The following is a 57,671-nucleotide window of genomic DNA, read 5'->3' as shown; positions in this document are numbered from 1 at the left end:
TAATGGAGACCTAGCAGACATTGGTAAAGTTGATACCTTTACTTATACAATTCGTGATTTTAATGGGTCAGAAGATACTGCACAGTTAAATATCCGAATTGATGGTGAAGGCTTAATCACTTGGCCAAGTGATCCTACAGAAGTAGGTGATGATCAAACGGTAGCAGTGACTGCCACCAATGATGTGGGTGATGTTGCGACGACTTTGCTGTATAACCCAGCTACTACAGTTGCTGCAACGTTTAGTACCACAGGTCTAACTAATATCACTAACAATACAGCTGTGACTAAATCAATGACATTTGATGTTGGTCCTAATGATGGAGCGACTTCTGTATCAACAAGTCTAACTATTTCGGATGCTTCTCTTACTGCTAGTATTACAGCAGGTACAGTTACAGCAGTGCTTAAAGATGCATTAGGCGTGACACAGCAGCCACTTACTGCTCAAAATGTTAGTACTAGTTTGGGTGCTACTACACTTAACTTTAACTTTAGTGGATTGGTATTAAATTCAGGTACTTATACTATTGAATATAGTTTCAGTGGCTTAACTTCAACTGGCGTTGGTAGTGCGTTCCCATTAACGCTGACGTCCTCTACAGTAACAATGAATAAGATAGACCTTGATACATATCAAGCTATTAACAGCGCAGAATTAACTGAAACAGGTAATATCTTTACGGATGGTACTGCTGATATTTTAGCAAATAAGTTCACAACTTTAACGATTGGTGGTCAGACATTAACTCAAAGCTCAGGTGATGTTGTGATTACAGGTACTTACGGTAATCTGACAATAAGTGGTGATGGTGAGTATAGTTATCAAGCTAATACTGCCAATTATGGTGGTGTTGAAACGTTTAATTATACACTTACATCTTTATCTGGCGAGACTTCAACTGCAACCTTAACAATTGGTGTAGGACGAGATTTCACAAGTACAGCATTTAATGATGTGATCACCACTAATTCAAATGGTGGTGATACTGTGATTTATAACCTACTTAATACCGCGAGTAGTAGTGGTGGTAATGGTACTGACATTTGGAAGGATTTTAATGCAGACCATGGTGATGTAATTGATATTACAGCATTACTTGCAGGGCAGGATGTAACAAGTGCCAATTTAGGTAGCTTTGTTACCCTAACCCAACAAGGAGCAAATACAGTGGTTTCACTTGATCGTGATGGATCATCTACAGACCTAACATATAATCGAGTTGATCTAATTGTATTAGAGAATACAAATTCAACCTCTCTAACCTTAGACGATTTAGTTAAATATAACTCTCTTTGATAAGTTGATTTAAAAAAGAGCCTCCTCGGAGGCTCTTTTTTATGGCTCCCAGAAACCCTCTATATCCAAATAAAATGTGAAACTCATCAAATTAAAATGAACAACATGTGTATACATCTCATACGTATGCGATTTTAGTGATTAAATTTATAAAAATAATAAATAAAATCAAGATTATAAAATTGTGAAAGATACTAAATTACGCTATTTTTTAGAGGTGAATTTTTTGAGATTTTTGCTGTGAATTTAAAGGCAATTTTATGGGTGGGGAGTATTGGATTTGCATTACATGGTTGTACCACCATGCAGAGTTTAAACCCAAATTCATTTAATCATTATGCTTCACCACAAGAAGTGATCAATCAAAAAGGGCTAAATAGCTCAAATGGAAAGGCGAAAGAATACGTCTATGATTGGGGACCACAAAAGAAAAATGTGGAAGTAGAATCGCTCATACCTAAGCAAAATATGAGCAGTTACTGCCAAGCCAAAAATGGCAAATTTATTCAACTGAATAAAAGCAATTTGAACCAAGTCAAAAATGCATGGAGTCGTAAATTATTAGCGACTTATAGCAGTATAAAACAGGGCACAGGTGTGTTTCAGTGTAGTCAGGCTGATGGACAACGCTGGATGGTTGCAATTGAACCCGTTTCCGAGCGTAAATCAAATGACCGTTCTGAAACCCGCTTAGTCAGTTTGTATACAGCAATCATTGGACCTGATGAACGTCGCAAAAATTATAATAAACAAGAAGAAACTGTAGCTAAAAAAGCCACATCAAGCAAAGCAAAAGCAACGACAACAAAAAGCAATGCGAAAGATGAAGCAAAAAAAGAAGTAGAAACTAAAAAAGAAACCAAAGCCAAAGAGCCTGAAAATAAACCAGTGGCGAAGCCAGTTGCAGAAACATCGCAGCAGATACAAATGCGTTTATATGTGAATGCTCGACGCGACCTGAATGCCGGAAAAAACCAAGTCACCGCTTGTAATAATGCACAGCGCGCTTATAGCTATGGCAAATTAAATGGTGCAAATGCCAATAGAGCCTATGCTGAATCAGGCATGCTCGTTGCAAAATGTTTAACGTCAGTGCCTGCATATAGCAAAAGTTATCCAAACGCCAATGCAAGAGCAAAAGGCATCCTACAAAACTTAGCGACCAACTATAACCATGCAGGGGCAAAAAATATGTTGAATCGTATGAAATAAACCTCAACAGGATAAAAGCCATTTGGGGAAATAGGCTTTTATCCTGATCCTATGATGTACTCAGATAAAGTTTTAAAAATAATAAGGAAAAACCATGAGTTCAGTAAATGAAACTTATTTTAATGCACCATTATTTGACCGTGAATTGACAGAAATTACAGTCAATATCGAGCAAACACCCTTCTTTTTGAATGATCGAGGGCATCCAACATATTTAGCGTCACTTGAGGCGGGGATTCATTTAATTACAGAGTCAGCCACCAATGCGAAAATGACGATGGGAAATCCCTACGATGTACCTTCCGAAATTTCGACTAAAATTACCAATTGGGGGGAGCAAACGGAGCTTGAATTTGAAGGGCAACATTTCGAGTTTATGCCATTGGTGGCGACCAAAGAAACCGCGGCAGCTTTTGGTATCACCTTAGTCCATGCAGGTGAAGCGATTCAGATTCATTCAAATCAAAAACGACTGTCAGAAATTCATTATGAATACGGCATGATGGCAGGGCATTATTTGCCTTATGAAAATGCAACATCAAATTTAAATGGCTGTAAAACTTTAACGCCATTTATCATTACTGATTTAGAACATCATGACTTTCCACATATTTTTAGCGCGACCGATCAGGATCAATTGCCTCTGGTCATCTCAGTGGGACGCTATTTTCCAAATCTAGGCAAGATTTACTTGGCAGATTTATGGGTCAATCCGGGAGATGTTCTCTACATTCCTGCGAAGCCAAAATATTCGAATCCTGAGTTTATTGACCTCCATAATAATCGTAACGCAGCACTTGCATGTTGGCGAGGTGATAGCAATAAATCGACATTGACCACCCATAGTTTGCTCGATACCCACGGACATTTTTACTGTTATTGGAATAGAAGGCCAACGATTCATCCTCTCATCTATGCACCGACTAGCAAAAATGAATAGTTGAGTTACATAGACCAAACAGCAAATACAGCACTTCATGATACAAAGGTGACTCAAGTTTTGGGAGTTTGGTCTATGGCTTACGGTTTATCTAAAAAATTACATCTACGTTTTTCACGACCTGCAGGTTTGGCTTTATTGACGCTCATGATGCTTGGGACGACGCAAGTGAGTTTAGCGAGTCCGACGGTCGATCAGCTCAGTCAATGTTTAGTGAAATCGACCACTGCTGCGGATAAAACAGCGGTGCTGCAATGGACCTTTTCTGCCTTGGCAGCGCATCCAGATTTAAAACAATACAGTAATGTCAGTGATGCGCAAAAAACGCAACTCGATAAAAATCTGGCTCAAGTGATGCAGCGAATTTTGGTGGAGCAATGTTCTACGCAAACGCAGGCTGTAATTAAAGCCGACGGTCTACAGGCTGTAGGCGAAAGTTTTCAAGAGCTTGGTAGTATCACGGGGGATGAAATATTAAAGACGCCTGAAATTAAACAACAATTACAAGGCGTACTGCGTTATGTCGATTTGAATAAATTGGTGACCAAATTTTTAACCCCAGAAATTTGGAATAAGTTAGGTGTGGTTCGTTAATTTTATTTTGAGTAAATAAAAAATGCTCCTTTTATACAAGGAGCATTTTTTATGGATTCACCCTAAATGGATGATGATCCAATGCGTTTTAGTTTGGTGACTCAAGCATTAAATGGTAATCGTCGCGCCTAATGCTTTAACAAATTGCGCCATCCACGCAGGGTGAGCAGGCCAAGCAGGAGCAGTAACTAAATTACCGTCGGTCACTGCATCCGTGACTGCAATATCTGCATACTGACCGCCAGCCAGTTTAACTTCGGCGGCACATGCAGGATAAGCGGAACATGTACGGCCTTTCAGCACATTGGCTGCTGCCAAAATTTGCGCACCATGACAAACCGCTGCAATCGGTTTTTTCGCTGCGTCAAATTCGCGTACGATTTCAATCACACGTGCATTCATACGTAAATATTCAGGTGCTCGACCACCCGGAATCACTAAGCCGACATAGTTATCTGAGTTAACTGCATCAAAGTCATAGTTAATGGCAAAGTTATGACCGCGTTTTTCGCTATAGGTTTGTTCACCTTCAAAATCATGAATCGCTGTGGCAATGTTGTCACCGGCTTTTTTGTCAGGGCAAACGGCATGAACGGTATAACCAAGACCAACTAAAAACTGAAAAGGTACCATTGTTTCGTAGTCTTCAGCATAGTCACCTACAAGCATAAGAATTTGTTTTGACATGATGTAACCCTCTGTTGAAATATGATTTATATCAATTTTTCATTTACCTTAGCATATTGAAATGACAGTTTTAAGCAGGCTGTAAATTCTTTAGTTGTATATTTTTATTTAGATTTATAAAAAGTTATGGATGGTTATAGTTCAAATTATGATGAGTCTAGTAGGCTAGCTGTTATCAATTATTAATGACTTTAGTGTTTTTCACAAAGTTTTAAAAAGTTAAATATTTACCTCTCCCTTGCGCAGCACTGCTGCTTATCTCCTAAAAGGAGAGGGGGGATATCCAAAAAATCGTTTAAGTATTTATTCACTTTGAAAGCTCCCTCTCCCATTGGGATAGGGATAAATCACAGCAAATCAGGATAAAATTTTTCATAGTCTAGATTTGGTTCATGAGTTACTTTCAGCTTGCCTTTAGATCCTGTGACATAGCTATTGATCTCTTTAAGTGGTTTCTCATGCCAACCGATATTGAATGCACAAAACGTATTTTCTTTTTTAAAAAATTCTAGATGACTGTATGGCAAGTGATTGTGAATCCAATATGCAATCTGTTTCCAATTATTTGGGTCTTTTTCAATTAAATCGATGAGTGAGGGAATGATAATACACGCCGTTGCACCGTAGCCTTTTGCGTCAGGATAGTCCCAAATATGGCTTGCAAAGTTTTTCTCATTGCTCGCGCAGTTGTGTCCTTTTTCATTGCCGATTTGGTTTACGCTTGGTGAGTGATAAGCGGAGCGAATGGCAATACGTCCAAACTTTTCTTGTAGAGGTTCGAGCAGTTGTTGGCAGAGTTCTGTGCCTGTTCTAATGGCAATGTCAGGATGGTCGGGGAAGTTTGGTACACCGTACCAATTGGCGATTTCGCTATAGAGGAAGTCACGCATAAAGAATGACCTTGAAATCTGGATACGTCCTAAGTCTTCGAGTTTGGCGATAGAGGATACTTTTTTGATGGTCATGTTGTTTTTAGTGTTAAGTGTTTGATTGATTTTATATTTAAAATTTTGAAATTTAAATGGTTTACCTCTCCCTAACCCTCTCCTAAAAGGAGAGGGAATATCATTGATTAAAATTAATATTTCATCACATTTGGACAAAATTATTAGCTGAAATTATTTGAGTTTGACATACAAATGTTTATGACCATTTTCTAAGGTACGTTCATCACATTGAAAAATTTTTGGAAAACCTTTTACTAAATCATTAAGTTTTTTGAATCCATATGTTCTAGGATCAAAATCTGTCTTCATTAATTTAAGCTGTGAACCCAAAGATGCAACTGTTATCCATTCAGCATCTTGGTTATCAAAAACTTGCTTAATAATATTTAGTGGTAAGGTAGAAGAAAAATCAACTTTTATCTCTTGTTTATGTAATTCTTTAATAACAGATCCTTGTTTTGTGTCTTTTATTTCAGGAGTTATTATTTCCTTTATCAAAGGTTCTTCATAATTGCTCAAGTTTTCAACGTAAGTGAAATGCGAGCAGGCATTCCTAAAGGCTTCAGGGGTTTGCTTTTTCCCAAACCCATAAACAGTGGCGCCTTGCTCTTTAATACGAATTGCGAGAGCAGTAAAGTCACTATCACTTGAGACTAAACAGAAACCGTCGAATCTTCCTGTATAGAGTAAATCCATCGCATCAATAATCATAAAACCATCAGTTGCATTCTTACCTGTGGTATAGGCAAACTGTTGCATTGGCTTAATTGCCAAACTATTAATAGCTTGTTTCCAATTACCATTTTGACTCACAAAATTACCGTAAATCCTCTTCACAGTAGCTTCTCCATATTTTGTAAGTTCATTTAAAATATTTTCAATATCTTTTGCAGAAGCATTATCCGCATCAATTAATACTGCTAATTTTGCTGTTTTTTCTTCTGAAACATTAAAAATTGTTTTTAAAGCCATTATTCTCTCAAAAAATAAAAACCCCACACTAGGTAGGGTTTTTATCGCACGAAGTATTCTAATTAGTCAATTATTAACCAATCAATTTCTTCATTAATTCATTCACTTGCGCAGGGTTTGCTTTACCTTTCGCAGCTTTCATCACTTGACCAACAAGACCGTTAAAGGCTTTCTCTTTACCAGATTTATACTCTTCAACCATCTTCTCGTTAGCAGCAAGTACGTCTTTAATAATCGCTTCAATCGCGCCTGTATCAGTTTCCTGTTTCAAGCCTTTTTCAGCAATAATCTCGTCCGCAGTTTTGCCTTCTTCCCACATAAAGCCGAACACTTGCTTTGCAATCTTACCGTTAATGGTGTTGTCCACAATACGCGCGATCATACCACCAAGCTGTTCTGCAGATACAGGAGAGTCATGAAGCTCGAAGCCCGCTTTGTTTAAAGCACCTGAGAATTCGCCCATCACCCAGTTTGCAGCCACTTTACCTTGAGCAGCACCGCCAGCAGCTTTCACCACGTCTTCATAAAACTCTGACATTTCACGAGTAAGCGTAAGCACGTGTGCATCGTACTCAGTTACACCAAAGTCAGCCACAAAGCGCGCACGGCGTGCAGCAGGAAGCTCAGGAAGGGCAGCACGTGCCGCTTCAATTTGCGCATCTGCAATAATTACAGGTAACAAGTCAGGGTCTGGGAAGTAGCGGTAATCGTTCGCTTCTTCTTTAGAACGCATAGAACGCGTTTCCATCTTCACAGGGTCGAACAAACGTGTTTCTTGGTCGATGGTGCCATCCCATTCCAAGATTTCCATTTGACGTTCAATTTCAACATTGATCGCTTGTTCAATGAAACGGAAAGAGTTCAAGTTTTTCAACTCGCAGCGCGTACCAAATGGTTGACCCGGACGACGTAGTGACACGTTACAGTCCGCACGGAACGAACCTTCTGCCATGTTACCGTCAGAAATGCCTAACCAACGCACTAAAGTGTGAATCGCTTTAATGTAGGCAACTGCTTCTTCAACCGAACGCATATCAGGTTCAGAGACAATCTCAAGTAAAGGTGTGCCTGCACGGTTTAAATCGATACCAGATTGACCTTCAAATTGGTCATGGATCGATTTACCTGCATCTTCCTCAAGGTGAGCACGGGTTACGCCAATGCGCTTAACCGTACCATCTTCAAGTTGAATGTCGATATGACCCAAGCCCACAATCGGGTTGTCCATTTGGCTGATTTGGTAGCCTTTTGGAGAGTCAGGGTAGAAATAGTTTTTACGTGCAAATACAGACGCTTGGTCGATGTAAGCATCAATACCTAAACCAAAGCGAATCGCAAGATCGACCACTTCTTTGTTGAGTACAGGCAATACGCCCGGCATTGCAAGGTCAACAAGACTCGCTTGAGTGTTAGGGTCTTGACCAAATGTAGTAGATGAACCTGAGAAAATTTTAGTATTGGTCGCAAGCTGAGTGTGAATCTCGATACCAATAACGACTTCCCAACCATCAATCAGGTTAGATTTTGGTTTCGCAGCGTTCTTAGCCATTATGCGTTCTCCTCAGCAATCGCAGCGCGTTGTGTATGCCAATCGGTTGCTTGTTGGTACTGATGCACCACAGACAACAATTGAGATTCTGACCAGTAGTTGCCAATCAGCTGTAAGCCAACAGGCAAGTTGTCTTTGTCAAAACCAACAGGCGCGTTAATCGCAGGCAGACCTGCCAAGTTCACTGCGATGGTGTAGATGTCGCCTAAGTACATTTCTACAGGAGAAAGGTTTGCACCAATCTTATACGCTGTTGTAGGCGCAGCAGGAGCAGCAATCACGTCTACAGATTCAAATGCTTTTAAAAAGTCTTGTTGAATTAAACGACGTACTTTTTGTGCTTTCACATAATAAGCATCGTAGTAACCCGCAGAAAGCGCGTATGTACCAATCAAGATACGTTGCTGAACTTCTTTACCAAAACCTTCCGAACGTGAACGCTTGTACAAGTCCATTAAGTCCACAGGATTTTCACAGCGGTAACCATAACGTACACCGTCGAAACGAGATAAGTTAGACGATGCTTCAGCAGGTGCGATCAAGTAATACGTTGGTACGTAGCTTTCAGTCATGTTCAGGTCAATCTCAACCAAGATTGCGCCCATTTCTTCAAGCTTTTTCAACGATTCTTCAACGCGTGCTTTCACGTCAGCATCTAAGCCGGCAACGTTAAAGTACTGCTTAGGAATACCAATGCGTAATTCTTTTACTGAAGTGCCGTTCAGGTTCGCCACGTAGTTATCGACGTCTTTTTCAACCGAAGTTGAATCTTTCGCATCATGACCTGCCATCACGTTCATGAGGTAAGCACAGTCTTCAGCCGAACGTGCCATTGGGCCGCCCTGGTCTAAAGATGATGCGTACGCGATCATACCGAAGCGTGAAACACGACCGTAAGTCGGTTTAAGACCAGTCAAACCACAGAAAGATGCAGGCTGACGGATTGAACCACCTGTGTCTGTACCTGTTGCAAACGGAGCAAGATCAGCCGCTACCGCTGCCGCAGAACCGCCTGAAGAACCACCTGGAACATGGTTTAAGTTCCAAGGGTTAGCCGTTGCACCATAAAATGAATTTTCAGAAGTCGAACCCATGGCGAATTCATCCATGTTCACTTTACCTAAAGTGACAAGGCCCGCAGCTTTACCTTTCGCTACAACGGTTGCGTCGTAAGGAGAGATAAAATTGTCCAGCATTTTAGAACCAGCAGTGGTTTTAATGCCTTGGGTACAGAAAATATCTTTATGTGCAATTGGTACACCGATCAACGCAGTTGCATTGCCTGCTTTAATTGCAGCATCAGCCGCATCTGCTTGCGCAAGTGCTTGTTCAGCTGTCACGGTCACGTATGACTTGACTTGAGCATCGATTTTTTCAATGCGTTTTAAATAGTGTTCAGTCAATTCGCGTGAAGAAAATTTAGCGCCAGCCAAACCTTCAGACAATTCACGAATTGATAAGTGATGTAAATCTGTCATGAGAAATATTTCTTTACGTTTAATTTGAAAAAATGTTGATCTGAATAAAAATTATTCAATCACACGCGGAACAAGGTACAAGCCATCCTGTACGGCAGGAGCAACTGCTTGATATGCTTCGCGATGATTGGTCTCAGATACCACGTCTTCACGTAAGGGCTGTGGATTGTCGAATGGACTTTTTAGTGGTTCAACACCGTCAGTATCGATGCCTTTCAGGGTTTCCATCATGCCTAAAATTTTATTTAAATTTTGAGCATAGTCAGCAGATTGCGCTTCATCTAGCGACAATCGAGCCAGATGGGCAATCGCTGAAACTGTTTGTGCATTTAGATCTGCAGAATGCTGTGCATCCGATGTAGACATAACATTACCTAATCAGTATTAAAAAAATTCAAAATATCGTGGCTTATAATAAGCGATTGACTTGTTCAAATCATCACATTTAGTTAAAGTTGCCACCTTGCGTCCATATAAAAGTTTAACTGAGAACGTCCCCGTGATTCTAAAACGACTAATTGGCTTGTTTTCGCCGGATCTTGCCATTGATTTAGGCACTGCAAATACACTTATTTATGCGCCAGGACGAGGCATCATTTTAAATGAGCCGACGGTTGTGGCGATCCGTCATAGTGGCTCAGAAAAAATCGTTGCTGCGGTCGGTCTTGATGCAAAACAAATGTTGGGCCGTACACCAGCCAATATTTCTGCCATCCGTCCGATGAAAGATGGGGTGATTGCAGACTTTGAAGTCACTGAAACCATGTTGAATCGTTTTATTACCAAAGGGTATGAAAAGCGTTTATTCCAACCTGCACCACGTGTCGTGGTGTGTGTGCCATGTAAATCGACGTTGGTGGAACGCCGTGCAATCCGTGAAGCTGTATACAATGCAGGTGCACGTGAAGTTCGCTTAATTGAAGAGCCAATGGCTGCTGCAATTGGTGCAGGTATGCCTGTTGAGCAAGCTTGTGGTTCGATGGTTGTCGATGTTGGTGGTGGTACAACTGAAATCGCGATCATTTCACTTCAAGGTTGTGTCTATGCAGACTCACTACGTATCGGTGGTGATGTATTTGATGAACAAATCATTAACTACGTGCGTAAAGCACATGGTTGTGTGATTGGTGAAACTACTGCAGAAAACATCAAAAAAGAAGTTGGTATGGCGCTTCCAGAAGAAGGTGCAAAACCTTTGGAAATCGAAGTCCGTGGTCGTAACTTGGCTGAAGGTGTACCTCGTGCGATTACCGTAACTTCTGATGAAGTGACTCAAGCGATTTCTGATCCACTGCAAAACATTGTGGCTGCGGTTAAATCTGCACTAGAGCAAACGCCACCTGAGTTGTCTTCAGACATCGCAGAACGCGGTATTGTGTTGACTGGTGGCGGTGCATTACTTCGCAATCTTGATAAGCTTCTTGCAAAAGAAACGGGTCTTCCTGTCGTGGTTGCAGAAGATCCACTATCATGTGTTACACGTGGTGGCGGTAAGGTTCTCGAATTCTTCGATAACCCTAATCATGACATGTTATTTGTAGGCTAAGAAAAGGACTCGGCGGGTGCAAACGCAACTGTTTTCAAGACAACCGCCATCTTTTCGCTCATTTATCATTGCGGTGATTACATGCTTGGTGGTGCTTTTCTTTGATTGGCGCATGCCGCATGTAATTCAACCGGCCAGAGACGTCTTGTATGCGGCATATAATCCAATTTATGCACTTGCAAGCTATCCAGTGTTATCGCGAGAATGGCTGAATCAACAAACCAAGTCTGAAGCTCAATTACGTCGTGAAAATACCGCGATGCAAGCAGAGTTAATTCAGGCTCAAGTCCGTTTACAGAAACTTTCTGAACTTTCTGCTGAAAATACTCGACTGCGTGGACTGCTCGATACACCACTCATTATTGATGGTCGTATGGAGATTGCCGAAGTCATTGGTACCGATGCTGATCCCTTACGTCATATTATTGTGATTAACCGTGGAGCCAGCAGTCAGCTTAAAGTGGGACAAACTGTACTCGATGACAAGGGCATTATGGGGCAAATTATCAATGTTTACCCGCATAGTAGCCGTGTCATGTTGCTCTCAGACAAAGAGCACTCTTTATCCGTGCGGATGGAGCATACCGGTATGCGCGCAATCGTTACGGGTACAGGTGACTTAGGTCGACTTAAGATGGAATATGTTCCAACCAGTGCCAATATCAAAGTCGGTGAAAAAGTCTATAGCTCAGGGCTAGGGGCACATTTCCCAGCGGGTTATTTGGTGGGTACAGTGTCGAAAGTCAGTCGTCACAATAGCGGTGAATTTGCCCAAATTGATATCAATCCTGCTGCCCAATTGGCAGGTGGTCATCATGTGGTTGTGCTATTTTCCGATTCTTTAGCGATGGAGCAACCGCATGTCACTCGCTAAGCTTAGTCGTCATACAGAGCGCGACCCATTATTTCCGATTATCTTTTCCATCATTTTGGCATCCGTGCTGATGGTGTATCCGCTTTCTTATGACCTATCGGGTTGGCGCCCATTATTCATGATGATGATCATGTTATTTTGGGTACTCTGTCAGCCGACATGGTGCGGTGTTTGGTTTGCATTTGCCACAGGTCTATTTACCGACTTATTGACTGATGCGCCTTTTGGTATGAACGCACTGAGTTTTGTGGTCATTGCATTTGTGACACGCTTTTTAACCCGTGAACGTCGTATCCTCACATTTGGTAATTTATGGATTATTGCTGCAATGGCAATTTTCGCGCATTTACTGTTTGTGTGGATTGTTCAAGTGATGGGTGGGGCACAGTTTTCGTTTGCTCGCCATTGGCAGCCAATTGTAACTAGCTTACTCATTTGGCCAATCATGTATTACTTCCTGAGAAAATGGCGCATATAATTTTAGCTTCGAGTTCTCCTCGACGACGCGAACTTTTGCAACAATTAGGTCTGGAATTTGAAATTTTCAGTCCAGATATTGATGAGTCCGTGTTGGAAGGAGAACCTGTGGCGGATTATGTAGAGCGTTTAGCACGTGCTAAAGCTTGCGCAGTACAACAACAATTCCCTGATGCTATCGTTATTGCCGCCGATACCAGTTTAGGCGTAGATGAGCACATTTTAGGAAAACCAGCGTCGAAAGCACATGCTTTTTCTATGTGGGAAATGATCTCTGGACGAAAACATGATGTGTTTTCAGGTGTTTGTGTCAGTACAAAAGATCAAATATACAGTATAGTAGTGCGTACACAGGTTGAATTTCAAACGCTGAGTTTAGCTGACATGGAAAGCTATTGGGCAACAGGTGAACCAATCGGCAAGGCGGGAGCCTACGCCATTCAAGGAATTGCTGCGCGCTATATTCCTTGTATTGAAGGGAGTTACAGCAATGTCGTTGGGCTGCCTTTGCATGAAACCGTACAGTTATTACAGACAGTTAAGGCATTAAATTAACTGCTGCAACACAAGAATTTTTATAATGTTTTGAGTTTTGATATGTCTGACGAGTTGTTGATTAACGTCACACCTATGGAATGTCGTGTGGCGTTGATTCAAAACGGTACGGTCAATGAATTATTTGTTGAACGCACCGTGAAGCGTGGGTTAGTGGGCAATATTTATAAAGGGAAAGTTGTTCGTGTGCTTCCGGGTATGCAGGCTGCTTTTATTGATATTGGATTGTCGAGAACGGCTTTTTTACATATCAATGATATGGTCTGGCAGCGCAATCAACCGACCCCGAACGTTTTTGAGCTGTTACAACCGGGACAAGTACTCACCGTACAAGTCATGAAAGATATGTTGGGTACCAAAGGTGCACGACTTTCTACTGATCTTTCTATTCCTTCCCGTTACCTCGTTTTAATGCCATATGGCAGTCATACCGGTGTTTCACAGCGCATTGAGTCTGAAGAAGAACGTGATCGCTTGCGTAGCATGATTGAACGCATTCAAAAGGAACACAACTTACCGGGTTCAGTCATCGTTCGTACTGCCGCCGAAGGTATTCCTGAATGTGAAATTGCGCAGGACATGGCTTATTTAGCAAAACTGTGGGAATACATTCAACGTAAACAACGCAGTATTGTCGTACCTTCTTTGATTTTTGAAGAGCTACCTTTACCGCAACGCGTCATCCGTGATTTGGCCAATGAAGATACGTCTAAAATTCAGGTCGACTCACGAGAAGTACATGGTAAATTGCAAGAATTTGTCCAAGAATTTGTACCGAGTATGCAAAATCGCTTACTGCATTATCCGGGTGAGCGTCCAATTTTTGACTTGTACAATGTTGAAGAAGATATTCAGAAAGCCTTACAGACACGTGTAGCACTTAAGTCTGGCGGTTATCTGATGATCGATCAAACTGAAGCAATGACCACGATTGATGTCAACACAGGCTCCTATGTCGGTGGCCGTTCACTTGAAGACACTGTGTTTAAAACCAATATGGAAGCCACACAAGTTATTGCGCGTCAGCTCCGTCTACGTAACTTGGGCGGTATTATCATTATTGACTTCATTGATATGCAAGAAGCACATCATCGAGAAGAAGTGATGAGCCAGTTTGAGAAAATGCTCGAGCGCGATCATGCCAAAACCAAGATCACTCAAGTGTCTGAGCTGGGCTTGGTGGAAATGACCCGTAAACGCACTCGTGAATCTTTGGAGCATCTCCTTTGTGATTCTTGCCCGACTTGTCAGGGGCGTGGTTATGTGAAAACTGCTGAAACAGTTTGCTATGAAATTTTCCGTGAAATCTTGAGATATGCACGAGCTTATGAGTCACAAAGTGGTTTTACCGTGGTGGCACATCCGTCGGTGATTGACCGATTGTTAACTGCTGAAGCACCTGCAGTGGCTGATTTAGAGCACTTTATAAGTCGTGTGATCAAGTTCCAAGTGGAAAATTTATATACGCAAGAGCAATACGATATCATTCTGAGTTGAAATTGTAACAGAATATCGTTAAACACTTGTTACAACTGAGATTTTACTTTTGAACTGTTATTTTGAATACTAGACACATCAAATAGCCAAAGCCATTTTCCCGTAATGAACTTGAAAATGGCTTAGCAAAAAGAGGTGTAATATGGGTGTTAGTAAAACAGTAATGAAAAGTGGTCTTAAAACTGTTGTTGAAGCAAAAGCGATCCATTCAGGTTATATCGTGGATGAGCGTGGTAATGAAGTTCAAATTACAGCGTCTATGATTCGCTCTGCTTGTCATCAGTTACTTAAACAGTGCCGAGCAATTAAAGCTTAAATATTGAAATATAAATAATAATGTAATCCAGAGGGTTAAAGCGCTAACGCGCGATTCTAAATTTATTAATGCGCTAAAATTTTATAAAGAATGGAAAATAAACTTAATTATCAGTGCGTATTTACAAGTCGTAATTAAACAATAACAACGGATTTGTTCACCTAAATTTTAGCTTATACACATAAATTGCTCCAAAAAATCACTCAAAGTTCAAATGATAAAAACCCGTCTAGATTGTTTAATTTAGACGGGTTTTTAATTTTTTGGATGGTTCAATTTGCTGTAAAACTGATACAAAAATATGATGCAGGCGGTTAGCTAACCGCCTGTAACTTTGGGGAATCTTGGTTCACAATAGCTTCAAATCGTTGAATTTCTTCTTCCAAATGCGTTAGTAAATTTTGCATTTTTGGAAGCGCATTACGACATGCGGTTAGACCCACTTCAAGCTTATCTAAATAGCTAGTCATGGTGATATTAAGCGCTTGACCATCCAAAACAATGGACGCAGGGTAGAGCGCTTCTAAACGTGCACCATTCCAATATAACGGCTCTTGTGGGCCGGGAACATTTGAAATCACCAAGTTAAAGGCCTGACGTTTTGGCATAAAGCCTGATGCAATATTTAAACCTGCTGCGCTGTAAACGAAAGCACTGTAGTTTAAAATTTGATTCGAGTTCATCCGCTTAAAGCGTTCTTTGGCATTGAGCACACTACGACGCACAATCTTCAACCGTTCTAGCGGATCTTCTTTATGGGTTCCTAGGTTTGCCAAAATCATGGTAATACGGTTAGACATATCTGAATCATCGGTACGAACAGATGCAGGCACCATAGCGATCAATGGCTTTTTAGGTAAAGCATTTTGTGTAATTAAATACTCACGTAATGCGCCTGAACAAATTGCGAGCACAATATCGTTAATTGTTACACCAAGTGACTTGGCAATATGTGACAAACGTGAAAATTCAAAAGATTGTGCAGCGAAACGACGTGAAGAACTAACCCGTTGGTTTAATATTGAACTCGGCGCTTGGAAGCTAGATACATAATCTGGGTTACGCCCCATATCTTTCATTACAGTTTGTGATAGTTCATACAAAACTCGTGGAGTTGAGTCAAGTTGTCCCTTAATGGTTGATAACAAACTTTTCATACGACTGACTTTAGGCTGTTTGAGGCGTTTTGCACGAGGGCCTTCCACACACCATGGCGGTACAATACTTTTAGCATCTGGGTCATGCGAAAGTGATTTTTCAACTAAACGCATACCTGCAATGCCATCGACCATCGCGTGGTGGATTTTGAAGTACATGGCAAAACGATTGCCTTCAATGCCTTCAATAATATGGCAAGTCCAAAGTGGTTTTGCGCGGTCAATCAACGCACTGTGTTCCTGTGAAATATAAGTCAAAAGTTCACGGATACGACCGGGATGCGGCAGTGCGATATGGCGGAAGTGATGATCTAAATCAAACTCTTCGTCTTCATCCCAAAAGAAGCCGTTGAGTTTATTGTTAAAAGGAGGAATAGGAATGGATTTTGAATTACGAATATCTGCGACTAAATCTTGAATAAAAGTATCTGGTGCATTGTCAGGGATCTGAAATAAAAATAGACCACCTACGTGCATCGGTTGTTGCCGTTTCTCTAAATTTAAGAATATGAAATCAATAGGATGTAATGGACGCATAGCGTTGATTGCCTCACTGCAATTTCTACAGCTGCTCATGTATGAGTAGCATTGTTAGAATTATTAAATTGTCATTTGCAGTATAGCGTTTTTACGTTGAAATGATACGGAATTATGTGTATCGATGCGTTGAAAAAACCACTGCTGTGCAGTGGTTTTGTGATCTTTATTTTTTCATGTTGCCTGCGTGTAAGCCGCATTCTTTATGGGTTGCATCTTCCCACCACCAGCGACCTTCACGTTCATGTTGATTCGGTAAAACAGGTCGAGTGCATGGTTCACAGCCAATCGAGATAAAGCCACGTTCGTGTAGTGGATTATATGGAATTTCCATTAGACGGATATAGTTCCATACATCAGCACTAGACCAGTTTGCCAAAGGATTATATTTAATCAATTGCTTGCCCGGACCTGAAAAACCTGGGTCAGCTTGTACCACAGGAATTTCATTACGTGTGCCTGGGCTTTGGTCCTTACGTTGACCAGTGATCCAGCCATCTAAAGTGGCTAGTTTTTTACGCAAAGGTTGTACTTTGCGGATACCACAGCATTCTTTATGTTCATCTTGATAGAAGCTAAAAAAGCCCTTTTCTGTTACTAGTTTTTGTACCGCATCACTTTCTGGGAAACAGATTTCGATATCAATTTTATAATGTTTACGGACAGTATCTAAAAATTGGTAAGTTTCAGGGTGTAAGCGACCGGTATCTAAACTAAATACACGAAATGGAATCCCTAAGTTCGATGCAAGATCTATCAGTACAACATCTTCTGCACCAGAAAAGGAAATCGCAACTTCACCTTGCTGGCTTAGCGCAAGTTTCATAATCTCAGAAGGTGATTTATCTGCATATTCGGATGCAAGTGCATCGACAAGGTCAATAGTAGGGATGGTAGTCATGAATGTCCTGGCTATAGGCTTGGAACGTTAAAACCTATATTAATTTATTTCAGAACTATTTTAATTGAAATGCTAAAACACACTTATCACTAAAAAATAGATACTTATGAAAAAAATAGATTTAAAAAAGAACAATGCATTTTTTTATTCTTCCGCTATGATATTGAAAAAATTTTTTCACTTAACAGAGGGTAGAGTGCATGGAAGTCGTTTGTTTAGATCTAGAAGGGGTTTTAGTACCTGAAATTTGGATTAATTTTGCGAAAAAAACAGGCATTAAAGAACTTGAAGCAACGACTCGTGACATTCCAGATTACGATGTGTTGATGACTCAACGTTTAAATATCCTAAAACAACACGGTTTGGGTTTAAACGATATTCAAGACGTAATTGCAGATATGGGGCCATTTGAAGGTGCAAAAGAGTTTGTAGAGTGGGTACGTACTCATTTTCAATTAATTATTCTTTCAGATACTTTCTATGAGTTTGCACATCCATTAATGCAGCAACTTGGTTGGCCAACGATTTTCTGTCACAAGTTAGAAACTGATGAAAATGGCATGATTAGCGCTTATAAGCTTCGTCAACCTGATCAAAAACGTAAAGCCGTTCAAGCATTACATGGATTGAACTTCCGAGTGATTGCAGCAGGTGATTCTTATAACGATACGACGATGCTCGGTGAAGCAGATGCGGGTTTCTTATTTGATGCACCTGACAATGTGATTGCTGAATTTCCACAGTTCCCACCAATTCATGGCTATGATGCACTAAAAGAAGCGATTCGTAATGCTTCAGTTCGGGATATTCCAGCATAATTCTGAATAGCAAGTTATAGAAAAGGGCGCTTATAGCACCCTTTCTGTTTAATCCAAAGTTTTTAAGGCAACTTAGAAACGATAGCCTAATTTTAAGCTATAACCGATCGCGTCATTATCTTCAAAATTAGCTACGTATTTATCACCACCAAAGTCAGAAGCTACTTGAGATTTTGCATCACCAAGCATGAAGTATTTGACTCCCGCTTGAAGGAATGTTTGAGGTGTCGGAGAGAACTGACCACCTAAACCAACACTCCAATAACCTTCAGTTGGACCTAGGGTTGAAACTGGGTTGCCAGCCCCAGAGTCCCAACCGACCATGACTGTACCTGCCCATTGATCATTAAACTTACGACCTATACCAACGTTTGCTGATATTTGATCTTTTTCGTATGCAACTAAATCAAATCCTTGAGGCTTTCCTGTTTGGCCTGCAACTAATGGGCGTTGGGTTGCTTCGCCAAATTGATGAGGACGAATTGCAAAATTAGACCAATCTACCCAACGAAGCTGTGCAAAGGCAACGGTATTGGCCATGATGCCTGACTGTAAATCTAAATTTACAGATTGAGGTGTTGTAATCGTCGTATCACCTTCTGTACGCAAGCGTTGCGGATAAATGCTTAGATTCATTAGTCCAGTAAAAGATTCTTCTGCTCTTACATCATGATCGATTTCAGAGCGATAAGTCACAGATGCCTTTAAAGCAATTTCTGGAATTTGGAATGCAGCACCAGCTAACCAACCAACACTTGAATCTTCTTCAATGGATGCTTTATAGCCAGAAAATAATGAGTATGCTGTACCAGCTAATTGAATATCACCCTTAACAGTTTGGTACACAGCACCGCCATAAAAATTCCAATTTTCAGTCGGTTGATAACCAACTAAAAAGTTGAGATTTTGAGTTTTGACTTCGACTTCTGTAGGAGTATTTACTTGGTTAATATTGGCGTTAAATGCGCCATGTTCAAGTTTATACTTTGCTTCGGCACCAAATGGTTGGTCGTAAATTAAACCAACAGAAATTTTTTCATGTGGTTGCAATTTAATAGCAGCGCTAGGGAAGTAATAAGATTCTGCCATATCACCCAGTTCTTTACCGCGTGAAGCTGCATTCGAATAGTTATCAGTCATTTTCCCTGAAACGTCTGCATCTAAAACTGAAATCCCTGCTTCAAAATAATTACCCGGTTGTAAAAATGCAGAAATTGACTGCCCAGAGCGATCCATTGCTGCTGCAAAAGCCCCTGTCATTGGTACGCTGGCAAATAAAATGGCACTTGTTAATGCTTTTAAGTTCATTTTTCTACTTTCCTAGTATAAAAAACGCGTCAATGCGTTAATAAAAATATGAGATATGTAAATTATTTTTAATCATATCCATGTGCGAAAAATATCATAAATAAAAAAAGAGTAAAGACTCTAAAATTGAACTAATAGTATAAAAAAGTCATTGTTTTTATTTATTTTAGAGTTAAAACTTTAAAATATTTATTTAAGTTGCTGTTATACAAATAAATACTTTTAAATTAAATATTAAAGTTTTTATAGTTTGTTTGGCTAAAAAACGCTCTATATATTGCTTAATAAATATAATAAATTGTGAAATACATCACATGTTGAATATAAAAAAGCCCCAAAATGGGGCTTTTTTATATTACAAAATATAACTTGTATTAGAAGCTGTACCCGACATTTAAACCATAAGCAATTGCGTGGTTATCTGCGAATGTGCCTGCAGGGGTATGTGCGCCCGTTACAGCATCTGCATCACCCAACCAGAAATATTTTATACCAGCACCGATGAAGTAATTTGTAGCAGGAGAGAAGCGTACACCTGTACCAATATTCCAATAACCTTCAGTTGGACCTAATGTTGTCACAGGGTTGCCTGCTCCAGAGTCCCAACCGATAGATACATTTGCAGCCCAACGATCTGTAAATTTACGACCAACACCAATGTTTGCAGAAATTTGATCATCTTTATAATCAATTAAGTTAAAACCATTTGGCTTAGTTGGAACCATACCAGATTGACCGAGTGTTTCACTAAGTTTTCCAAACTTGTAAGGTTGTACTTTAAATTTTGACCAATCTACCCAACGTACATTTGCAAATGCAACAGTGTTTTCCATAATACCTGTTTGGAAATCAATATTTACAGACTGTGGAGTCGTTAGCTCAGTTTCACCTTTTGCAGAGTTTATAACAGTCATTGCACCATTTAAAGCGTCATTTCCAGTCATTCCTACAGCATTAAAACGCTCATAGGCATTCATTTCATGATCAATTTCAGAGCGATAAGTTACAGAGGCTTTAAGCGCAATTTCTGGAATTTGATATGCAACACCCGCTAACCAACCAACGGATTCATCTTCACCTGTTCTAAAATCATATCCATTAAAAGCAGAATATGTTTTACCACGTAGAAGTACTGTGCCATCTACTGTTTGATATACAGCACCTGCATATACGTTCCAGTTCTCATTGGGTTGATAGCCAACCAATAAACTTAGATTTTGTGTATCTACAACAACAGATGTATTTCCTTGAAAAGGCAATGGACGGTTTTCAACAAAGTTATTTTGGCCAGAATATTCTGCATCTGCACCAAAGGGTTGGTCGTAGATTAAACCTACTGAAATTTTATCTGTCGCTTGGATTTTAAGTGCTGCATGAGGAAAATAATAATCACCCGCCATATCTGAAGCACTGTTTTTATCAGTGTCTTGTCCTGATACATTTGGATCTAGAATTGAAATACCAGCTTCTGCATAGTTACCAGGTTGTAAGAATGCAGAAATTGATTGGCCTGAACGGTCTAAACCACCAGCAATCGCTGTAGTTGCAGGCATTAAACTGATGATGATGGCTTTTGTAAGACTGTTGAGTTGCATACATTATCCCTGTTTGTAACTTTTGATGTTATTTCAATGTGTGGAAAGTAACATAAATAGAAAAACAGTAAATAAGAGTTGCTACTCTAAAAATGAACTGTATAAGTTAAAAAATAAGCAATGCTAGAGTAATTATTCTAGAAGGTGTTATTTATGTTTATGATTTATAAATAAAAAAATAGAGTATTTAACTTAATGTTTATCTTTGAACTTAAAAAATTCAAATGCTCAATCTATGAACATTTGAATTAAATTATTTTTACAATAGTAGATTGGATATATTTCCAATCTACTAATACCGAGAATTAGAAGCGGTAACCGATTTTTAAACCGTATGCCCAAGCATCGTTATCCTCAAATTCACCAACAATACGGCTATCTTCACCAAATTGAGCAGCTGTTTGAGATTTTGCATCACCGAGCATGAAGTATTTCACGCCACCAGCAATGAAGTAATTCGGTGCTGGACTAAATTGTAAACCTAAGCCGACATTCCAGTAACCTTCAGTAGGGCCAAGTGTTGATACAGGGTTACCAGCGCCTGAGTCCCAACCTACGGATACGTTACCAGCCCATTGTTCACTAAGTTTGCGACCAACACCAACTGTTGCAGAAATTTGGTCTTCAGAATATTCAACTAAGTTAAAGCCGTTCGGACGGTTAACTGCTGGTAATTGTCCAACTGCTTCAGACATTAAACCAAATTGGTATGGACGAATTGCGAAATTTGACCATTCAACCCAACGCACGTTTGCAAATGCAACGGTGTCAGCCATGATACCAGATTGGAAATCAAGGTTTACAGACTGAGGTGTAGTAATCGTCGAAGTGCCCTTAGCTCCAACTACATCTGCAGGGTTTTGACCAAGTAGCGTTAACGCGCCAGCAGTTGGAATTGTTTCGCGAATTGTCGTTTCATGGTCAATTTCAGAACGATATGTTAAAGAAGCTTTAAGTGCAATTTCTGGAATTTGGTAAGCAACACCTGCCAACCAACCAAGATCACCAGTTTCTTTAATGTTTGAGTCATAGCCATTAAAAATGCTATAGCCTTGACCACGTAGGCTTACGCTACCTTTAACTGTTTGATAAACAGGACCAGCATAGATGTTCCAATTTGGCGTAGGTTGGAAGCCAAAAACAAAAGCTAAGTTCTGAGTGTCTACAGAAACTTTTGTATTTCCTTGGCCTAGAGCAACACCTGCATTATCTAAACGTTGTTGTAATTGCTGTTGACCTTGAATAAATGCCCCAGCTTCAACTTGTGGACGTACTGCAGCAGCAGCTGTATCAACATTACCACCTGCTTGAGTGATAATACCTGTCACTGTTGCTTGTAAAGTAGCATTATAAGCTGGGTTAGTTGGAGACATACCTTGTTGTGCAAGCAAGCCTTGCGCTGCTAAACCTACAATTTGTGTACTTGTAAGTTGATTTAAAGTTTGAGTAACTTCATTTCGAACCATGCTGTCTAATAGTGGTTGAGGTAATACCGTGTCAGAAGCTTGTGAAACAAAAGCATTGTTACCTTTATATTCAGCAGCGGCACCAAATGGTTGGTCATATAGAAGACCGAATGAAAACTTATCAGTTAATTGTAGTTTTAATGCGGCTGAAGGGAAGTAATAATCATCAGCCATGTCTTCAATATTACGACGTGTAGCTGTTTCACCAGCTTCTTTACCAGATACTGTCGGGTCTAGAACTGAAATACCTGCTTCAAAATAATTTCCTGGTTGTAAGAATGCAGACATAGATTGGCCTGAACGGTCCATTGCTGCTGCAAAAGCACCTGTCATTGGAACTGAAGCAAGAATCATGGCTGTAGCTAAAGTTTTTAATTTCATTCTTCGTCATTCCTTGAGATACGAATTTGATTTTTATGGTTACTGCATATATTCGTTATGGAAAACTTTTTAATACTCTTGGGCTTAATTGTTACTCCATGTGACAAAAATAGCACAATTAAAATAAGAGTAAATGCTCTAGATTAAAAAATATGATTGAAAAACGAACTATTTAGAGTAAATGTACTAATTAATACATATAACATTTTGATTATTATTTAATATTTTTAGTTACTGCATTATTTTCTAAACCTAAAAATAATTGAAAATATTTTGATATGGGCAGTCATAAATTGATTTTTTTGGCCTTATAGACCACGCCATGTGTCGTTTTTTGCATTGACAAATAGATGATTAGGGAATTTAAAAGTGCTATTCAATTCTTCTTAAAAAACAAACTCTCAAGAGTAATATCAGTAAAAACAAAGATTAAGTTAAAAAATTCAGAGATGAATTTTGAATTTGTAATTTAGATTTAAGAATTCTGAATTTAGTTTTATTGATAAATGGGAGTTGAAAAAATCAGAGAGGTGAGGTGTCTAAAAAATTGTGCGCTCTGCGGGACTCGAACCCACGTCGGTCGCTTAGGAGGCAACTGCTCTATCCGGTTAAGCTAAGAGCGCAAGACGGAGGCTAATGTACTCCTATTTTAGCTAAAAAAAAAGTTATTGCTGAAACAATAACTTTTTAAATTACTTAGTCTTTATGAACTTCATTGGGGTCAATGTCGCTCAAATCTTTAGGATTAAGATAGTTAAACATTAATAACATGACTGTAATCCAAACAGGGATCATTAGAACTGATTCCATAAAGCCCTGAGTCCACATAATAAATAGAACTAAAGCAATAAAGATCAGAACGATGTAGTTGCTGACTGGTGCCCAAAGTGCGGGATATGACGTTGTAAAATTCAAAATACGTTTTGCACGACGGAACTGTAAGTGAGTCATGGTAATCATCGCCCAGTTCAGGACAAGCGCACCAACAACTACATACATTAAGTGACCAAGTGCATCTTCGGGTACGAAGTAGTTTAAGAGTACACAACCGAAAATCAGCACTGCAGAAAGTAATACTGCTGGAATTGGCACGCCACTTTTGTTGGTTTTTGCGAAAACTTTTGGTGCATTACCTTGCTTCGCCAAGCTGTAAAGCATACGGCTATTGGCATACATACCGCTGTTATAAACAGACAGTGCTGCAGTTAGGATAATGAAGTTCAGTAAATGTGCAGCCCAATCAATACCCAGTTGGCTAAAGATCATCACAAATGGACTTTTGTCTAGACCACCTAGTTCAAGCTGATTCCATGGCACAAGTGACAATAGAATAGTCAAAGAACCCACATAGAAAATCAAAATACGAAATACAACTTGGTTAATTGCTTTTGGAATAGTTTCTTTTGGATTTTCAGCTTCCGCTGCCGCCATACCAATCAGTTCAATACCACCGAAGGCGAACATCAAGAATGCCAGCATGAAGAATAAGCCTTCAAAACCATTTGGGAAAAAGCCGCCCTGACTCCATAAGTTGGTAAATGATGCTGTTGAGTTAGCATCTGCAGTCAGTAGCAAATACAAACCGAATACGATCATCGAAATAACTGCAGTGACTTTAATAATCGACAGCCAAAACTCAGATTCACCATAAAACTTCACATTACCTAAGTTTACTAAGGTAATAATCACGAAGAAGAACAATACAGATGCCCACGCTGGAATATGAGGCCACCAATAGTTAATATATTTCGCAACAGCAGTGAGTTCTGTCATTGCCACTAAAATATAGAGAATCCAGTAGTTCCAACCTGTTAAGAAACCTGGAAATTTCCCCCAATATTTATATGCAAAATGGCTAAATGAACCCGCTACAGGTTCATGGACGATCATTTCACCTAACTGACGCATAATTAGAAAGGCGATCAGACCGCCAATGGCGTAGCCGAGAATAATGGATGGTCCAGCAGATTGAATCACATGCGCTGAGCCCAAGAATAAGCCTGTACCAATTGCACCACCCATGGCAATCAATTGAATATGACGATTCTTTAAGCCACGCTTGAGTTCGGAGGAATTGGTAGTCAAGTTACTCTTCCCGAGAATGGTTTAATTTTGGTAATTGTAATGTATAGAGAATGAATAGCCTAGTAGCTCAAAATTTATGAAAAATATTTATATATTTAATAACCTATTTTTTGTTTTAAATGCTGAATTAAAAATTTATGAATCAATAGATTAATTTTATTTTAATTGAAATTCTTATACTTGGCTTTATATGGAAAAGGTATCGAATGTTGTTTTTTTATACTTAAGTCATGTGATTGTTAAAACTTCAATTAAACATTGTATGATGCAAAAGCGCAGAAAAGAACGCTCTGCCAAAACACAATGATAAAGATTAAGGATTCAATAAAAATGAGTTTTGCTCCCCAAATTAAGATTCCAGCGACTTATATGCGTGGTGGTACTAGTAAAGGTGTATTTTTCAAGCTAGATGATTTGCCGCTTGCAGCACAACAAGCTGGAAAAGTTCGCGACCAACTTTTATTACGTGTGATTGGCAGTCCAGATCCTTATGGTAAACAAATTGATGGGATGGGTGGAGCGACATCAAGTACCAGTAAAACCGTGATTTTGGCAAAAAGTTCACAGCCTGAGCATGATGTAGACTATCTATTTGGACAAGTGTCGATTGATAAAGCATTTGTCGACTGGAGTGGTAACTGCGGAAACCTAACAGCAGCAGTTGGTGCATTTGCCATTTCAAATGGTTTGGTTGAGGCATCACGTATTCCTGAAAATGGTTTATGTACGGTTCGTATTTGGCAAGCCAATATTCAAAAAACCATTATTGCGCATGTACCTATTACTGATGGTGCAGTACAAGAAACTGGTGATTTTGAACTAGATGGTGTGACCTTCCCAGCAGCCGAAGTTCAAATTGAATTTTTAGACCCCGCAGATGATGGTGAAGATGGCGGCGCTATGTTTCCTACAGGGAATTTGGTCGATACCTTAATTGTACCCGATGAAGGCAGTTTCCCTGCAACATTCATTAATGCAGGTATTCCAACCATTTTCTTAAATGCAGAAGATATTGGTTATGTCGGAACTGAACTGCAAGATGCGATCAACGGCGATGCTAAGGCATTGGCCCGTTTTGAAAAAATCCGTGCTTATGGTGCGCAGCAAATGGGTTTGATTTCAGATATTGCTGAAGCAGAACAGCGTCAACATACCCCAAAGATTGCATTTGTTTCAAAGCCAAAAGCCTATACATCTTCGAGTTCTAAACATATTTCAGAACAAGATACGGACTTATTGGTTCGTGCCTTATCAATGGGGAAACTGCATCATGCCATGATGGGCACAGCGGCAGTTGCCATTGGTACAGCTGCGGCGATACCGGGGACGCTTGTGAACTTAGCCGCGGGTGGTGGGGAGCGAGAAGCTGTGCGTTTTGGACATCCATCTGGGACGCTACGTGTAGGTGCGCAAGCAATTTATGAAAATGGTCAGTGGGTCGTTAAAAAAGCCGTGATGAGCCGAAGTGCGCGTGTCTTAATGGAAGGCTGGGTGCGTATTCCTGCGGATAGTTTAGATTAAGTATTTAACATCTCATTTGAAATCAGCCTCTGCTTTGCAGGGGCTTTTTTTTGCCTTTATCTTTTATATGAATAAGCAAATCATGAATTGGTATATATCTTTATATAATATGAACTGCATTTAATATTAGAAAGTTTCTGTGATTTATGTCAGATTAATTTTGTTAGCATTTTGCGTAGCTTTACCCTGAAAAAAGTAGCGAAACCATGCTTAAAAAAGACTTAATAAAATCGGACCTACCTACTGAACAATTGGCTGTATTAGAAGCGTTGCCAATGCCTGCTGCGCTATTTTCTGCGACAGCTGAGCTGATATGCGCCAATCAAATATTTAAACATCGATTTCAGTCAGACTTACAAGAGATCGTATTAAATCACGTGTCTGTGATGCAGCAAAAGACCAAAGCCACAAGTTCTGAGTTTGATTTACGCTGTTTAGAGAACGATAGCATTGAACCATTTATGTATAGTGAAAATGAACGGCATTATTGGTTCACGCTCAAACCAAAGTTTCAACAAAGTGGCGATTTGGAACATGTGCTGTTGTGCTGTGCGGATATTACAAATTTAAAGCAATTCGAATTATCTCTGTTGAAACATAACCAACAACTCGAACAACAAGTTTATTTTGATTATCTGACAGGGATAAAAAATCGACGAGGTTTTGATTTAGATCTTTCTCAGTGGCAAAAAAGCTTCGCGGTTGAAAAAGCCGATGAAATTTGTTTGATGATGCTCGACTTAGACAATTTTAAGCAAATCAATGATATCTACGGTCATGCATTTGGCGATGAAGTTTTAAGAAAAAGTGCGCAGCTTTTAAGGATGCAAATTAGTCAACATGCAGATGCACAAATATATCGCATGGGTGGGGAAGAGTTTGCAATGATTTTGCCACGCACGGCTATATCGACTGCATGTTCGATTGCTCAACAATGTTGTGAGCAAATCTATGCTTCTTCGATGAATTATGCGGATAAGGCTTTACAACTGAGTATCTCATGCGGAGTGGCCTTGTGGGATGGTACAGAGTCATTTTTTGAAACATTGGCACGTGCCGATCAGGCTTTGTATCAAGCCAAGAAAGGTTCGAAAAATTGTACCTGTTTTAATGATGGACAAAATGTGGCGCTATTTGAGGAAACGACATTTAAAAAACCATCAGACTGTGGGAAAAACACATAGATTTAGGCCGTAACATAGAGAAAGATTTGAGAAAGCAGTATGATGCAACAGGTCAAAATTGACAGAAAACATTGGCAGTCAATTTGCTAATGAACGAAGCAGTTAAATATTTAAAGTATTTGAGGTGAATGTGTCTTCTTTAACAGACGTTTCCACACATGCCCTGACAGAAGCGCAGCAGCGTATTCAGCAGGATTTACTGACAGCGCTAGATGCATTTTCAATTCCAGAACCCTTAAAAGGGGCGGTGTATCATGCTGTGATGTTGGGTGGAAAACGCGTTCGACCGGCACTTTGTTATGCAACAGCAGCGTTAAAACCCAATACAAATTTTGCAGCCGTACGCCGTGCTGCAGTGGCGATCGAATTTATTCATTGCTATTCATTGGCACACGATGATTTGCCGTGTATGGACAACGATTTACTCCGTCGTGGTCAACCAACCTGTCATGTGGCTTTTGGTGAAGATACGGCTTTACTTGCTGGCGATATTTTACAATCGATGGCTTTTGAAGTTTTAGGCAGCCGTCTCTTTGATCAAGGCCCAGCCGTTGAAGCGCCGATCATCTTAAAGCAAATGCAAATTTTAGCGACAGCAACTTCAAAAATGGTCAATGGACAAGTTCTAGACTTACAATCGGAAGGCAAGCATGTCAGTCAAGATGAACTAGAAAATATTCATCGAAATAAAACTGGTGCTTTAATTTCTGCTGCAATCATGATGGCGGCAGTGACGATATTTAATGGTACAGACCAAGCTATTCCTAAACTCCGCGAATTTGGTCTAGCGATTGGTTTAGCCTTTCAGGTGCAAGATGATATTTTAGATATTATTGCTGACACTGAAGCATTGGGTAAAACAGCAGGTAAAGATCAACAAGTGGATAAATCGACATATCCTGCGTTAATGGGTCTCGAGCAAGCGCAAGCTTATGCAGAAGAATTACATGCTCAAGCGCTTCAAGCTTTGGATTATTTTGCAGAAGATGCGGCAGAATTACAAAAGATCACCCAGTTTTTATTAAAACGTCAAAGTTAATATAACGCAGTAAAAGACCTCAGCCCACACATGTAACATGTTGTGGGCTTTTTTATATTTTGTATATTTGGAACAGAAGTCAATAAACCTCTAAGTAATATCTAAATGGATGACATGATAAAAAACAAAAAAGGACGCTAGGCGTCCTTTTTTGCAGATATTAAAACTTAGAAATTAAATTTAAGTGCTATTGGTCTTAAATACTTTCTTTATAGATACGATCTGCTTCTTCAAATTTTTCAGTGACTTCAGCAGATGGTGCTTTGCCCATTAAGCTCACAATGATAATTGCAAGTAGTGAGCAGATGAAGCCCGGAATAATTTCATAAACGCCTGTATCACCCCAGAGGTTTTTCCATAGAATAACCATAACAGCACCAACCACCATACCTGCTAAAGCACCATTGAGTGTCATGCGTTTCCAGAACAATGACATGATAATCAGTGGGCCAAATGCAGCACCGAAGCCTGCCCATGCATATGCGACGAGACCAAGGACTTTAGAGTCAGGATTAGCCGCCATATAGATCGCAAGCAACGCAATCATTAATACCATGATACGGCCGACCCAAACTAATTCTTTTTGTGAAGCATTTTTACGTAAGAATGATTTATAGAAGTCTTCAGTTAAGGTACTTGAACAGACTAAAAGCTGACAGCTTAAGGTACTCATGATCGCAGCTAAAATCGCAGCCAATACGATACCTGCAACCCATGGGTTAAATAGAATTTTAGTCAATTCCATAAAGACCGTTTCAGGGTTTGCTGTAACGACACCTGCCAGTTCTGGATGCTGTTGGAAATAAGCAATACCGAAGAAGCCTGCTGCAACTGCGCCACCGAGGCAGAGCGTCATCCATGTCATACCAATACGACGTGCATTGGGAATCGATTTAACAGAATCTGCTGCCATGAAGCGGACTAAGATATGCGGTTGACCAAAATAGCCTAAGCCCCATGCCAATAAGGACATGATTGCGACAAAACTTAAGTCAGCAAATACATCCATGGCTTGAGGGCGTGCCGCTTCCAGTGCCAGAGTGAACTGGGTTAAATTCGAGAACGACAACATGACCACGATAGGGGTAAGTAGCAAGGCAAAAATCATAAAGCCCGCTTGAATGGTATCGGTCCAACTGACAGCAAGGAAGCCACCAATAAACACATAGCTCACCGTTGCAATGGCACTGATCCAAAGCGCAGTGCTATACGACATACCAAACATACTTTCAAATAATCGAGCGCCTGCAACCATGCCTGAAGCACAGTAAATTGCGAAGAAAATCAAAATAATCACAGCTGACACGATACGTAAGATTTTCTTTTGATCGTTAAAACGATTTGAGAAATAGTCAGGTAGGGTCAAAGCATTATTTTGAACTTCGGTATGTACACGAAGACGACCTGCCACAAGTAACCAGTTGAGCCAAGCACCAATGATCAGACCAATTGCAATCCACATTTCAGATAAACCTGAAAGGTAAATCGCCCCCGGAAGACCCATGAGCAACCAACCACTCATATCTGATGCACCTGCAGAAAGGGCAGTGACAAAGCTCCCTAATCGGCGGCCACCTAAAATGTAGTCAGAAAAGTTACTGGTCGCACGGTATGCAAGTAAACCGATCACGACCATGGCGACAATATAAAAGAGAAAGGTAATTAGGGTGGGATTCAGGGAGCTCATACGGTATCCGCTTTGGCGTTGGACAATTGCGTTTAATTAGGGGACTCAATGGGATTTGCCTAAGCCAGGTAGGTGAAATCGAACGATAAGCCCTAAAACGTCAAAAAAATAACGTGAAATTTAAACATAAATTGACAAACTTTGCCTTCTTTTTTGTTTTGGGCATAAAAATGGGCCGTATATCACGACCCATTTTAATTAATGCGAAGATTTAGTTATTACGTCCCATCACACCACGAATCGTATTCAGTACATCCGCAGGTAAAACCACAGTTTTGGCATTATTAGATTTAGCCATATCTTGCATGGCTTTGACGTATTGTTCACCCAGTAAGTACGCAACTGGAATTTCTTTATCACCGACAGCTGAACTCACCATTTCAATTGCACGCTGAGAAGATTCTGCCAGTACCACTTGAGCTTCTGCATCCCTACGAGAGGCTTCTAAACGACCATCTGCTTCCAAAATAGCCGCTTGTTTTTCACCGTCTGCCTTGGTGACTGTCGCACGACGTTGACGTTCAGCGGCCGCTTGCTCTTCCATCGCAGCTTGCATGGTATGAGAAGGTTTAATATCTTGAATTTCTACAGTTTTAAGTGTAATACCCCAGTCAGAGATATCATCAGAAATAGCAGCTTTGAGTTTAGCCTTAATATGATCACGCGATGACAGTGCATCATCGAGGTCCATTTCACCAACAATAGACCGCAAAGAGGTTTGAACTAAGTTTTGAATCGCCCATGTGTAGTTTTCAATACCATAAACTGCTTTTTCAGGCGTGGTTAAGTTGATATAAGCCACAGCATTCATCAGCAGTACCGCATTGTCACGTGTGATCACTTCCTGAGAGGGAATATCTAACACGATATCTTTGGTTGTGACTTTATAAGCCACTTCATCGACATACGGAATCACAAAGTTCAGCCCCGGATTGAGCGTGGTATGGTATTTACCTAAACGCTGAACAATCCATTTATAACCTTGGGGAACAATACGGACACCTTTAAAAATGGTGACGGCTACAAAAACTAAGAGCGCTAAAAAAACAATAGAAACACCAGACATGTCATTTCTCACTTATTTATGGATTGTCAGTGGGGTGGTTGCTGCTGTGCAGTTGGACGACTAAATCATTGCCTAAAATATCGGTCACGCGAACACGATCACCGACTTGAAGTGCATCTTGAGTACGGCAATGCCATTCGTCTGAACCTAAAACAGGCATCGGGAAGCGAACTTTAACGCTGCCATGATTGAGCTGGGTTTGAATCACCATACCCACTTGGCCAATCGTCGCTTCACGGGACAGACCTGCTTTGGTTTTATCAATGGATAAAGGCTTAATAAATTTGAACCACAAAAATGTGCAAAGCACGGCAAAAATAATCCAAACCACAATTTGGACATTAAAGTCCATGGATGGAAAGATCCAATATAAGATCCCAACCAAAATTGCAGAAACGCCAAACCATAGCGCAGCAAAAGACGGCAAAATCAGTTCAAAAAGCATCAAAGCGACGCCCAATACAAACCAGTGCCAAGGTTCTAAAATAAATTCCATACATCTACTCTTATATAAGGGTGAATTGATATAGATGAACCAGTATCTATATCAATGTAGCAGATGTATAACTCAATGAATATAAAAAAAATCGTTGAATTATATTTTCGCTTTTGGTGCTGGTTTAAAGGCCGCAGGGGACTGTTTAAAGTTGTCGATCGCCTTAATAATGCTATTCACTTTGAGCTGTGCGGCTTTTTCACCTTCTAAAATCGTCGCATTGCTCGACTTCAAATCGAGTGTGCCGATATGTCCCACTTTAGGTTGAATCACGAAATTGGCATTTTTCAGTTCTTCATTAATACTTTGTTGTCCCATGATGTTAATGGTTTGATCGAGTAAACCAAACATGCTTACGGCTTTGCTACCATCAGGACGCGCAGAGATATCAACTGCAATCACGATATCTGCACCCATATCACGTGCGGTTTTCACTGGAATTGGGCTGACTAAGCCACCATCGACATATTTCACCCCTGCAATGGTTGCAGGTACAAATACATTTGGAATGCTGCACGATGCACGTACCGCTTGGCCTGCATTACCACGGTTAAATTCAGTTTTACTGCCATTATCCAAACGGGTGGCTACAGCAGCAAAGCGCTTTGGAAATTGTTCAATTGATTTATTGCCGACGTTTTTATTAACAAAGTCTTGCAGTTTTTGCCCTTGAATAATGCCTTGGCTATTTAAGGTTAAATCACGAATATCGGACTCTTTAAAGTTCAAGGCCAATTGCTGCATTTGATATGGTGTTTTACCGCTGGCATATAAGCTACCGACAAAACTACCCGCACTGGTCCCAGTCACAATTTTAGGTTTAATACCATGTGATTCGAGTACTTTAAGCACGCCAATATGAGCAAAACCTTTGGCACCGCCACCACCGAGCGCAATCGCGATCACCGGTTCACGTGCTTTGGCTGGTGTAGGTGTCGTGGTCGCAGGTGTTTTGGTTGCAGAATCACAGCCAGTGAGTGCCAATACAAAGAGGCTAGGAATCAGGTATTGCAAAAGTTTCATGGGTGAAATCTGATGGTTAAATATACAAAGTGCACATCACATCAAAAAAATAGCCATTTGACTAGGGCTTTTTCCAGTGCTTTTGTAACGGCAAGGCCAACCATTCGGGATTTTTCGGGGAAAATTTGCCATCATAAATCTTCAAAATTTTTTCGAGATCAGTTTCAAAATCTCCACTGGGTTCAAAAACACCCAAGCAATGAATGGTTTTCTTTGCATAATCAAAGCTAAACATCACAATAGGTATCTGTGCTTCATAGGCAATATAGTAAAAACCACTACGGATTTTATCGGCTTTTTTTCGTGTTCCCTCAGGTGCCATTCCAATCCAAATTTGATCTGTCGCTTGGACAATCTCAGCAATTTCACGCGTCAGTCCATGTGGATTTTCACGCTGCACAGGGATCACGCCGACCCAATCCAAAAGTGGTTTTAAGGGGGTATCAAAAAGGGTGTTTTTACCAAAAATGGTTATTTTTATCCCGATTCCAAGTAAGGCGAGAAAACCATGCCATGCATCTATATTAGAAGTATGCGGAGAAATGATCGCTACAGCTTTGGCAAGGTTGGGAAATTCGCCGTCAAATTTCCATCCTTGTGCCAAAAAAAGTTTTTTAAAAATAGCGCGGCTCAGGGGGGAGCCGCGTGATGGAACTTGATCGGGCAAAACTGGAAATAATTGAGTCTTTTGATTCATTGCATATTCTTATATAAGTGAAATCCATTTTCGACGTGATGCACATTTAAAAGTACGGCATCAGTATTGACCTTTATCTTAGGTCGATGATTTTTTTAGATCATTGGCAAAATAGCCGTATTTTGACTACTCTAAATGTAACTTCAGCGCACTCAACATTTAGGAACTTATGATCCAGCTTCGTCAGCTCTATCTTTTACTGTTTTCCTTATATTGGGCGCAAGGGTTACCTGTCGGTTTTATGACGCATGCTTTACCAGTGATTTTAAGAGCGCAAGGTGTATCTTTGGCGCATATTGGTGGCTTTGGATTACTCATGCTGCCATGGTCGATCAAAGTTTTTTGGGCACCGTGGATTGATCGGCATGGTTCAAGGTCCAAAGGGCACTATCGGAGTTGGATTATTCCAATGCAGTTGTTGTCCGTGGTGGTCTTGGTCTTCCTGTCTTTTTTGCCGATCCAAAGCTTGAATGAACCAATGTATTTGCTGCTGTTTTTTGTGGCTTTACTCAGTATGAATTTGGTCGGTGCAACTCAAGATGTTGCAACGGATGGCTTGGCTGTCAATATTTTAAAAACTGACCAACAGCACTGGGGCAATACTTTTCAGGTGATTGGTTCCAGACTCGGCTTTATCGTGGGCGGTGGTGCTGTACTTTGGGCCTTGGATTGGTTGGATTGGCAAGCCACATTTCTGTTTTTAGCGGCATTGGTGTTCATCAATACCATCCCTATTTTTCTCTATCGAGAACCTTTAAAGCCACAGCTCAACATAATTTCCTCTCAAGAGAATGATAACAACTATAAGCATACTTCAGGCTTGTTCTATGCTATTCGCCAGTATTTGGCTTATTTTACTCAAACTAAAACTCTCTCACTGTGGCTGATGATCTTGTTGAGTTTTAAGCTTGCAGATGGTCTGGCAGGTCCTTTACTTAAGCCACTGATGGTCGATTTAGGATTGAGCTTTAGTCAAATTGGTCTGTATATCACCATGTTAGGTGCGGTGGCTGCTTTAATTGGGGCGGGGCTTGCAGGTCTTAGCTTGAAGTATATTTCTCGGGCGCAGGCCTTGGTTTTCTATTCGGTATTGAAAATATTCAGTTTATTTGCCTATGCATGGCTGGCTTTGCAGTTCGAGGCAAAACGGCCCGTCCATGAATGGCTGATCTATGGGATCAATGCTGCCGAAGACATGATTTCAGCCATGCTGCTCGTGATCATGCTGACTTTGGTGATGCAATATAGTCGTAAAGCATTTGCAGCAACGGACTTTACATTTCAGGTTGCCATTATGGCGACGGTGAGTGGGGGGCTGTATAGCATCAGTGGCATAGTGGCCGATCAGTTGGGTTATAGTACTTATTTATTTTGGATCACAGGTTTGGCTGCATTGAGCTTAGTCCCGATTCTATTTTGGGGAAAAGCATCAAAAAATGACCAAAATCACTTCTAAATCATGATTTTGGTTGTTTTTTATCAGCTAAAGCACTAAAAGAGCAATGCAAATATTATTTTAATAATTTTGTAATATGTTTCGCGTGTGTAATATCTGTTACAAAATAATTTAAGGAAAATTTTTGATGAAAACTAAGTTAGCAGCGGCTATCGCATTGAGCCTTTTGGCTGGGTCAACCTTTGCAGCACCAACCTTCTACGGTGAAATTGATGCGTCTGTTGATTATTTACCTGAAGATAATAAAACAGGTTTTTCAGACAAAGATGTCGTTGAGCTTAATTCAAACAACTCATTCATTGGTCTTAAAGGCGACGAGAAGCTTACAGATCGTTTAAGCGCACTGTATCAAGCTGAATTCACTTTCTATGTCGATGATGGTGAAAATGGCTCGGATACGTTTGTACCGCGTAACTTACTCATTGGTTTGAAAGACGAAAAATTAGGTGCAATCAAATTAGGTAAGATCGATACACCTGTTAAACAGCTTTCTTCTGTCGTAGATACATTTAATAACTATGTCGATAATAAAGCAGATATCACCGGTATTCTGACGGGTGAGAACCGTATTGATAACGTTGTTGTCTATGAATCACCAGCTTTTGCATTAGGTGAAGGTAAGGTTAAAGCAACTGCATTATTGGCTTCAGGCGAGGCTTCAGGGATTTCTAAATCAAAAGGTGGCGCTAAAGTCGCTGGTCGTGGTTTAGGTGATGCATGGTCAGCTTCTGTTGTCTATGACAGTAAACCAGTTGTTGTCGGTATTGGTTATGACAAAGCGATTCCATCGAACTTTGGGGGGGTAGGGATTTTAAATGCTTCTCAGCCTGAAGTTACAGGGACTAAAGCTTTTGCTGCAGCAAATACTTTACGTGCGATTGGTCGCATAAATCTTGATGCAGGTTTAGCGTTGAAAGCTTTATATCAAACTTCAGAAGTTGAATCTGTAGCAGGTAATGAAGCTGCAGCTGCGAATATCGATGATGCTCAAGGTTGGTTAGTCGGTGCAGAATACAATCTTCCATCTGCAAAAGCGTGGACAGTCAAAGCACAATATAGTCAAAATACTACGACCTATAAAGTGGGTGATGACTTTGATGCGCAGCAATTCATTGCAGGTGCAGATTATGCATTTAGCAAACAAGTGAAAGCTTATGGTTATGCAGGTTACTTAGCACTTGAACAAGGTTCGAATGAAAGCGAACAACCTGTATTGGGTACAGGTCTAGAATTTAAATTCTAAGACCTTGATTTAAGTTGTTCAAAAGGCGATGTTTTACATCGCCTTTTTTGATTTTTCTTGCTTGGTTTTGATCAGTTTTAAGTGATTTTTAAGTTTGAATTTTTAGATTAGAGCATCAAAGATCAATAATTGATGCCAATATGCTTCAGGTCATAGCTAAAATACAGCAAAAAATTCCAAGACTTAGTTTAAGTCAATTTAACCTCGTGCTTGCCTTATGGCTTGGGGTGGTTTTGAACCTCGCGTTTTATCAGCAAATCCAGCAGCTCACACCTTATACGGGATTGAAGGCTGGACTATTCTTAGCGGCAACCGTACTGGTGGTAGTGGCACTTTATAATGTGCTGATGCAACTCCTGCAATGGCGATGGAATTTAAAACTTTTGGCAAGTGTTTTGCTGATCATTGGTGGTTTGAGTTCTTATTTCGTCAATAGTTTAGGCGTGACCATTACATCTGACCAAGTGCAGAACATGATGCAAACAGATGTAAAGGAAGTGCAGGATTTAATCTCGCCACAATTTTTTATCTGGGTCTTTGGACTGGTTGTTTTGCCAGTGCTATTGATCTGGCTTTTGCCACTGCATAAAGAAGCCCTAAGCACGGTGGTAGCCAAAAAGGGTCTACATATAGTGCTATCGCTCATCCTCATGGGTGCTTTGCTGTTTGTTTATTTTGTCGATTATGCTGCGATCTTTTGTGAGCATCGTGACTTAAAAGGCATGCTCTCACCACAAAACAGTATCGCTTCGACATTTTCCTATTATCACAAAAAAGCACCGAAACAGAATTTGCCATTGCTGAACTATGGTGAAGATGCACATATGGTTGAAAACGTAAGCGCCAAAAGCTTACCAAAATTGATGGTCTTAGTGGTTGGTGAAACTGCGCGCGCGGAAAGTTTTTCACTCAATGGCTATGCTAAAAATACCAATCCTGAACTCAGTCAGCAAAATATTATCAATTTTAGCCAAGTCAGCTCATGTGGCACCGCAACCGCTGTGTCTGTTCCTTGTATGTTCTCGGGTATGCCGAGAACCGAATATGATGAACAGCTTGCAAGTCATCGCGAAGGTTTACTCGATATTGCACAGCGTGCAGGCTATAAGGTGACGTGGCTAGATAATAATTCAGGCTGTAAGGGCACATGCACACGTGTTGAAAAATATGAATTTCCTGAAGCACTGAAGAAAAAGTGGTGTGATGCCGATGGCGAATGTCATGATGAAATCTTAGTGGATGGTTTGAAGACATATTTGGCTTCGATCCCCAAAGCAGATCCAACTCCCCGTTTAATTGTATTACACCAAATGGGCAGTCATGGCCCTGCTTATTTCAAACGAAGTACCGCAGCGTTTCAAAAATTTAAGCCAACCTGTAATAGCAATGCCATACAGGGATGTAGCTCGACAGAATTAATAAATAGTTATGACAACAGTATTGTCTATACCGACCATGTGCTGAGTGAATTGATTAACACCTTAAAAGTGACTAACAACTATCAAACAGGACTGTGGTATTTGTCCGATCATGGCGAGTCGACAGGTGAGCATGGTTTGTATTTACACGGTTCTCCATACGCAATTGCACCGTCACAGCAAACTCATGTGCCGATGTTGATGTGGTTTTCACCGGCTTGGCAAAAAAATAATTCAGCGCAATATACTTGTTTAATGGCACAAAAAAGCCAAAAATTAAGTCAGGATAATCTATTTCCATCTCTATTGAGTTTGCTCGATGTGCAGACTCAAGTGATTGATGAAAAAAACAATATGTTGCAACAATGTACTTCAGTACAGCGTAGGACTTAAGCCATGCACAAAATACTTATTATTGAAGATGATTTCATGATTGCCGAATCGACCAAAACTTTGTTGAACTATCAACAGTTTGAAGTCGAGTGGGTGAATAATGGCATCGATGGCTTAAAGCTCATAATGCAAGGGGGAATTGATATCGTCTTGCTGGATCTAGGTTTGCCGATGATGGATGGTATGCAAGTCCTGAAACAAATTCGTCAAATCCAGCCTAAATTGCCGGTATTAATTATCTCGGCACGTGATCAATTACAAAATCGTGTAGATGGTTTAAACCATGGGGCAGATGACTATCTGATCAAGCCTTATGAGTTTGATGAATTACTTGCACGGATTCATGCACTCCTTCGACGCACAGGGCTGAGTTCAGTCGAAGCACCGCAGAAAATTTTAAAACATGGTGAATTGATTTTAGATATCGAACAGCATCTTGCACGCTATAAGGGGCAATATGTCGATTTATCTAACCGTGAATGGGCCATATTGATTCCACTAGTGACACATCCGAATAAGATTTTTTCGAAAGCCAATTTAGAAGATAAGCTTTATGATTTTGATAGTGATATCAGCAGTAATACTATTGAAGTGTATGTGCATCATCTCAGAACAAAATTAGACAAAGATTTTATTCGCACCATTCGTGGTTTAGGTTATCGACTCGGTTAAGGCAAAGGAATTATCGACCATGCAGCAGCCTTATTCTCTGAAAAAGAGACTAATTATTTATGTGTCTGTTTTCAGTATGCTTTTGGGCTGTCTTTTGGTGTTTTCAGCATATCGAATTGCGCTTGAAGAAATTAACGAAATTTTAGATGCGCAAATGCAAAATTTGGCGGAACGTGTTGCAGAGCATGATCCGCAGCCCATTCGCAGCGAATTTGATCAACATAAGCATTATCATGAAGAAGATTTATTTGTTGATGTGTGGACCTATCAATCCAATGCGCATCAAACCCATCAATTAAAATTATTGGTCGCGCCTCAGCCCAAAGCTGGTTTTTATACCCACAGTACCCAACAGGATGAGTGGCATACCTATATTTTGCCACTTGCAGATCGGCAAATTCAGGTCAGTCAGCAAGAATCGGTACGACAGCATCTTGCAGCAGAATTGGCCAGTAGCATGTTTATTCCCTATTTGGTTTTTATACCTTTTGCATTAATCGCTTTGGGATGGTTGATTCAACGCAGTTTAAACCCACTGGAAAAATTTAAAAAAGAACTGGCAAAACGGGATGCCCTTGAACTTTCTCCAATCTCTCAAATGCCGTATCCAGAGGAAATTGCACCAACCATTATTGAAATGAACCAGTTGTTTGAACGAATTTCGTTGTCGCAGCAGGAACAGCGCCAGTTTATTGCTGACGCAGCGCATGAGTTACGGACCCCGATTACCGCACTGAATTTGCAAATGCAGATTTTGCTACAAAAATTTCCACAAGATGACGCTCTACAAAATTTGAGTAAAGGTTTAATTCGTATTCAGCATTTGGTCAGTCAATTATTGAGTTTGGCAAAACAAGACGCCTCGGTCTTTGAACTTGAGCGCAAACAACATTTTGATCTTAAGCAAGTCGCAACCAATTGCGTGGAGCAACTGGTGCATTTGGCCATGCAAAAAGATATTGACCTTGGCATGGAGCAACAACAAAGCATTGCCTTATATAGTATTGAGCCAACGGTACATTCAATCATTTTTAATTTGATTGATAATGCCATTAAATATACCCCTGCACAGGGCATGATTAATGTCTCCGTCTTTGAACATGCGGGACAGGCGGTTGTACAGGTTGAAGATAGTGGGCCTGGCATCGACCCAGCTTTATATGAGCAAATTCGAAAACGCTTTTATCGAATTTATAATCATGAAGAAATTGGAAGTGGTTTAGGCTTGGCGATCGTGGATAAGGCCGCTGCGCATATTGGTGCACGTTTAGATTTTGCGAAAAGTGAAACGCTAGGTGGGTTGAAAGTAACGATTCAGATTCCGCTAAGACCTTTAAACTCCTAATTATTTTAATTTACTCCTTGCGAATAAAGCCTATATCCATTCAAAGTGTTTATAGGCAGTTTTGATTTTTTCTGTGGGTAGATAACGACAGCCAAATGTATAAATGACTGTGTTAAAGGCCCAAATAAACCATGCTGTCCATAGATTATGACTGAGAAAATGTGCACCCCGCATCATTTGCGCCCAGCCAAAAGCAAAGCCTAAAATCAGCCCAGCAGATAAAAAGAAATAGGCACGGGCAGGTCGATGTATTCGATAAACAAAATAGCCCGTGATCAGGGCAAAACCAGTCGCAGCATGACCACCGGGAAAACAGTGTCCTTGGCGTGCTGAAAAATCCCAAGAAAAGCCGTGGGCTGTAGCGACTGTCATATTCCAAGGGCAGGCATGCGCAGATTGTGATTTGAGCAACCCAATGATTGCCGTGCTGAGTAGAGCCACTACGATAAAATAACCGAATTCAAACTTGCGTGCTTTCAGATGAGGATATTTAAAACTGCATATCCATGCTGCGATATACAGGACATACACACCTATGACGATATTCTTGATATAGCGATGGTTCAGCACCGCAAGTGCCCAATCATTACGATGAGGAAAACCACCATGTAGGTCGACCCAAGGCTGAATAAAAGTTTGGTCGAGCGAACCACCGACGGGAAAAACATAAAGGAGGCCAACCATACTGAGCGTGAGCAGCAGGGCTTGTCGTAATAAAAATGAACGGTTCGAGAGCATAAATCGTGTGATGTGCTGAAATTATTTTGTTTGAATACTGCTATTTGAAACCACAAAACTTAAATCAGACTTAATCGGCTATTTGAACTGTATCGATATAGATAGTGAAGAAGATGCATAAAGCAAAACGGGCATTGTGTTAAAGTTTTTGAAAACTCAGTAATAAAGATTTATGAGCATACGTGCAGTCCTTTTTGATTTAGATAATACTTTGACTCATCGAGATCACAGCGTTCAGGCCTATACGCAGTATTTAGCCGAGTCTTATCAGTCGACGCTGGCGGAGGTAGACCTTGTACAGATTAAACGTATTATTAACCGTATAGATAATGGGGGATATCCGAAAAAAGAACTCCTTACACATCCGAGTATTGGGGCATCTGTCGCTTATGCACTACAAACGGAGCTAGATTGGATACAACGCCCTGATTTTGATGAGCTCACACAATTTTGGTTTCAGCACTTCGGTCAGTTTGCCGTGGCGATGCCTGGGGCATTGAGCTTGCTGCAGCAACTAAAACAACAGCAGTATAAATTGGCTGTGGTGTCAAATGGTGGACATGCCACACGCCTGAATATTTTAAATGGACTGGGTTTTGCATCGTATTTTGATCAGATCATCAGCTCGGAAAGTGCAGGGATCAGTAAGCCCAAAGTTGAAATATTTCAGCATAGTTGTCGTGAGTTGGGCGTGAAGGAAACCGAGTGTTTATTTATTGGTGATCATCCTATCAATGATATTTATGGTGCGAGCCAAGCAGGGATGTCTGCTGTTTTATTAGAAGGCTTTCATGCTTTAAGTGCAGAACAACAGCACAGCATTCCGAATAAAATTCAGCATTTGGATCAGGTCTTAGATTTTCTAAAATAATGCTGACAGAAATAAGGCGTTGTCGAATTTTAGGGTTAAAAAAAGCGGCTTTAAAAGCCGCTTTAGATTGTGTTGTTTAGAACATGTTTTCTTCAGAGTTTGCCGAAATGCGGTGAATACTTAAGTCTGCGCCACGGAATTCTTCTTCTTGATCTAGGCGAATGCCCATCGTGACTTTGAGTAGACCATAAACGATGAAACCACCAGCCAATGCAATCACGATCGCGAGCAGCGTACCGATACATTGAGAGATCATTGAAATACCGCCTAAACCGCCCAACCATTTTTGTCCAAATAAACCCACTGCAATGCCACCGAAAGCACCACAAACACCGTGTAGTGGCCATACACCGAGTACATCATCGACTTTGAGTTTGTTTTGAGTGTATGTAAATAGTTTGACAAAGATCAGACCTGCGATAGCGCCGATAATCAACGCACCGACAGGATGAACTACATCTGAGCCTGCACAGATTGCAACCAAACCTGCTAAGGGACCATTATGTAAGAAACCGGGGTCATTTTTACCCATAAAGTTTGCTGCAAGCGTGCCACCCACCATTGCCATGAGAGAGTTAATCGCAACCAGTCCTGAAATGGCATCCAAACGTTGTGCACTCATCACGTTAAAGCCAAACCAACCGACGATTAAAATCCAAGAACCTAAGGCAAGGAATGGAATACTTGAAGGCGGGTGCGCGCTGATACGACCGTCTTTTTTATAGCGTCCATGACGTGCGCCAAGTAAAAGTACTGCAGCTAAAGCGATCCAACCGCCCATGGCATGTACCACGACCGAACCTGCAAAGTCATGAAAGGCTGCGCCAAATGTGCGTTCTAACCATGCTTGTAGCCCAAAATTACCATTCCACGCCATGCCTTCAAAAAATGGATAGACCAAAGCGACCAATAATAATGTGGCAATCGCTTGAGTCCGCATTTTTGCACGTTCAGCAATACCACCCGAAATAATCGCTGGAATGGCTGCGGCAAATGTCAGCAGGAAGAAACAACGCATTAAGTTGTAGCCATGATCGGCTGCTAAAGTGTCCCCAATATGGAAAAAGTGCTGACCATAAGAGATGTAATAACCCACAAAAAAGTATGCAATTGCGGAAATAGAAAAGTCAGTCAAAATTTTACTCAGCGCATTGACCTGATTTTTATGTCGTACTGTACCTAATTCTAAAAATGCAAAGCCAGCATGCATGGCAAGAACCAAGACTGCACCAAGAAGGAGAAAGAGGAGATCTATATTTTGCATAAGGTGTTCCAGTTTAGTGCGCTAGTTCACGAAAAGAAGTTCAGTATATCGAGCGGAATAATTTCGAAAAGAGGAGTGAGAGAGGGAAATTTTGATTAAAAAAACTAAAAAATGTAGAAGACTCGATATAAAGCAAAGACTTGCTTGAGCATGACAATAATGCACTAAAATAGTGCAATAATGATTTGCAATGACAAAATTAAATGAATGATTATTAAGTAAAAACTATGTTTTTAGAATCTGTTTAAAAAATGAAAAACAAATAGCGCCATTTCTGAGTTAATTCAGGGCAATTCATTATTTTGTATTTTTATCTGATTGATAGATGTTAGCGCGAGAATGAAACTTAAAATTGACGAATGATACATTTTGGGAGTCTGTCTGAGCATCTTGTGGTCTTCAAAAGATGAAAGCTGGATGGCTTGCCTGAACTGAAATAATGCACAGATATTAACCAATGAAATCTCTGCTGTTGCACTTTTAGATGGCGAAATAAACATCCAAGAGGGGGTTTTGTGGTGATGGTCGTTGGATCTGACTGTATTTGATGAAGTGTTAAATTTAAACGGTACAGAATTTTAAAATTTAAGCCTTGAATGCTTAAGCTAAACGCTGTGTATTAATCGCTTCAGCCCAGTCACAACATCCGCAGCGCGGGCAGACATCCTGAGCACCGTGAATGTACATGGTTTTGCCACAATGCGTACAGGCATACAGCTGATGCATTTTGATATCTCGAACCGCTTTGTAGGGTTTCGGAAATAGTGGCAGTCCATAACGTACCTGCTCAGGTGGATAAAACAAAATACTAAATTTGCCATCACTTTCTAATAGGCCGACGCGGACTTGCCCTAAATGTTCAACATTTTGCTGGCGCATTTCAGAGAAAAATTCATCATGCGACATTTTTCCTTGTTTGATTTTCTCTAAGACCAATTCACCATTTTCCACAATGTAGAGGGCTTTGCCTTCAATTAAATCTTCAAAGGGTTGGTATTTCATCATGAGCCAAGTGATTACTCGGTATAAACCAATCACCACCGTCATCACAATGAGCGCTTGTAAGAGGGGGAGTTCCTCCTCAAACATTGGGTCGCCTGCAATAGAACCCAAAGCAAGGAGGATGGCAACTTCAAAGATGGATAACTGTCGCACACCGCGTTTGCCCGTTAGGCGTAAGAATACGATGATTAAAACGAACATAATGACGCTACGCAAAATCACTTCGGCAGCAAAAGTCCATGTGGTGTCATGGATGAATATTTGGGCTAAATCCATGTCTCATCCTTTTTTATCGTTATATGTTTTAACTTAGCAAAGCGCTAGGCGATAAAGCAGCTCAATTGTGTTAATTTTTAAGCATTATTTGAAAATGGATTTCATGCTAACGGTATTGTATGCATGAGATATTTGATGAAAAAAAGTGCTTTAAAATAGCCATAAAAAAAGCACCGACGAATCGATGCTTTTGATGTGGTCTGGCAATTTTTAAAGATGCTCAGTTATTTAATATGTTCTGCAATATCCGTAAAGATTACACCTAAACCATGTGCGCCAGCATCTGGATAGCCAAGACTACGGTCGCCTACAGTTCCCGCACGTCCCATACGCGCTACGATCTCTTTGGTATTTTCAGCGCCTTGAACCGCCGCTTTTGCACCAAGTACAAAGTTTTCTTTAAAGGATTTATCGGTATGGGCAGACCATGAATCTGCGCATGGTACTAGGGCATCAATTAGGGTTTTATCACCCACCACTGCGCCACGTCCAAATGAACGTTCACCTGTAGTTTGAATGCCTTTGACTGCTGCTTGCAGCATCTCTGTGAAATCAGTGACAGTTAAAACTGATTTGCCTTGAATTGATTTCGCTGCTGCACGGAATGCTGAACCCCAGATTGGGCCAGACGCGCCACCACAATGTTCCATAATGATCATTGAGCAGTTCAGCATGAATTCATCTATCTGCTGCGCTTGAATCAGACTTTGCCATTCACGTTTTAATTGCTTAAAGCCTTTCGCCACGCTCATGCCGAAGTCGCCATCACCTGCATGCGCGTCCAGTTCACAGAATGGCACTTCATTTCTAATGATGCAGGCAGACATCACATCCACCACATAGCGCATGTTTTCGATGGTGAATTGCTCATTGCTGATCACCGCATGTTCAGGCTGTGTTTCAACTTGGGTGTTTACTACAGCTTCGGCTGAAGCATCTTTGGATACAAAAGTTAAAGGCTGTGCTGCTGAACCATCCATTTTAAATGCAGGGGTATTGGCTGCTGCATCGAGGTAGGTTTTCAATTCATCATCGACAGCAAGCAAGGACACAGATGCACCATTCATGTCGATACTGGTCATATAGTTGCCGACAAATGTGCGGTAAATTTTGATGCCTTTACGTGCAAGGTGTTCGCATACATCATGGTTAAAGACATACAACTCTTGCAGCGGTGTGCTACCAAAGCCATTGACCAAGACTGCAACTTCTTTCATGTCTGGGCGGTCAAGGAACAGGTCATCCACGATGCGCTGTGCCATTTTTTTGGATGGCAAGATTTTTTCACGACGGATGCCGGGTTCACCGTGAATGCCGACGCCATATTCCATTTCGTCATCAGCCAAAGTAAACGTTGGCGTGCCTTTGGCTGGAACAGTACATGAGCTATAAGCAAAACCAAGGCTAATGACGTTGTCCGCAGCTTTTTGAGCAATCGCTTTTACGTCTGCAAGTTCTAAGCCTTTTGATGCTGCTGCGCCTGCAATCTTATGTACAAATACTGTGCCTGCAACACCACGACGACCGACTGTATATAGGCTGTCTTTAACCGCAATGTCATCTGCCACTTTCACGTAGTCAACTTTGATACCATCTTCAGTTGCAAGCGCTGCACCATTCTGGAAATTCATCATATCGCCAGAATAGTTTTTGATGATCATCAGCACGCCTTTGTCAGTTGCGACTTGCTGTAAGGCTTTATAGACCTGAATTTGCGATGGAGATGCAAATACATCACCACATACGGCAGCGTCTAACATGCCTGTGCCTACAAAGCCTGCATGGGCAGGTTCGTGACCGCTACCACCACCACTGATCAATGCCACGTTATTGTGTTTTTCTTTACGGGAAATGATTTTATAAGATTCATTAAATGCAAGTTCTGGATGTGCCAGTACAAGTCCTTTGCACATTTGGACAACGAGGTTTTCTGCGTTGTTCATGAGTTTTTTCATTAATGCACCAATGGGTTATGAATTTGGGGAGATCTAAAGGTGATTATTATAAGGAAATTGGTGTGGTGTCTGACATAAAAGTGTAAAAAAGCAGTATTTCTGATTAATGGGTGAGTGATTGGCTTGTTTTTGGGTACACTTATTTTAGATGTGGAATCCCTCCCAACCTCCCTTTAATAAAGGGAGGCGTTGTCACGTAGTTTATTTAATCACCTGACGTCCCCCTCTTTTTTAAAGAGGGGTTAGGGGAGATTTAAAATTTGAGAAAAATAATGAAACCCTACAATAAAAACTTAAAACAAGTATCTCGTGACTTGCGTAACAACATGACTGAAGCAGAAAAACTATTGTGGTCAAAACTTCGTAATAAGCAAATTTTAGGTTTGCAGTTCTATAGACAGAAACCAATTTTAAATTTCATTGTGGATTTTTACTGTCCTGCAGCCAATTTAGTGATTGAGTGTGATGGTGGTCAGCACTTTTTGCCTGAAGGATTAGAGGCAGATCGAGTGCGAGATGAAGCTTTGGCTAAAGGTGTTGAGATTTGATAATGGGCAGGTAATGGCGCAGATTGATGATGTGGTGGAAGTGATTTATCGGTATTGTTTGGAAGTATTTTCTAAAGAATCCCCCTAAATCCCCCTTTTGCAAAGGGAGACTTGATGCGAATTTGATTGCGGTTATGGAGTCGCATAGTTCCTCCCTGTTTAAAGGGAGGCTATGAGGGATTAAATACGAAAATTATAGAGAAAATAGCTTTAATAGCCCATTAATTCAAAATGTCTAAAAAATATTCTGTTTCTCGCTTCAGGTATAAAATTGAATATTGTTTCTAAATTATAAATTTTGATAATTTTTTCGGCTAAATCAATTTGATGAAGGAAAAATAGGCTTTTTACAAACTCTTCTAAGAATATAACTTTTGACAAAATATTACTTAGAGAGTCTCTAATGTTCTTATATTTAGCTTGTTTTTGAAAAAGCTCATATGAAGAAATATAGTTCTCACTGTACTTATGTTTATCTATAGATAAGTAATATAAAGATTGTAAATCCGAAACATAATTGTCTGATAAGTCTTTTTCTAAAATTGTCATTCCTTTCTTATGCAATGAACCACATCGGAAAAAATCATCTATAAAATTTGAATCTTTTTCATCCTTATCTACAGTTGTTTCTTTATGACTATAAACTTCTTTAAAGTCAGGAGAAAAATAAGTTATCCAGATGTCACATAGTTCTAAAATTTGGACATCATTCAAAAAAGCAAGAGGTTTTTTGATTCCGATTTTATGACTTAATTCATAATGATCTTTAATAAGCTTTATGGCTTTAGTTAGTTCATTATTAGAAATTTTATAACATTTTGTCAGTTCTTCTTTAATGGCTTTGAAGGAGTTATCACTCCATTGTTCGTATGGCGGAAGATGTGTAGTTAACTCAAATATTTGTTGGCGTGATAGGTTTTTTGTGAATGTCCCAAGTTTGTATTCATCTATCAACGAATCAATCAAATAAATTAAATCATCTAGATTATCTTCTAAATCTTTGAATCTTGTATTGAGAATATAACAGTTGATAACACCTTGTTCGACTAAATGTGTCTGATCATCATTGCTTCTAGGGTATCTAAAAGTTTGTCCTGTAGGATCAATACTTGCTATATCACATATTGTTTCATTAATTCGATCAATTAATTCTCTAAAACGGGTATCAAGCAAATTTGCATTTATTTTGAAATATGACCAAATATTCCCAATATCATGTGAAGTAATCAAATTAAAACAGGGTAAATCAATCTTTTTGATGTGAGCTAATAATCTAATTTCTTCAATAGCACCTTTAAGTCTAAGCTCAATAGAATGGCGCATATTAAAACAGATTGGATAAATCAAATGATCAATTTGTTCACCTTTGGAATTTAAAATGTAATTTAAAAGAAGATTAGCCGCTTTAGAATAGCCTTTTGAATATTCTATATAATTAGGTTGTCCATTATCCCCAACACATGCATTAGCCCATGTTGGCCCACTTCCAGTGAATGTTTTGTTGTCCATAAGTGTTTATTACAAAGTTTTTAGAATTTTAATGCAATATTATTGCATAAATCCCTCCCAACCTCCCTTTAATAAAGGAAGGAGCTGTCACGTAATTCAATTGATACGCGAAAAGTCCCTCTTTCTTAAAGAGGGATTTAGGGAGATTAAAAAATAAAAAGCCCTCTACTTGGGGGCTTTTTAGTTCCCCCTTTATCAAAGGGGAGCTAGGGGGATTTCTTAAACCACTGAATCATCCAAATTCGGCGCTAACCAACGCTTCGCTTCATCCAATGTCCAACCTTTACGCTGCGCATAATCTTCAAGCTGGTCGCCTGCGATTTTACCCACGTTAAAGTACTGGCTTTCAGGGTTTGCATAGTAGAAACCGCTGACAGATGAAGGCGGCCACATTGCAAAACTAGAAGTCAATTGCGTACCAATCTTGTCGGTAGAACCTAACCAATCAAACAATGGCGCTTTTTCAGAATGCTCAGGACAAGCAGGGTAGCCCGGTGCAGGACGGATGCCCACATACTTCTCTTTAATCAATTCTTCATTGCTTAAGGTTTCAGACGCTTGGTTACCCCAGAACTCTTTACGGATGCGCTCATGTAAATGCTCCGCAAACGCTTCCGCAAAACGGTCACCTAAAGATTGCGCAAGAATTGCAGAGTAGTCATCGCCTTTAGCTTTGTACTCATTGGCCATTTCTTCTGCACCAAAGATCGATACAGTGAAACCGCCCAAGTAGTCTTCTGCGACACCTTTAGGCGCAATAAAGTCCGCTAATGACAAGTTTGGTTTACCTGTCACTTTATCAGACTGTTGACGAATGTGATGGAAGGTATGCGTAACCGATTGACCATCTTCGCTATACACTTCAACCGAATCCGCTGCTGAACGGTTTGCAGGGTAAATACCAAACACAGCACGAGCATCAAAACGTTTGTTGTCGATGATGTCTTTTAGCATGGTCTGTGCTTGTTCATACAAGTCAGTTGCTGCTTCACCTACAACTTCATCCGTTAAGATAGCAGGGAATTTACCTGCCAAACTCCAAGAAATGAAGAACGGTGTCCAGTCAAAGTACTCAACTAATGTTTCCAATGGATAATTGGTCAGCGTTTGCGTACCAATAAAGTTTGGCTTCACAGGCGCATTGGCAGCAAAGTCAATTTTTAAGCCATTTTCTACAGATTCAGCATATGTCAGCTTGGCAGCTTTTGGCTGTTTATTGGCAATACGCTCACGGACTTTTTCATATTCAGCACGTGTGTCTTCAACAAATTTAGGCTTCATTTCTTTAGAAAGTAAAGTTGTTGCTACACCCACCGCACGAGATGCATCGGCAACATAAATCACCGCATCATTTGAATATTGCGGATCAATTTTCACTGCCGTATGCGCTTTAGAAGTGGTTGCACCGCCAATCATCAATGGAACATTAAAGCCTTTGCGCTGCATTTCTTTCGCAACAAAAACCATTTCATCCAGTGACGGCGTAATGAGGCCAGAGAGACCAATAATGTCGACTTTCTCATCAATGGCAGTTTGCAGAATCTTCTCGCAAGGCACCATCACGCCAAGGTCGATGATGTCATAGCCATTACAGCCCAGCACTACGCCCACGATATTTTTACCGATGTCATGTACGTCACCTTTCACAGTTGCCATCAGGACTTTACCCTTAGATTGGCCAGCTGTTTTTTCCGCTTCAATGAATGGGTTGAGCCAAGCTACAGCCTGTTTCATGACACGTGCAGATTTCACGACTTGCGGCAGGAACATTTTGCCTGAACCGAACAAATCACCTACCACATTCATGCCGTCCATCAGCGGACCTTCAATTACATCTAAAGGACGTTTAGCTTTCAGACGTGCTTCTTCAGTATCTTCATCAATGAATGTGGTGATGCCTTTAACCAAAGCGTGTTCCAGACGTTTTTCAACTGGAAGTTCACGCCATTCCAAGTTTTCCACTTGTTTTTGCGCAGCGCCTTGACCACGGTATTTTTCAGCAACTTCAAGCAGCTTTTCTGTAGCTTCTTGATGGCTTTCACCTTGGTTTTGGTTCAAGATCACATCTTCAACCGCAGCTTTCAGTTCAGCATCAATATCATCATAAATCGCCATTTGACCTGCGTTGACGATACCCATGGTCATGCCTTGCTGAATGGCATGGTATAAGAACACTGAGTGAATCGCTTCACGTACAGGCTCGTTACCGCGGAAAGAGAACGATACGTTAGACACACCGCCAGAAATCATGGCATGCGGCAAGTTTTGCTTAATCCAGCCAGTCGCTTCAATGAAGTCCACAGCATAGTTATTGTGTTCTTCAATACCAGTTGCCACGGCAAACACGTTCGGGTCAAAAATGATGTCTTCAGCAGGGAAGCCAACTTCATTCACTAACACGTCATAAGAGCGCTTACAGATTTCTTTTTTACGTGCAGCTGTATCGGCCTGACCATTTTCGTCAAAGGCCATCACAATCACGGCAGCGCCATACTGACGGCACAAACGCGCTTTTGCAACGAACTCGTCATAGCCTTCTTTGAGGGAGATCGAGTTAACAACCGCTTTACCTTGTACACATTTTAAGCCCGCTTCAATGATTTCCCATTTAGATGAGTCAATCATGATCGGCACACGTGAAATTTCAGGTTCAGAGGCTACAAGATTCAGGAAGTGCACCATTGCGCCTTCTGAATCCAGCATGCCTTCATCCATGTTGATGTCGATAATCTGAGCACCGGCTTCAACTTGCTGCTGTGCAACTTCTAAAGCTTCGGCAAAGTTTTCTTCACGGATTAAACGTAGGAATTTTTTAGAACCTGTAACGTTGGTACGTTCACCGACGTTTACAAACAGCGAATCTTCTGTAATGTTGAACGGCTCTAAACCGCTGAGACGGCAAGCGGGTTTGGTTTCTGGCACTTGGCGCGGCGCAATGTCTTTTACGGCATTGGCAATAGCACGGATGTGATCCGGCGTTGTACCGCAGCAGCCGCCAGTGATGTTAATCAAGCCACTTTCTGCAAATTCTTTAATAAAGGCAGCGGTTTGTTCAGGGGTTTCATCATAACCGCCGAAGGCATTTGGTAAGCCAGCGTTCGGATGTGCCGAAACAAAAGTATCGGCAACGTCAGCAATGGTTTTTACATGCGGACGCATGGCATCTGCACCTAGGGCACAGTTAAAGCCAATCGACAATAAATCACCATGACGCACAGAGTTCCAGAACGCTTCAGCAGTTTGGCCAGTTAAAGTTCGGCCAGAGGCATCGGTAATCGTGCCTGAAATCATCAATGGCAATTCGTAGCCAATTTGGTTGAAGACTTCTTTCACTGCAAAAATGGCAGCTTTACAGTTTAAGGTATCGAATACAGTTTCAATGAGTAGAATATCCGCACCGCCTTCAATCAGGGCATGCGCAGCTTGAATATAGTTTTCTTTTAACTCATCAAAAGTAATGTTACGAAATGCTGGGTCATTTACATTTGGCGAGATCGAGCAAGTACGTGAAGTCGGGCCAAGCACACCTGCTACAAAACGCGGTTTTTCAGGCGTTGAGTATTTTTCACAAGCTGCTTTGGCAATACGCGCTGCTTCACGGTTGATCTCTGATACCAAATCTTCCATGTGGTAGTCAGACATTGAAACTTTTGTGCCGTTAAAGCTGTTGGTTTCAATAATGTCTGCACCAGCATCGAGATAGGCTTCATGAATGCCTTGAATGATTTGCGGCTGAGTCAACACCAATAGGTCATTATTGCCTTTGAGGTCAGATGCCCAATCTGCAAAACGCTCACCACGGTAGTCAGCTTCTTCGAGTTTATGACGCTGAATCATGGTGCCCATTGCACCGTCGATAATCAGAATCCGTTGAGCGAGCAGCTCTTTTAGGGTGGCAAGCGTGGACATAAATAACCCCAATCCGATGGAATATAAAATCGGCAAATATATTAACAGAATTCATTGCAGTTTTATTGATATTCAATCATCTTCACAGCGCGCAATTATTAGCTTGTTGAATTAATGAGCAATATTGCAACTTGCTAATTTCATATTCCAATTTCATATAAATGTATGGAAAGCTTCATGAATTTGTCATATTGCTCAGGCAAGATTAAAAAACATCCAGCAGGGCTATGCAATATGACAAAAAAACATGACAGATGAAATATAAGCTGAAACATTGGGTTTCAAAGAAAATAAAGTTTAAATACGTAGATTAAATAACTGATTTACTTTATGAAAGTAGAGTGTGGAAGTCGGTGTTTAACGCTTAAAAAAAACAAATAAAGCATGAAAAATTGCTTTATATGACACCGCTTTGTCATATAATTGTCATAATTAAATTGAACAATATGGGGATTTTAAAATCCTCTATTCCTGCCTGCATGAATTCTAAACAAACTCCCGTAGATTCAGCGCACACGTCGACTCCTCAAAAGTCCACGAATGTTCATGTGCCTACACCGAAATTCTTTATGCCGGTATTTTTAACGGTGATTATTTCAACGTTGATTTATATTGGTTTTCAGGTGACTGCCGATTTAGCGCATGTTCCGCCTTTAAGTCTTTATTCAATGATTTTATTGGGCACAGCCTTATTCATCGCACTTGGCTTTGAATTTGTAAATGGTTTCCATGACACTGCAAATGCAGTAGCAACAGTGATTTATACCAACGCCTTGTCAGCACCGGTTGCGGTAATGTGGGCGGGTTTCTGTAACTTCCTAGGCGTAATGGTTGCCAGTGGTGCAGTCGCTTACGGCATTATTGCCTTGTTACCTGTTGAATTGATTATGAATGTCGGTTCAGGTGCTGGCTTTGCCATGGTTTTCGCTATGTTGATCGCAGCGATTTTGTGGAATTTAGGAACTTGGTTCTTAGGCATCCCTGCGTCTAGTTCGCATACTTTGATTGGTTCTATTCTTGGCGTTGGCATCATGAACTACCTGTTAAATGCAGGCGGTGGTGCGAGCGGTGTAGATATGGAGCAGGTGCTTAAAGTCGGTAAGGCGTTATTGTTCTCGCCACTGATTGGTTTTGCATTTGCGGCTCTCGTTTTCTTGTTGGTGAAGCGTATTTTCCGCAAACAGCTAGAATTGTTTCAGCCACCAGAAGGCAATAAGCCGCCACCACCACTGATTCGTGCAATTTTGATCTTTACTTGTACAGGTGTAAGTTTTGCGCACGGTTCAAATGATGGTCAAAAAGGTATGGGTCTGATCATGCTGATTTTGATCGGATGTGTGCCATTGGCTTATTCATTGAATAAGAACTTAGATAATCAACATATTCAATCTTTCCATCAGTTATCTGCTCAAACTGCGACTGCGATCTACGCAGAGCATAAGGATATTCCTGATGCACAAGCGCGTGATGTACTCACCAAATACATTCAAACCAAAGAAGTCAGCCCAGAAGTTGTGCCAGCTTTAGCAAGTTTGACCGATCATTTAGGTGAGCGTGTTGCACAGTATGGCGACTTAAAAGATATTCCTGAACAAGAAGTATCTTCGATTCGTAATGACATGTACTTAAGTACTACTGCTTTTAAACGTCTAGATAAAGCTGAGCAACTACCAGCAATGGCAGAAGCTGAACAAAAGACTGTGAAGGAATATCGTAGTCACTTAGACTCGTTCTTACAGTACATTCCAACATGGGTGAAAGTCGCTGTTGCATTGGCACTGGGTCTTGGAACCATGGTGGGTTGGAAACGTATTGTCGTGACTGTAGGTGAACGTATTGGTAAAAACCACATGACCTATGGTCAGGGTATGTCTGCCGAGCTTGTTGCTATGTCAACGATTGCTGCTGCGGATGGTTTTGGTATGCCAGTATCGACCACACACGTATTGAACTCTGCGGTTGCAGGTACCATGGTTGCGAATAAGTCAGGTTTGAACTTTGCAACAGTGAAGACCATTCTATCGGCCTGGGTCTTCACTTTACCTGCAACGATCTGTCTATCAGGCTGCTTGTACTGGTTATTCTTGAAAGTGTTCTAAGCAACTCAAATTGCAGATATAAAAAAACGCTGCTTCGGCAGCGTTTTTTTATGGCTTTATCTCAGACATCACCGATTTGAATGGGATGGCTGAGCTGAAATGGAATAGTCAAACTAACAAGTTGAAGCTTTGAAAAGTTCAACACTTATTTGAACCAATGCCGTTACGCTTTTTTAAACAGTCCCAATACTTTTTTCACGGGCAACTTCTCTTCAGCAAAACCATATAGCGCTGCAAAAGGTAAGGCAGTACGCGCCAAATAAGCCACACGCCATAAGCCACCATGGTTGGCACCATGCATCATGAGTTCTAATGGATGGTCTAGCGCTGTTTCAGGGTTAGCAACCGATTGAGGGTTTCTCAAGTCGTGAATCCATAAAGCCGCCATGAGTGCATTAGTGGTTTCAGGTTGAAAGGATTCCACATCAAATAAACTCGCACCATTAAATGCAGCTTTTAATAATGGATTCTTCGTTACTGAGCGGGTCGTGGTGGATGGCGCAATATTGATACTAACCCGCTGACCATTTTGACGTGCGACAGTTGCGCGCCATTGTTGGATACGTTTTGCGAGTGCGTAGTTTGGACCTTGTTCCACCACTAGACAGTCAGCAATACCATAGGATTTTCCATTGTCTGCTGTGGTGGTTTGCTCATTATTTTGCTTAAAGAAATGCTGACCTGTGACTTTGGCAATACTTTGTGTCAATAGTTTTTGTGCAGAAGCACGGTTTTGGAATTTGGCTTGCGCTGCCGTAACAATCTCTTCTGGAACCGCATAGACATCGGTCGGAGTACACATAAACATCAAGCTGGTGTCGGCTTTTTGTTGGCTGACATAGGCCATGATGCTGTCCATTGCCATTGCAACACGAACATGCTTTTCACCATCTAAATAGGCAATTGCAGCCAGATCTAGTTGATGTTCACTTTGTGCAAGCCATTGTGCAATTTCAGGAATGTGTGTCAGTAAATTGGCGCCCAATTTGTGTTTTAGTTCTTGAATGGGTGTGTCTTCATGCACAGCGTCGAGACTTGGTGCATATAAAGTGGCATTACCGGCCTGAACCGTGCTTAAGATTCGATCCCAAACACGTTCATTATTGAGGTCGATTGCCACAATATTGGCTTTCCATTTTGCTAACCACGTCAGAGGGCCAGCTTCGGAGGCAGCACCAAAAAGCACCATAGTCCGATCTGACAAATCGAACCATTCTGGGTGTGCAATGGCTTCACGTAATGCGTCGGCATGACTGGCTTCAATGATGCCAGCATCTTGCCATTTTTGAATCTGAGCCAGTAAAGCCTCACCTTGAAGTTTTTGGCCATGATAGGGCACATACCACTCAGGCGCTGCGTCACTTTCACCTTTTAATTTCACGGTATGCAGCGGATGTGCAGTCAAAGCTACTGCATCTTTGAGCGTATACTTTTCTTGATTACGATAAAACTCAAAGACGTGATGCGCTTTATTTAAACCTTGCTCAGCAATGTTGATCGCAGCTTCAGATGATTGAATTCCTTGTTCAACCAAGGCTTTAAAATATTCAGGATATTTTTTACGCCAGTTTTTTTCTTGTTTTGCACGTACAGAAGAGTGATGGTCAACTGCAGCTAAGGCTTCAGCGATAATTTCACGACCAGTTTTAGATGTACTCGGCTTTTGGTTTGAAGCCGAAATGGGAAATTGAAGACCTTCAGTTGAACTCGACATGCAAAATATCTCAGCTAATTTTGTCATTAATATACAGATGTATACATTATCTATGCCAAATTAAAAAATAGGGTGGCATAAAGTGCCAGATTTATATGATTTGTCATGTGCTTTTGTGAACTTTCGTAGAATATACAGTTTCAAATTTTATTGCCGGAATTGAAAAAGCCTTCGGTTTGAAGGCTTAAAAGAAGAGGGCATGAAATCAGCAACGGCAAATCAACAACGGCCTTTTTTAGCCTGTCCGGGCGGGCAAAAGTCGCCATGTCGATCTGGGTACTTATAAGGATAGTGATTACGATCTGGGTCGACCACGATACTGCCTTCACGGGTGTGAACGGCACAAGCACTCAACACGCAGGTCAACAGCAAACTTGAGAACATCAGGACTATTTTCATTGGAATTTTCCCTTTTTTATTCTGTGTCATTTCAGTTTAAATCAGGGCAAGGATAGATAGCGTTTCAATCTGCTGTGAAATTGTATAGCTCGATATTCAAAGTGCGGTGTTGTAGATGTGGGAAATTGGCTAAAGAAAAGATCAATGGTCATGAGGTTAAACTCTGCACAATAAAAAAGCCTAAACTGAAACGGTTTAGGCTGTCATTTTACTGGTTACATCAGGCTGATTTTTTAAACTTAATGTTAGAAAGGAACGTTTAATAACTGACTTAAGAAATGTGGAATGAGCTTCGGTTCAAGAATAATCGTTATGATTACACCATATGCTGCGCCCCAAAGGTGTGCGCTGTGGTTAATATTGCTGTTGCCACGTTTACCTGACCAAATACTATAAGCCACATACAGCACGGCAAAAATAATCGCAGGAACAGGAATAAAGAATACAAAAATCAGTTTCCAGGGTTCAAACAGAATATACGCAAAGAGTACCGCAGACACCGCCCCAGAAGCCCCTAAACTTGCCCAATGGGTATCATGCTTATGTTTTAAATAACTCGGAATAATCGCCGCGATCAAGCCGCCTAAATAAAACAGCACAAAGCCCATGTCGAAGAAATATTGGCGATAAAAACTTTCAATCACGCTACCAAAGAAAAATAAGGTAATCATGTTGAACAATAGGTGCGCGCCATCTGCATGAATAAAGCCATGGCTAATAAATCGGTCATATTCGCCACGACTGAGGGCTGGCGGCCAAAATAACAAACGATTCATCACTTTCTGATTTGAAAATGCAATCAGTGAAATCACCACCGTAATCAGGATAATGGTCACGGTGTGGTTAAAGGGTAGGCCCAACATATATGACTATTCTACTTGTTAAAATTTATGCTCAATAATGCCATTAAATCTGCCTAAAGCGTGAACTTTCAGAATAATTCCGACAATTTTAG

47 protein-coding genes, 1 tRNA gene and 1 pseudogene (1 of these 49 only partly in view) are annotated in these 57,671 nt (G+C 40.6%); 22 read left to right on the top strand and 27 right to left on the bottom strand.

What is annotated here, in order from left to right:
* From FTV27_RS05145 to FTV27_RS05130, 4 genes are all read left to right on the top strand, one after another.
* On the top strand, nucleotides 1–1,300 hold part of the coding region annotated (locus tag FTV27_RS05145) for a BapA/Bap/LapF family large adhesin (protein ID WP_180077324.1) (this coding region is incomplete at its 5' end). The annotated region extends 2,270 nt beyond the left edge of the window; 1,300 of 3,570 annotated nt are visible.
* 240 nt (nucleotides 1,301–1,540) lie between these two features.
* Complete coding sequence (locus FTV27_RS05140; protein WP_180077322.1) at nucleotides 1,541–2,512, top strand: hypothetical protein; 972 nt, start codon at nucleotides 1,541–1,543, stop codon at nucleotides 2,510–2,512.
* Nucleotides 2,513–2,606: 94 nt separating this feature from the next.
* The gene (locus FTV27_RS05135) at nucleotides 2,607–3,452 is read left to right on the top strand and encodes a hypothetical protein (RefSeq protein WP_180077320.1); all 846 of its coding nucleotides are present in this window, start codon (nucleotides 2,607–2,609) and stop codon (nucleotides 3,450–3,452) included.
* Nucleotides 3,453–3,599: 147 nt separating this feature from the next.
* Complete coding sequence (locus tag FTV27_RS05130; RefSeq protein ID WP_227591924.1) at nucleotides 3,600–4,046, top strand: hypothetical protein; 447 nt, start codon at nucleotides 3,600–3,602, stop codon at nucleotides 4,044–4,046.
* Nucleotides 4,047–4,154: 108 nt separating this feature from the next.
* Here FTV27_RS05130 and FTV27_RS05125 read toward each other — a convergent pair whose 3' ends face one another.
* From FTV27_RS05125 to gatC, 6 genes are all read right to left on the bottom strand, one after another.
* Nucleotides 4,155–4,733, bottom strand: coding sequence for a DJ-1/PfpI family protein (locus FTV27_RS05125; protein WP_180077318.1), 579 nt, complete (start codon nucleotides 4,731–4,733; stop codon nucleotides 4,155–4,157).
* A 347-nt stretch (nucleotides 4,734–5,080) separates the two neighbouring features.
* Nucleotides 5,081–5,698: a hypothetical protein gene (locus FTV27_RS05120; RefSeq protein WP_180077328.1), complete on the bottom strand. Its 618-nt coding sequence runs from the start codon at nucleotides 5,696–5,698 to the stop codon at nucleotides 5,081–5,083.
* Between the two features lie 153 nt (nucleotides 5,699–5,851).
* Nucleotides 5,852–6,652 (bottom strand): NYN domain-containing protein, encoded by an 801-nt coding sequence (locus FTV27_RS05115; protein WP_180077316.1) that lies wholly within the window; start codon nucleotides 6,650–6,652, stop codon nucleotides 5,852–5,854.
* A 73-nt stretch (nucleotides 6,653–6,725) separates the two neighbouring features.
* Entirely contained in the window at nucleotides 6,726–8,201 is a 1,476-nt protein-coding gene (gatB, locus tag FTV27_RS05110) for an Asp-tRNA(Asn)/Glu-tRNA(Gln) amidotransferase subunit GatB (RefSeq protein ID WP_180077314.1), read from the bottom strand.
* Nucleotides 8,201–9,679: an Asp-tRNA(Asn)/Glu-tRNA(Gln) amidotransferase subunit GatA gene (gatA, locus tag FTV27_RS05105; protein WP_180077312.1), complete on the bottom strand. Its 1,479-nt coding sequence runs from the start codon at nucleotides 9,677–9,679 to the stop codon at nucleotides 8,201–8,203. Before gatA ends, gatB begins: the two co-directional genes overlap by 1 nt.
* 51 nt (nucleotides 9,680–9,730) lie before the next feature.
* Nucleotides 9,731–10,045, bottom strand: a complete 315-nt coding sequence (gatC, locus tag FTV27_RS05100) for an Asp-tRNA(Asn)/Glu-tRNA(Gln) amidotransferase subunit GatC (RefSeq protein ID WP_180077310.1) — start codon at nucleotides 10,043–10,045, stop codon at nucleotides 9,731–9,733.
* 133 nt (nucleotides 10,046–10,178) lie between these two features.
* Between gatC and FTV27_RS05095 the strand changes: the two genes are divergently transcribed.
* From FTV27_RS05095 to FTV27_RS05070, 6 genes are all read left to right on the top strand, one after another.
* A complete protein-coding gene (locus FTV27_RS05095) occupies nucleotides 10,179–11,225 on the top strand; it encodes a rod shape-determining protein (protein WP_180004320.1) in 1,047 nt (348 codons plus the stop codon).
* Nucleotides 11,226–11,241: 16 nt separating this feature from the next.
* A complete protein-coding gene (mreC, locus tag FTV27_RS05090) occupies nucleotides 11,242–12,099 on the top strand; it encodes a rod shape-determining protein MreC (RefSeq protein ID WP_078189984.1) in 858 nt (285 codons plus the stop codon).
* Nucleotides 12,086–12,577, top strand: a complete 492-nt coding sequence (mreD, locus tag FTV27_RS05085) for a rod shape-determining protein MreD (protein ID WP_168379038.1) — start codon at nucleotides 12,086–12,088, stop codon at nucleotides 12,575–12,577. The genes mreC and mreD overlap by 14 nt, the downstream gene beginning before the upstream one ends.
* Nucleotides 12,565–13,131: a Maf-like protein gene (locus tag FTV27_RS05080; protein WP_168379037.1), complete on the top strand. Its 567-nt coding sequence runs from the start codon at nucleotides 12,565–12,567 to the stop codon at nucleotides 13,129–13,131. The genes mreD and FTV27_RS05080 overlap by 13 nt, the downstream gene beginning before the upstream one ends.
* 42 nt (nucleotides 13,132–13,173) lie before the next feature.
* The gene (gene rng, locus FTV27_RS05075) at nucleotides 13,174–14,628 is read left to right on the top strand and encodes a ribonuclease G (protein ID WP_078189981.1); all 1,455 of its coding nucleotides are present in this window, start codon (nucleotides 13,174–13,176) and stop codon (nucleotides 14,626–14,628) included.
* A 142-nt stretch (nucleotides 14,629–14,770) separates the two neighbouring features.
* Nucleotides 14,771–14,944 (top strand): PA1571 family protein, encoded by a 174-nt coding sequence (locus FTV27_RS05070; RefSeq protein ID WP_168379036.1) that lies wholly within the window; start codon nucleotides 14,771–14,773, stop codon nucleotides 14,942–14,944.
* 314 nt (nucleotides 14,945–15,258) lie between these two features.
* On the opposite strand, the gene FTV27_RS05065 is transcribed toward FTV27_RS05070, so the two are convergent.
* Together FTV27_RS05065 and FTV27_RS05060 are read right to left on the bottom strand one after the other, a co-directional pair.
* Entirely contained in the window at nucleotides 15,259–16,638 is a 1,380-nt protein-coding gene (locus FTV27_RS05065) for a wax ester/triacylglycerol synthase family O-acyltransferase (RefSeq protein ID WP_180035511.1), read from the bottom strand.
* A gap of 166 nt (nucleotides 16,639–16,804) precedes the next feature.
* Nucleotides 16,805–17,539 (bottom strand): phosphoadenylyl-sulfate reductase, encoded by a 735-nt coding sequence (locus tag FTV27_RS05060; protein WP_168379034.1) that lies wholly within the window; start codon nucleotides 17,537–17,539, stop codon nucleotides 16,805–16,807.
* 200 nt (nucleotides 17,540–17,739) lie between these two features.
* On the opposite strand from FTV27_RS05060, the gene thrH reads away from it, so the two are divergent.
* Nucleotides 17,740–18,357 (top strand): bifunctional phosphoserine phosphatase/homoserine phosphotransferase ThrH, encoded by a 618-nt coding sequence (gene thrH / locus FTV27_RS05055; protein ID WP_180077308.1) that lies wholly within the window; start codon nucleotides 17,740–17,742, stop codon nucleotides 18,355–18,357.
* Nucleotides 18,358–18,429: 72 nt separating this feature from the next.
* Here the strand turns inward: thrH and FTV27_RS05050 are convergent, their stop codons facing one another.
* From FTV27_RS05050 to FTV27_RS05030, 5 genes are all read right to left on the bottom strand, one after another.
* Nucleotides 18,430–19,665 (bottom strand): OmpP1/FadL family transporter, encoded by a 1,236-nt coding sequence (locus tag FTV27_RS05050; protein ID WP_180077306.1) that lies wholly within the window; start codon nucleotides 19,663–19,665, stop codon nucleotides 18,430–18,432.
* A gap of 374 nt (nucleotides 19,666–20,039) precedes the next feature.
* Nucleotides 20,040–21,260 (bottom strand): OmpP1/FadL family transporter, encoded by a 1,221-nt coding sequence (locus FTV27_RS05045; RefSeq protein ID WP_180077304.1) that lies wholly within the window; start codon nucleotides 21,258–21,260, stop codon nucleotides 20,040–20,042.
* Nucleotides 21,261–21,565: 305 nt separating this feature from the next.
* Complete coding sequence (locus tag FTV27_RS05040; RefSeq protein WP_180077302.1) at nucleotides 21,566–23,107, bottom strand: outer membrane protein transport protein; 1,542 nt, start codon at nucleotides 23,105–23,107, stop codon at nucleotides 21,566–21,568.
* Between the two features lie 550 nt (nucleotides 23,108–23,657).
* A tRNA-Arg gene (locus FTV27_RS05035) sits at nucleotides 23,658–23,730 on the bottom strand.
* 73 nt (nucleotides 23,731–23,803) lie between these two features.
* Nucleotides 23,804–25,192, bottom strand: coding sequence for an amino acid permease (locus tag FTV27_RS05030; protein WP_078189974.1), 1,389 nt, complete (start codon nucleotides 25,190–25,192; stop codon nucleotides 23,804–23,806).
* 330 nt (nucleotides 25,193–25,522) lie between these two features.
* Between FTV27_RS05030 and prpF the strand changes: the two genes are divergently transcribed.
* From prpF to FTV27_RS05015, 3 genes are all read left to right on the top strand, one after another.
* Complete coding sequence (gene prpF, locus FTV27_RS05025) at nucleotides 25,523–26,713, top strand: 2-methylaconitate cis-trans isomerase PrpF (protein ID WP_180077300.1); 1,191 nt, start codon at nucleotides 25,523–25,525, stop codon at nucleotides 26,711–26,713.
* A gap of 206 nt (nucleotides 26,714–26,919) precedes the next feature.
* Nucleotides 26,920–27,897 carry a GGDEF domain-containing protein gene (locus FTV27_RS05020; protein ID WP_180077298.1) on the top strand — a complete coding sequence of 326 codons (978 nt, stop codon included), beginning with the start codon at nucleotides 26,920–26,922 and terminating at the stop codon, nucleotides 27,895–27,897.
* Nucleotides 27,898–28,027: 130 nt separating this feature from the next.
* A complete protein-coding gene (locus FTV27_RS05015) occupies nucleotides 28,028–28,936 on the top strand; it encodes a polyprenyl synthetase family protein (RefSeq protein ID WP_180077296.1) in 909 nt (302 codons plus the stop codon).
* A gap of 196 nt (nucleotides 28,937–29,132) precedes the next feature.
* Here FTV27_RS05015 and putP read toward each other — a convergent pair whose 3' ends face one another.
* From putP to FTV27_RS04990, 5 genes are all read right to left on the bottom strand, one after another.
* Nucleotides 29,133–30,623 (bottom strand): sodium/proline symporter PutP, encoded by a 1,491-nt coding sequence (gene putP / locus FTV27_RS05010; RefSeq protein ID WP_180077294.1) that lies wholly within the window; start codon nucleotides 30,621–30,623, stop codon nucleotides 29,133–29,135.
* Between the two features lie 211 nt (nucleotides 30,624–30,834).
* Nucleotides 30,835–31,689, bottom strand: coding sequence for an SPFH domain-containing protein (locus FTV27_RS05005; RefSeq protein ID WP_078189969.1), 855 nt, complete (start codon nucleotides 31,687–31,689; stop codon nucleotides 30,835–30,837).
* A 16-nt stretch (nucleotides 31,690–31,705) separates the two neighbouring features.
* Nucleotides 31,706–32,185, bottom strand: coding sequence for an NfeD family protein (locus FTV27_RS05000; RefSeq protein WP_078189968.1), 480 nt, complete (start codon nucleotides 32,183–32,185; stop codon nucleotides 31,706–31,708).
* 99 nt (nucleotides 32,186–32,284) lie between these two features.
* On the bottom strand, nucleotides 32,285–33,208 hold the full coding sequence (locus FTV27_RS04995; RefSeq protein WP_180024072.1) for a patatin-like phospholipase family protein: 924 nt from the start codon (nucleotides 33,206–33,208) through the stop codon (nucleotides 32,285–32,287).
* Between the two features lie 61 nt (nucleotides 33,209–33,269).
* Entirely contained in the window at nucleotides 33,270–33,905 is a 636-nt protein-coding gene (locus tag FTV27_RS04990; protein WP_180077292.1) for a 1-acyl-sn-glycerol-3-phosphate acyltransferase, read from the bottom strand.
* A 169-nt stretch (nucleotides 33,906–34,074) separates the two neighbouring features.
* On the opposite strand from FTV27_RS04990, the gene FTV27_RS04985 reads away from it, so the two are divergent.
* The 5 genes from FTV27_RS04985 to FTV27_RS04965 all read left to right on the top strand — a co-directional run bounded on the left by FTV27_RS04985 (nucleotide 34,075) and on the right by FTV27_RS04965 (nucleotide 40,432).
* Nucleotides 34,075–35,361, top strand: a complete 1,287-nt coding sequence (locus FTV27_RS04985; protein ID WP_180077290.1) for an MFS transporter — start codon at nucleotides 34,075–34,077, stop codon at nucleotides 35,359–35,361.
* A gap of 127 nt (nucleotides 35,362–35,488) precedes the next feature.
* Complete coding sequence (locus FTV27_RS04980) at nucleotides 35,489–36,604, top strand: porin (RefSeq protein WP_180077288.1); 1,116 nt, start codon at nucleotides 35,489–35,491, stop codon at nucleotides 36,602–36,604.
* Between the two features lie 140 nt (nucleotides 36,605–36,744).
* Nucleotides 36,745–38,415: a phosphoethanolamine transferase gene (locus FTV27_RS04975; protein WP_180077286.1), complete on the top strand. Its 1,671-nt coding sequence runs from the start codon at nucleotides 36,745–36,747 to the stop codon at nucleotides 38,413–38,415.
* A 3-nt stretch (nucleotides 38,416–38,418) separates the two neighbouring features.
* Nucleotides 38,419–39,087 carry a response regulator transcription factor gene (locus FTV27_RS04970; RefSeq protein ID WP_180077284.1) on the top strand — a complete coding sequence of 223 codons (669 nt, stop codon included), beginning with the start codon at nucleotides 38,419–38,421 and terminating at the stop codon, nucleotides 39,085–39,087.
* Between the two features lie 19 nt (nucleotides 39,088–39,106).
* Nucleotides 39,107–40,432: an ATP-binding protein gene (locus FTV27_RS04965; protein WP_180077283.1), complete on the top strand. Its 1,326-nt coding sequence runs from the start codon at nucleotides 39,107–39,109 to the stop codon at nucleotides 40,430–40,432.
* 30 nt (nucleotides 40,433–40,462) lie between these two features.
* Here the strand turns inward: FTV27_RS04965 and FTV27_RS04960 are convergent, their stop codons facing one another.
* Nucleotides 40,463–41,170, bottom strand: a complete 708-nt coding sequence (locus FTV27_RS04960) for a phosphatase PAP2 family protein (RefSeq protein ID WP_180077281.1) — start codon at nucleotides 41,168–41,170, stop codon at nucleotides 40,463–40,465.
* 172 nt (nucleotides 41,171–41,342) lie between these two features.
* Here FTV27_RS04960 and FTV27_RS04955 point away from each other — a divergent pair, with 172 nt between their 5' ends.
* Nucleotides 41,343–42,041, top strand: coding sequence for an HAD family hydrolase (locus FTV27_RS04955; protein WP_180077279.1), 699 nt, complete (start codon nucleotides 41,343–41,345; stop codon nucleotides 42,039–42,041).
* Nucleotides 42,042–42,117: 76 nt separating this feature from the next.
* On the opposite strand, the gene FTV27_RS04950 is transcribed toward FTV27_RS04955, so the two are convergent.
* The 3 genes from FTV27_RS04950 to dhaK all read right to left on the bottom strand — a co-directional run bounded on the left by FTV27_RS04950 (nucleotide 42,118) and on the right by dhaK (nucleotide 46,538).
* Nucleotides 42,118–43,305 carry an ammonium transporter gene (locus tag FTV27_RS04950; protein WP_180077277.1) on the bottom strand — a complete coding sequence of 396 codons (1,188 nt, stop codon included), beginning with the start codon at nucleotides 43,303–43,305 and terminating at the stop codon, nucleotides 42,118–42,120.
* A 600-nt stretch (nucleotides 43,306–43,905) separates the two neighbouring features.
* Complete coding sequence (locus FTV27_RS04945) at nucleotides 43,906–44,583, bottom strand: DUF421 domain-containing protein (protein WP_180077276.1); 678 nt, start codon at nucleotides 44,581–44,583, stop codon at nucleotides 43,906–43,908.
* A gap of 224 nt (nucleotides 44,584–44,807) precedes the next feature.
* Nucleotides 44,808–46,538, bottom strand: coding sequence for a dihydroxyacetone kinase subunit DhaK (gene dhaK, locus FTV27_RS04940; protein WP_180077274.1), 1,731 nt, complete (start codon nucleotides 46,536–46,538; stop codon nucleotides 44,808–44,810).
* A gap of 272 nt (nucleotides 46,539–46,810) precedes the next feature.
* On the opposite strand from dhaK, the pseudogene FTV27_RS04935 reads away from it, so the two are divergent.
* Nucleotides 46,811–47,174: pseudogene (locus FTV27_RS04935) on the top strand (endonuclease domain-containing protein).
* Between the two features lie 122 nt (nucleotides 47,175–47,296).
* Here the strand turns inward: FTV27_RS04935 and FTV27_RS04930 are convergent.
* On the bottom strand, nucleotides 47,297–48,595 hold the full coding sequence (locus FTV27_RS04930) for a hypothetical protein (protein ID WP_180077272.1): 1,299 nt from the start codon (nucleotides 48,593–48,595) through the stop codon (nucleotides 47,297–47,299).
* A 219-nt stretch (nucleotides 48,596–48,814) separates the two neighbouring features.
* On the bottom strand, nucleotides 48,815–52,504 hold the full coding sequence (gene metH, locus FTV27_RS04925; RefSeq protein WP_180077270.1) for a methionine synthase: 3,690 nt from the start codon (nucleotides 52,502–52,504) through the stop codon (nucleotides 48,815–48,817).
* A gap of 479 nt (nucleotides 52,505–52,983) precedes the next feature.
* On the opposite strand from metH, the gene FTV27_RS04920 reads away from it, so the two are divergent.
* The gene (locus tag FTV27_RS04920; protein WP_180035527.1) at nucleotides 52,984–54,603 is read left to right on the top strand and encodes an inorganic phosphate transporter; all 1,620 of its coding nucleotides are present in this window, start codon (nucleotides 52,984–52,986) and stop codon (nucleotides 54,601–54,603) included.
* A 163-nt stretch (nucleotides 54,604–54,766) separates the two neighbouring features.
* On the opposite strand, the gene FTV27_RS04915 is transcribed toward FTV27_RS04920, so the two are convergent.
* The 3 genes from FTV27_RS04915 to FTV27_RS04905 all read right to left on the bottom strand — a co-directional run bounded on the left by FTV27_RS04915 (nucleotide 54,767) and on the right by FTV27_RS04905 (nucleotide 57,579).
* A complete protein-coding gene (locus FTV27_RS04915; protein WP_111884443.1) occupies nucleotides 54,767–56,317 on the bottom strand; it encodes a hypothetical protein in 1,551 nt (516 codons plus the stop codon).
* Between the two features lie 219 nt (nucleotides 56,318–56,536).
* Nucleotides 56,537–56,716 (bottom strand): hypothetical protein, encoded by a 180-nt coding sequence (locus tag FTV27_RS04910; RefSeq protein ID WP_078193028.1) that lies wholly within the window; start codon nucleotides 56,714–56,716, stop codon nucleotides 56,537–56,539.
* A 245-nt stretch (nucleotides 56,717–56,961) separates the two neighbouring features.
* The gene (locus FTV27_RS04905) at nucleotides 56,962–57,579 is read right to left on the bottom strand and encodes a rhomboid family intramembrane serine protease (protein ID WP_180026481.1); all 618 of its coding nucleotides are present in this window, start codon (nucleotides 57,577–57,579) and stop codon (nucleotides 56,962–56,964) included.
* Nucleotides 57,580–57,671 lie beyond the last annotated feature (92 nt).

The sequence above is a fragment of the Acinetobacter sp. YH12251 genome (genome assembly GCF_013417465.1).
In the GTDB taxonomy this organism is placed as follows: Bacteria; Pseudomonadota; Gammaproteobacteria; order Pseudomonadales; family Moraxellaceae; genus Acinetobacter; species Acinetobacter amyesii.
This window is presented reverse-complemented; position numbering and strand designations above follow the sequence as displayed.

Coding starts and splice junctions, on each gene's coding strand:
- FTV27_RS04950 (WP_180077277.1), bottom strand. CDS start 43,305: ATGCAAAATATAGATCTCCTCTTTCTCCTTCTTGGTGCAGTCTTGGTT.
- FTV27_RS04945 (WP_180077276.1), bottom strand. CDS start 44,583: ATGGATTTAGCCCAAATATTCATCCATGACACCACATGGACTTTTGCT.
- dhaK (WP_180077274.1), bottom strand. CDS start 46,538: ATGAAAAAACTCATGAACAACGCAGAAAACCTCGTTGTCCAAATGTGC.
- FTV27_RS05000 (WP_078189968.1), bottom strand. CDS start 32,185: ATGGAATTTATTTTAGAACCTTGGCACTGGTTTGTATTGGGCGTCGCT.
- metH (WP_180077270.1), bottom strand. CDS start 52,504: ATGTCCACGCTTGCCACCCTAAAAGAGCTGCTCGCTCAACGGATTCTG.
- FTV27_RS05020 (WP_180077298.1), top strand. CDS start 26,920: ATGCTTAAAAAAGACTTAATAAAATCGGACCTACCTACTGAACAATTG.
- FTV27_RS04905 (WP_180026481.1), bottom strand. CDS start 57,579: ATGTTGGGCCTACCCTTTAACCACACCGTGACCATTATCCTGATTACG.
- thrH (WP_180077308.1), top strand. CDS start 17,740: ATGGAAGTCGTTTGTTTAGATCTAGAAGGGGTTTTAGTACCTGAAATT.
- FTV27_RS04955 (WP_180077279.1), top strand. CDS start 41,343: ATGAGCATACGTGCAGTCCTTTTTGATTTAGATAATACTTTGACTCAT.
- gatB (WP_180077314.1), bottom strand. CDS start 8,201: ATGGCTAAGAACGCTGCGAAACCAAAATCTAACCTGATTGATGGTTGG.
- FTV27_RS05065 (WP_180035511.1), bottom strand. CDS start 16,638: ATGCGTCCATTACATCCTATTGATTTCATATTCTTAAATTTAGAGAAA.
- FTV27_RS04985 (WP_180077290.1), top strand. CDS start 34,075: ATGATCCAGCTTCGTCAGCTCTATCTTTTACTGTTTTCCTTATATTGG.
- FTV27_RS04915 (WP_111884443.1), bottom strand. CDS start 56,317: ATGTCGAGTTCAACTGAAGGTCTTCAATTTCCCATTTCGGCTTCAAAC.
- FTV27_RS05135 (WP_180077320.1), top strand. CDS start 2,607: ATGAGTTCAGTAAATGAAACTTATTTTAATGCACCATTATTTGACCGT.
- gatA (WP_180077312.1), bottom strand. CDS start 9,679: ATGACAGATTTACATCACTTATCAATTCGTGAATTGTCTGAAGGTTTG.
- mreD (WP_168379038.1), top strand. CDS start 12,086: ATGTCACTCGCTAAGCTTAGTCGTCATACAGAGCGCGACCCATTATTT.
- FTV27_RS04995 (WP_180024072.1), bottom strand. CDS start 33,208: ATGAAACTTTTGCAATACCTGATTCCTAGCCTCTTTGTATTGGCACTC.
- FTV27_RS05070 (WP_168379036.1), top strand. CDS start 14,771: ATGGGTGTTAGTAAAACAGTAATGAAAAGTGGTCTTAAAACTGTTGTT.
- FTV27_RS05040 (WP_180077302.1), bottom strand. CDS start 23,107: ATGAAATTAAAAACTTTAGCTACAGCCATGATTCTTGCTTCAGTTCCA.
- FTV27_RS05115 (WP_180077316.1), bottom strand. CDS start 6,652: ATGGCTTTAAAAACAATTTTTAATGTTTCAGAAGAAAAAACAGCAAAA.
- rng (WP_078189981.1), top strand. CDS start 13,174: ATGTCTGACGAGTTGTTGATTAACGTCACACCTATGGAATGTCGTGTG.
- FTV27_RS04965 (WP_180077283.1), top strand. CDS start 39,107: ATGCAGCAGCCTTATTCTCTGAAAAAGAGACTAATTATTTATGTGTCT.
- FTV27_RS04975 (WP_180077286.1), top strand. CDS start 36,745: ATGCTTCAGGTCATAGCTAAAATACAGCAAAAAATTCCAAGACTTAGT.
- FTV27_RS05060 (WP_168379034.1), bottom strand. CDS start 17,539: ATGACTACCATCCCTACTATTGACCTTGTCGATGCACTTGCATCCGAA.
- FTV27_RS04990 (WP_180077292.1), bottom strand. CDS start 33,905: ATGAATCAAAAGACTCAATTATTTCCAGTTTTGCCCGATCAAGTTCCA.
- FTV27_RS04930 (WP_180077272.1), bottom strand. CDS start 48,595: ATGGACAACAAAACATTCACTGGAAGTGGGCCAACATGGGCTAATGCA.
- prpF (WP_180077300.1), top strand. CDS start 25,523: ATGAGTTTTGCTCCCCAAATTAAGATTCCAGCGACTTATATGCGTGGT.
- gatC (WP_180077310.1), bottom strand. CDS start 10,045: ATGTCTACATCGGATGCACAGCATTCTGCAGATCTAAATGCACAAACA.
- putP (WP_180077294.1), bottom strand. CDS start 30,623: ATGAGCTCCCTGAATCCCACCCTAATTACCTTTCTCTTTTATATTGTC.
- FTV27_RS04910 (WP_078193028.1), bottom strand. CDS start 56,716: ATGAAAATAGTCCTGATGTTCTCAAGTTTGCTGTTGACCTGCGTGTTG.
- FTV27_RS04960 (WP_180077281.1), bottom strand. CDS start 41,170: ATGCTCTCGAACCGTTCATTTTTATTACGACAAGCCCTGCTGCTCACG.
- FTV27_RS04920 (WP_180035527.1), top strand. CDS start 52,984: ATGAATTCTAAACAAACTCCCGTAGATTCAGCGCACACGTCGACTCCT.
- FTV27_RS05005 (WP_078189969.1), bottom strand. CDS start 31,689: ATGTCTGGTGTTTCTATTGTTTTTTTAGCGCTCTTAGTTTTTGTAGCC.
- FTV27_RS05080 (WP_168379037.1), top strand. CDS start 12,565: ATGGCGCATATAATTTTAGCTTCGAGTTCTCCTCGACGACGCGAACTT.
- FTV27_RS05120 (WP_180077328.1), bottom strand. CDS start 5,698: ATGACCATCAAAAAAGTATCCTCTATCGCCAAACTCGAAGACTTAGGA.
- FTV27_RS05045 (WP_180077304.1), bottom strand. CDS start 21,260: ATGCAACTCAACAGTCTTACAAAAGCCATCATCATCAGTTTAATGCCT.
- FTV27_RS05050 (WP_180077306.1), bottom strand. CDS start 19,665: ATGAACTTAAAAGCATTAACAAGTGCCATTTTATTTGCCAGCGTACCA.
- FTV27_RS05130 (WP_227591924.1), top strand. CDS start 3,600: ATGATGCTTGGGACGACGCAAGTGAGTTTAGCGAGTCCGACGGTCGAT.
- FTV27_RS04980 (WP_180077288.1), top strand. CDS start 35,489: ATGAAAACTAAGTTAGCAGCGGCTATCGCATTGAGCCTTTTGGCTGGG.
- FTV27_RS05125 (WP_180077318.1), bottom strand. CDS start 4,733: ATGTCAAAACAAATTCTTATGCTTGTAGGTGACTATGCTGAAGACTAC.
- FTV27_RS04970 (WP_180077284.1), top strand. CDS start 38,419: ATGCACAAAATACTTATTATTGAAGATGATTTCATGATTGCCGAATCG.